We start from the raw sequence: 57,671 nt of genomic DNA, 5'->3' as shown, positions 1-57,671 counted from the left end.
TAAAAAATCATTACATGGTTTAGAGGAGCATCAAGAGAGGTTATTAGCTAATTATTATGCGCAACAAGAAGCACTTGCATTTGGTAGAACAAAAGAAGAAGCACACTTGGATTTAAAAGCAAAAGGTCAGTTAAGTCAAGTAAATACACTTTTACCTTACAAAGTATTTAAGGGGAATCGCCCTAGTAATTCTATAGTTTTTAAAAAACTAACTCCTTATTCTTTAGGAATGCTTTTAGCTATATATGAACACAAAATTTTTACTCAAGGAGTTATATGGAATATATTTTCATACGATCAATTTGGTGTAGAATTAGGAAAAGAACTAGCTCAAAAAAAACTTACAAACGATTAAGCTCTAGTTAATCGTATCTCTTATACTTTTTTTAACTTATATATAGATTTTGTTAACGATAACTTTAGGGGTTAAATTGTTGTTGTTCAGTTTTTAGAGTTTTTTTTTAGATATGGTAAGATCTTAATTTCTTGTTAAAACTTAACATTAAGTTAATATTAGCACTAATGAAAAGCAGGATATTTGCACCTGCATTTAATAACAATTAGATTAAAAAATGAAAACATTTAAAAATGTATTACTTGTAGCTTTGTTCTTTGTAACGGCTACGGTTTTAGGTCAAACAAAAATTACTGGTACAGTAGTTGACGAAATGGGGGAACCATTGCCAGGAGCTAATGTTGTAGTAAAAGGGACTACAAACGGATCTGCTACTGATTTCAATGGAAAGTTTATGCTAAACGCTAGTTCTAATTCAGGAATAGTAATAGTGTCATTTGTTGGGTATACTAACAAAGAAGTGTCTTTTTCAGGAGGGTCAGACCTAGGAAATATCGCTTTGGAACCATCTAACACTTTAGATGAAATTGTAATTATTGGTAAAGGAGTTATCGATTTAGCAGGGGGCAGGAAAACACCAGTTGCTGTTTCTACAATTAAGGCAGCAGAAATCCAAAAGAAGATAGGAACACAAGATGTTACTATGGCTTTAGTAAATACTCCTTCGGTATATGTTGCAGGTCACTCAGGAGGTTTTGGAGATTCAAGAATTTCCGTACGTGGATTTGATCAAACAAATACGGCGTTCTTATTAAACGGACAACCAATTAACGGTATGGAAGATGGTAAGATGTATTGGTCTAACTGGTCAGGAGTTAACGATATTGCTTCTGCAATACAGATTCAGAGAGGTTTAGGAGCTTCTAAATTAGCTATTTCTTCTGTTGGTGGTACAATGAACTTTGTAACTAAAACAACTGACAAGAAGGAAGGAGGATATTTTTATGCTGGTACAGCAAACGATAATTACTACAAGGTATCTGCTGTTTACAACACAGGTATGAGTGAAAGTGGATGGGGAACAAGTGTAATGCTTTCTCATTGGCAAGGAGATGGGTACTTTGATGGTACTAAAGGTCAAGGTCAAACTTATTTTATCTCTGTTGGTTATAAGCCAAATGATAAGCATAGTTTTAACTTCTTACTTACAGGAGCACCACAATGGCATGATCAAAATTTTGCTCAAAGTATTGAAACTTACTTAGATAAAGGAGTGAAATATAATAATAACTGGGGTACTTATAATGGTAAGTACATGACAGAGAGAAGAAACTTTTATCATAAGCCAGTTCTAAACTTAAACTGGGATTATAAAATATCAGAAGTGTCAAATTTATCTACTGTTTTATACGCTTCATTTGGTAGAGGTGGAGGAACAGGAAATAGAGGAGCTAGACAAAGAACTGCTGAGGGGCTTATAGATTATGATGCAATTTATGCAAATAACGCTGCTGCGGGAGGTGTAGGAATGTTTGGTAATGATACTTATATTACTAGGTCATCAGTTAACAATCATGCGTGGTATGGTTTAGTATCAAACTTCGAACATGATATTAATGATAATCTTACTTTCAATATAGGAGCTGATCTTAGAACATATTATGGAACTCACTTTAGGCAAGTAGCTGATTTTCACGGTTTAGACTCTTGGACTGAAGATAGAGATTTAAAAGATAATACTCACAATAGAGTTGGTCCTACTGTAGCTGTTACAGCTACTGAAAGCTTTGGTACTAACCCTTGGTCTGCAATGTTTAACGGAGCTGAGGAGAATCAGAGAATTGATTATGATAATAGTGAGAGAATTACTTACGGAGGAGTGTTTACTCAACTTGAATACTCAAATGATAATATGTCTGCTTTCTTTCAAGGAGCTATCTCTAATCAACAACACCAAAGATTTGATAGATACGATTATTTACCAGAGCATGAAGAATCTAAGAAAATTAACAACTTAGGCTATAATTTAAAGGCAGGACTTGGTTTTAAAATGTCTGAAAAAGGATCTTTCTACTTTAATACAGGTTATTACTCACGTCAACCTTACCATGATAATATTTTTAATAACTATGATAATTCTATCAACCCAAGTTCCCAAAATGAAGATATTTTTGGTTTAGAAATGGGGTATAGCTTTAAATCAGAATTCTTTAGTGCAAATGTTAACTTGTATAACACTATCTGGAAAAATAGAGTTGAAGCAACATCACGTTTAAGTGGTGGTGTTCTTACAACTACTGAAACAACAGGTCAAAGTCAGTATCATAAAGGAATTGAATTAGATTTTGTAGCTAAGCCATTACAACAATTAGATGTTAGAGGTTTTGTTTCATTAGGTGATTGGATATATTCAGGAGAGGTTACAACTAGAACATTAGATGAAGATAGAAATGTAACTGGAGCTAGTACAGTTGTAGATGTAGATGGAGGTAAAGTAGGTGATGCAGCACAGTTCACACTAGGTCTTGGTTTTGACTATTCTATTACAGAAAATTTAAGTATAGATTCAGATTATAGATTCTATGATAAATTATACGCCAACGTTGGTGCGGTTAAAGAAAACTTAGAGTTACCTTCTTATGGTTTATTAGATGCAGGAGTGTCTTATAAATTAAGATTAGGTGAAGGAACTAAATCTTTAGACTTTAGAGCAAACGTTAATAATGTTTTAGATAAAGAATATCTTACAGAATTAAGAACTAACAATCCAGTTGGAGCGGGAACAACTAATACATATAAAGGTATTGATACTAGTAACCAAGGTTATTTTGGTATGGGTACTACATGGAACTTCTCAGTAAGATATAACTTCTAATTATTTCAAATTAGAAATAAATTGAAAACCACCTCAAAAGAGGTGGTTTTTTTATGCAGAAAATTCAGTACTTTTACAAGTACAAAAAATTAACAAATCATGATGAAAAATTTGCACTCTTATTGGGCATATATTGTATTAGCAGTTTTAATATTTACGGTAGTAAATGCTATTATAGGCTTAGTACAAAAAAAAGAATTTACCCATAAAGAGTTCCGTTTAGGTTTATTTACTTTAATCACAACTCATATTCAATTATTAATAGGCTTAGGATGGTATTTTATGTCTCCTTGGTATCAAGCATTAAAAGCTAATGGAGGAGAGGTGATGAAAGAACCAGCAGCAAGATTATTGGCAATTGAACACCCATTAACTATGATTATTGCTATAGTGTTAATTACGATAGGATGGTCTAAACATAAAAAACAAGTAAAAAGCGAAGCCAAGTTTAAAACCTTTGCTATCTTTTACGGATTAGCGTTGTTATTAATTCTCTCAAGAATTCCTTGGAATAATTGGTTTTAAGATAAAATTATAGTCCCGCTTCCGCGGGATTTTCTATTTTTGCGGACTAGTAAAGTTTTAATAATGAAATCGGTATGTTTTTGTAACGGTTTTAGTTAGTAAAAAAAGAAACTAGTAAACAACAAAACAACTAAATAGAATGAAGGTTTTAAGTTATATTTTATCATCAATCTTTGCATTGGTGTTTTTCTCTTTACTATTAATTTTCCATCCAATACAATGGTTAGGGTTAAAACTCTTTGGTCAAGAAGGACACCAAAATGTAGTAAATATTATGAATTGGTTCCTAATAAAATCTTTATTGATTTTAGGAGTTCGAGTTGAGTTTGAAAACAAACACAAGTTACCAAAAAACACAACGTTGATTTTTGTAGCAAATCATCAAAGTACATTTGATATTCCGCCAATAATTTGGTACCTTAGAAAACACTACCCAAAATTTGTATCAAAAAAAGAGCTAGGGAAAGGAATTCCCAGTATCTCTTTCAATTTAAAATATGGAGGAGCTGCTTTAATTGATAGGAAAGATCCTAAGCAAGCCTTATCTGAATTAGGTAAGTTCGCCAAACGAATTAATAAAAATAAATGGTCTGCCGCGATTTTTCCGGAAGGAACAAGAAGTAGAACAGGAAAACCAAAGGTATTCTCTGTAAACGGGCTTAAAATGATAGCTAAATACAATCCACAAGCTTATATCGTTCCGTTATCAATAAATAATTCGTGGAAAGTATTTAAATACGGAAAATTTCCATTAGGAATAGGAAGTCCTATAAAGATCCAGACTCACGAACCTATAAAAGTAGATAGCTTACCGTTTGATGAGTTAATTACCAAAGTGGAAGCAACAGTTAAATCTGGAATACACTAAAAACAAACAACAATAAATATAACCCTTAAATTTTATTATGTCATTACAAAACATACGAAAGGAAGTAATGCAAACGCTGGAAAAAAATATAGACAGTTTTGTAGACAAATTCTTAATGCCAATTGAAAAAATTTGGCAACCAACCGATTTTTTACCTAATTCTCAAAAAGATTCTTTTATCGATGAAGTAAAAGAAATTCAAGAAATTTCAAAGGAGCTTGACGATGATTTTTGGGTGGTTTTAGTAGGTGACACAATCACTGAAGAAGCTTTACCAACCTATGAATCATGGTTGTTAGATTTAGATGGAGTAACACAACAACCAGACAATGGTTGGGCAAAATGGATTCGTGCTTGGACAGCTGAAGAAAATCGTCATGGAGATGTGTTAAATAAGTATTTATATCTTTCAGGAAGAGTAAATATGCGTGAGGTAGAAGTATCTACACAGCATTTAATTGCTGATGGATTTGATATCGGTACAGCAACAGATCCGTATAAAAACTTTGTCTACACTAGTTTTCAAGAGCTAGCAACGTATATTTCGCACTTAAATGTAGCAAAAATAGCGAAAAAGAAAGGGCACAAAGCTTTGGCAAAAATGTCTCGAATTATTGCGGGAGATGAAATGCGTCATCACCTAGCGTATACAGAGTTTGTAAAGGAAATCTTCAAGATTGACCCAAGTGAAATGATGTTGGCATTTCAACACATGATGAAACACAAAATAGTTATGCCTGCAATGCATTTAAGAGAATCATTTGGGGAGAAAGGAAGTCTGTTTGACGATTTTTCAACCGTTGCGCAACGAATAGGTGTATACACCGGCTTTGACTATGTTGATATTATGAGAAAACTAAATGAAGCTTGGGAAATAGATAAGATTACTAATTTAACTCCAGAAGCAGAAAAAGCACGAGATTTCTTAATGAAGTTACCAGATAGAATGTATCGAATCACAGAACGTATTGTAGTACCAGATACTAAGTTCAATTTTAAATGGATGATTCCTGCATAAACTGATTAAGTAGCGTCATTACGAACGGTAGTGAAGTAATCTTCTGGTTTATGGTTATTCTACAAACAGATTACTTCGTCATAAACTCCTCGTAATGACGTTATTTTTTAATAACAAAGGCATCTCTGTCATCTAAAAAACAAAAACGCTTGCGTGTTTCTATTTGTTTATCTTTATCTAACTCAACAATTAATATTTCCTCAGTTCCTTGGTTATTTTTAGCTAAACAATTTCCTAAAGTATCGTAACAAACCGTATTTCCAATATATTCATAACCGTTAGCGTCTACACCTACTCTATTTACTCCAATCGTATAACTCATATTTTCAATAGCACGCGCTTTTAATAAGCTGTCCCATGCTTCAATACGCGGTTTAGGCCAACTTGCCACATAGAGTAATAAATCGTAATTTTCAGTATTTCTGGCCCATACAGGAAAACGTAAATCATAACATATCAACGGATAAATTCTCCATCCTTTATAGTCAATTATAATTCTTTCAGTTCCTGCAGAAAATACTTCATGTTCGCCTGCCAGCGTAAATGTATGTTTTTTGTTATACGAATCTATTTTTCCTGAAGGATGCACAAACAACAAACGATTGTAAAAACAATCATTTTCACGAATAACAATACTGCCTACAATAGCTGTGGATTTTTTTTGAGCCAAATATTGTAGCCATTGAACAGTTTCACCCTCCATAGTTTCAGCAACAGTTGAAGCATTCATAGTAAAGCCAGTAGTAAACATTTCTGGTAAAACGACTAAATCAATTTCATCTGACAAACTATTGATTTTTTTTTTAAATCGTTTTCTGTTTTCTGTTGGATTTTCCCAAACCAAATCCGATTGAATCAAAGCTACTTTTAAAGTATTCGTTGTGTTCATAATCATATATTGTCTGTACTATCAAAAGTAGGATAAAAATTGTACTTTGCTTACAAGAAAACCAAGGTATGCAGTCTTTTATCTCAGAAACGTTAGATACTATTTTACAAAACACCAAATCGTTTGAAAATGTTGTGTTTATATTGCCTTCACAAAGGGCAGGAGTTTTTGTAAAAGAAACGTTTAAAAAGAAAATTTCGGCAGGTTTTTTACCAGAGATTATCAATATTGGTGATTTTGTTGAAGAAATTTCAGAAATGAAAAAGGTAGACTCCGTCCAGCTCCTTTTTCATTTTTATACAATTTATAAAAAACAAGAAGAAGCCCCAGATTCTTTTGATGTGTTTTCATCATGGGCATTTACGGTGTTGCAAGATTTTAATGAGATCGATCAGCATTTGATTAACACACGAGAAATATTTGTGTATTTGCGAGACATTCATCGCTTACGAAAATGGTCAGTAAAGGGAGAGTTTCAAGAAACTGAACTGATGAAAGATCATTTTGCTTTCATGGAAAAGTTGAATAAATATTACGATGCTTTTTATCAGTTTTTACTTGAAAATAATATCGGATACCAAGGGGTTTTATATAGAGAATCAACTAAAAAAGTAACGGATTTTATCCATAGAAATCAACAGAAAAAATACTTTTTTATCGGGTTCAATGCATTAAATGCAGCGGAAGAGTTCTTGTTTGAACAATTTTTATTAAACGGAAAAGCAGAAGTTTATTGGGATGTTGATCAAACATTTTATGAAAGTCAGCATCAAGCAGGAAGTTTTTTAAGGAAATATAAAACCCGTTGGAAATACTATCAGCAGAACCCAATTAAAACGATTAAAGAATATTTTTCTGAAAAGAAACATATTGAGGTTATCGGAGCTTCAAAAAACATCACGCAGATAAAATATGCAGGAGAGATTTTAGCTAAACTTCCTAATTACAACAATACAGCATTGGTTTTGGCAGATGAAACTTTGTTGCCAATTACCTTAAATTCATTACCCGCAACTGTAAATGCAGTTAACATTACAATGGGATACCCTTTAAAAGATGTGCCTACTACAAGTTTAGTATTTGCTATTTTCCACCTATTTATAAATCAAGAAAAGTTAGAAAAGAAGAAAGAAAATCTTTTTTATCATAAAGATGTAATTCGATTAGTAAAAGATACCACCATTTATCGATTATTACAGATTGATGAGCAAACTAATATAGCCGATACACTTTCAGAAGCGATTGCTAAAGAAAACAATACGTTTGTTGGTCAAGAAGAGGTTGTAACATTTTTGTCTGTTGTAAGTGAAGAAATAAAGAAAACTATAACGACAATTTTTAATCCGTTAGTATCAATTAGTGAGTTTTTAAACAGAATTATAGAGTTAATTAACTTGTTGAAGGAAAATACTAACGAGTTAGAAAAAGAGTACTTATTCCGATTTTATACTGCATTTACTCAGTTACAAAACTTGCATAATGAGTTTGGTTATGTACAAGATTTAAAAACCTTACATCAGTTTTTTAGACAACTAATACAATCGGAAAGTTTATCATTTCAAGGAGAACCTTTACAAGGGTTGCAGTTAATGGGAGTATTAGAAACACGTGTATTAGATTTTGAAAATGTTATTATAACTTCTGTGAATGAAGGAGTTTTGCCTGCCAATCAGCAACAAAACACGTTTATTCCTTTTGATGTAAAGATTGAATTTGGGTTGCCAACCTACAGAGAAAAAGATGCGCTATTCTCCTACCATTTTTTCCGATTGTTACAACGTGCTAAAAACATTTACATTTTGTACAATACAGAGCATGATGTATTTGGAAGCGGAGAAAAAAGTCGTTTTGTAACGCAGTTAGAAATGATGCGAGACGATATTACCGAAAAAATAGTGAGTCCTAAAGTAGTAACATCGCCTGTTCAATTAAAAGAAATTCAGAAGGATGAAAAAGTTCTTGAACGCTTACAAGAATTAGCTCAAAAAGGGATTTCTCCATCAACATTAACCAATTATTTGTACAATCCGATTGCCTTTTACAAACAGAAAATTTTAAAAATTAATCAACTAGACGACGTTGAAGAAACAGTTGCTGCAAATACGATGGGAACTGTTGTGCATGATACCTTAGAAGAATTATATAAACCCTTTGAAGGAAAATATTTGCAATTAGGAGATGTTGAAAATATGCAGAAGAAAACCAAAGAACTCGTAACTTTTTATTTTTCAAAACATTTTAAAAACGGAGATTTAACTACAGGAAAGAATCGATTAATTTTTGAAGTTGCAAATCGTTTTGTAGAGAATTTTTTACTAAAGGAAAAACAATTGCTGAAAGATGAGAATAACCAACTAAAAATAATTGCTACTGAGCAGGAATTGTCTTCAGAAATAAAGGTTGAAGGAATTGATTTTCCAATAAAAATAAAAGGAATTGTCGATCGAATTGATGAACTCAACGGTGTTACTAGAGTTATTGATTATAAAACAGGAATGGTTGATAGCACGAACTTAAAAGTACTCGACTTTGAAGTGATACGCGATTTAAAATACCACAAAGCCATTCAGGTAATGTTATATGCGTTTTTATATACTCAACACACACAATTTAATTTTGAGAAACGATTGGCAGCAGGAATTATCTCCTTCAAAAATTTAAAAAGTGGCTTTTTACAGATGAATTTCTCATCTAATTATCGAAAACCTGATAACGCTATTACAGAAGAAAGATTAGAAGAATTTATAGCTGAAATAAAGAATCTGTTAACGGAATTATACGACCCGACAATCAATTTTATTGAGCCTACCGATTTACCTTATTAAATCTTTAAATAAACAATTTCCCAATCTTGGTCGTTACTTGTGTAGGTTTTTAAAGTTCTAAAACCAATCGCTTTATGTGCATTGATAGATCGAGTGTTTTTCTTATCAATTTCAGTAATGATAGAATCGTATATTTCAGAGAATTCTTCTTTCATTTTAGTATATAAACCTCTAAAAATTCCCTTTCCTCGGTAATGCTTGTCTATACAAACTTGCCCCATTAAAATATAAGGTTTAGCACCCTCTGAAGTAGTGTCTATTTCATCAAACATAGGAATGAGAATAGGGATGTCATTTCTGAAAATTTTAGACATGGATAAAGCATAACCAACAACAAGTCCGTTACTTTTTGCAATAATATGCGGATGTACATCATTCATTTTTTGCAGTAATTCCAAATCATGATGAACGGTAACAAAACCTTGTTCTTTTTTGTCTATTTCTGATAAATTACCAGGCAAGTTTTGTTGTTGTAACTCTAATATTTGAAGTAATTCTGTTGGGTTGGTTGCGGTAGTAAACTCAATCATAATTTAAAGATAAAAAAGTGGAGCATATCGGAGTCGAACCGATGACCTTTTGACTGCCAGTCAAACGCTCTAGCCAACTGAGCTAATGCCCCAAATAAAGATTGTTATGTATTTACATTATTAGAAATGACTTATTACCAAATATAGTATTTTTAAGGATGTGCATTTACCCAAACCTCGCCATCTTCAAAAAATTCTTTTTTCCAAATAGGAACTGTTTCTTTTAAGGTATCAATAGCATATTGGCAAGCTTCAAAAGCAGCTTTTCTATGCGGAGAAGAAACTGTAATAATTACAGGAATATCACCAATCGTTAACAAGCCTTCCGCATGATGAATGGCAATTTTTGTTACACCAAACTTATCCAAAGTAGCATCCGAAATTTTTTGCATTTCCTTAATTGCCATGGGTTTGTAGGTAGAAAAATCTAGTTGAGTTACTTCTTTGTTTTGTGTAACATTTCTTACAGTACCTACAAAAACAGCAATTCCACCACAAGAAGGATCTGCCACAAAATCGTAACATTCTTGTAGGTTAAGCTTTTCTGAGGTTATTTTTATAGAAGTAAGGTTCATTATTTAACTATAAAGAGATTAAAAATAAAGCTAAAATATAGTATTTTCGGCAGCTGAAATTAATAAATTAAATAACATGAAGAAAAGTATATTGCTATGTTTTTTTATCATTTTTACTTTGAAATTAAGCTCTCAGGAAGATTTGATGAGTGTATCTACAGATAAGAGTGGAGTTTTTAAAGAAAGAAGAACAAGCGTTTTAAATACTATTTATAAAGATGAGCTAAGTAATTTATATACCATAAGGACTTTAGAGTCTGAAAGGAGTTTGTTGATTGACATTTTTGATAGTAGTTTTAATAAAATTAATTCCTTTGAACATAAAATTGAAAGAAAGCATAGAGTTGTAGGTGGTTTTTTTAAACAGGGTACAATAGGATTTTTAGAATATTATAAAAATAATAGAGAAAATAAAATCGAGGCTTTTCTGTATACTTCGTTGAAAGATGAACTTAAGTTTAAAAAGAAGAAAATTTTTGAGGTCACTCTTGATCGATATCCTTCGTTCTTGGAATCTGTTTTTTCAGCTTCAAAAATAGATAGAAATTTTAGAGGAAATATGTCATTTTCGAAATCAGGAAACTATAACGTTTTTAATATTGATTCTTCCGATAAAAAAAATGAACATCACAGTATTAAGGTTTTTGATGAGAACTTTAATAAATTGTGGGAGAAAGAATTTGAGTTACCATATAAAGACAAAAGATTTAAACTTCAAGAAGTGAAGGTTTCGGATAGTGGAGAAGTATTTATTTTAGGTAAGGTGTATCCAAGGGAGAAAAAAGAAAAAGGAGGAAATTATTACTATGAATTGTTTAAAATAGTGGAAGGTAATGTATCATCTACAAAAATCTCTGTAGAAGATCATTTTGTAGCAACTTTAGGGTTGGACTTGACACAGGAAAATAAATTGAGTTGTATTGGTTTTTATTCCAATGTAAATGAAAATAGATTTAAAGGGATGTGTTCATTTATTCTAAACGCAAAAAACATTAATATTGATAATATAGCTTTTTCACCTTTTACAGAACAGTTTCTGAAGGATAAATATGGTGAATCTAAAGATAAAGAGTTAAGAAATGTTAAGTTTAAAGATATTTCTTATCCAAAAGACGGTGGGATGATTATTACAGCAGAAGAGTTTTTTATAACAACAACATATGTACATAATCAATATGGAGGTTATAGAAGTATATCGTATAATTTTGATGATATAATTGTTTTAAGATTAGATAGAGAAGGGAAATTAAAATGGGCCAGAAATATTAACAAGGCTCAAACATCTAACTATTTTTCAGATCCATTAATGTCATTTGGAACAGCACAATATAATAATGATAAATACCTAGTTTTAAACGCTCATAAGAAAATGGGAGAATTATCTGGAGGTAGAATTAAATTTAGAGAAAGTTTTTTATGGAAAGCGACGAAAAACAATACAAACTTATATATTGTTAAGTTGGATCCAGATGGAGATTTTATTTACAAGTCACTATTATCTAATAAAGAAGAAGAAACACCATTTAATTGCAGGTTTATTGAACAAGTTTCAGATAATGAGTTAATTTTATACGGTCAAAGAAAAAATAAGAAACAATTTTTAAAAATAACAATCAACTAGATTTGAGTGATGAAAACATTGAACGATTTCAATTTCGAAAATAAAAAAGCATTAATTCGTGTAGATTTTAATGTGCCGTTAAACGATAGTTTTGAAGTAACAGACGATACAAGAATCCAAGCAGCAAAACCAACGATTATTAAAATATTAGAAGATGGTGGTAGCTGTGTGTTAATGTCGCATTTAGGGCGTCCGAAAGGAAAAGAAGATCAGTTTTCGTTACGTCATATTGTTAGCAAAATAACAGAAGTGTTAGGTGTACAAGTGAAATTTGTTGATGATTGTATTGGTTCAGTAGTTGAAGAAGCAGTAACTAATTTAAAAAGCGGAGAAGTTTTATTGTTAGAAAACTTACGTTTTTATACAGAAGAAAAAGCGGGAGATGTTGCTTTTGCTGAACAATTAGCTAAATGGGGAGATGCGTATGTAAATGATGCTTTTGGTACAGCACACAGAGCACATGCATCTACTGCGATTATCGCACAATTTTTTCCAGAAAATAAATGCTTCGGAAATTTATTAGCAACTGAGATTGAAAGCATCGATAAGGTATTAAACAATTCAGAGAAACCAGTGACCGCTATTTTAGGAGGGGCGAAAGTGTCGTCTAAAATTGGTGTGATTGAAAATATTATTGAAAAAGTAGATCACATTATTGTTGGTGGTGGTATGACGTTTACGTTTATCAAAGCTTTAGGAGGTAAGATAGGAAACTCATTAGTTGAAGAGGATAAATTAGAGTTGGCATTAGAAATTTTAGCGAAAGCAAAAGAGAATAATACAGAAATCCATTTACCAATAGATGCTGTTATTGCAGATGCTTTTTCAAACGATGCGAATACGCAAGTAGTAGATACAAACGAAATTCCTGATGGATGGATGGGATTAGATTGTGGATCTAAAACTGTTGAAAAGTTTGCTGAAGTTATCGCAAAATCAAAAACAATTTTATGGAATGGTCCTTTAGGAGTTTTTGAAATGGAAAAGTTTGCACAAGGAACCATTGGTTTAGGACATGCTATTGAAGAAGCAACTAAAAATGGAGCGTTCTCACTTGTAGGTGGTGGAGATTCGGTTGCTGCGGTAAAACAATTCGGATTTGCTGATAAAGTGAGTTATGTATCTACAGGTGGAGGAGCAATGTTAGAAATGCTAGAAGGACAAACCTTACCAGGAATTGAAGCTATTTTAAAATAATTCGTCATTTCGAGTGGTAGCGAGAAATCTAATAAAGGAGTAACTTTTTAAATTAAAGATTTCTCAATTGTACCTCTTTCGAAATGATCATTGGTTTACAGTAAATCTTTAATAATTACAGAATAAATGAAATACACAACACTACCCAATACCGATGTAAAAGTTTCTAAAATTTGTTTAGGAACAATGACATGGGGTCGACAGAATACTGAAGCAGAAGGTCATGAACAAATGGATTACGCCTTAGAGAAAGGGGTAAACTTTTTTGATACCGCAGAATTGTATTCTGTACCAGCAACACCAGAAACATACGGAGCAACAGAAAAAATTATTGGTTCTTGGTTTAAGAAAACAGGAAACAGAGAAAAAGTAGTGTTAGCGTCTAAAATTGCTGGAGGAGGCGATTACACAGCTCATATTAGAACAGGTGGCTTCAATAGAAAAAATATATCAGAAGCTATAGAAGGTAGCTTGAAACGGTTACAAACAGATTACATCGATTTATATCAATTGCATTGGCCAGATCGTGGAGTAAACTGTTTTGGAGTACGTGATTATCCGTATAAAACTTCTGCAGAAGAAGCTGAAAAGCATTTAGAGATTTTAGAAACTTTGAATGACTTCGTAAAACAAGGAAAGATAAAACATGTAGGTTTGTCTAACGAAACTCCTTGGGGAACGATGAAATATCTGCAAACAGCAGAACAGCATGGTTTACCAAGAATGGTTACGATTCAAAACTCGTACTCGTTAATTCATAGAGGGTATGAAGTGGGAATGTCTGAGGTTTCTATGAGAGAAAATATTGGCTTACTGGCTTACTCTCCTTTAGCACAAGGAGTATTAACAGGAAAATATATTGATGGAAAAACTCCAGAGGGAGCGAGAGGAACTTTATTTCCAAGGTTTATAGCAAGATATAAAAATGAAGGTTCAGAAAAAGCAGTTTTAGAGTACAAAAAAATAGCTAATAAACACGGATTAACATTAACAGAGTTGTCTTTAGCATATATTAATCAGTTACCATTTGTAACGAGTAATATTATTGGAGCTACGAAAATGAGTCAGTTAAAAGAGAATATCAATTCTATTAATATTGAACTGTCTGATGAGATTTTAGCAGAGATTGAAGCGGTGCATACAATGATTCCTAATCCAGCACCGTAATGTAAATAGAATTAAGACAAAAAAATCCGAAGTAATCTTACTTCGGATTTTTTATTTTTTGTTTAAAACTATTCTTCAACTATTTTAAAAGAAGAAGCTTTAAATCGGTTATTTTCGATTTTTCCAATAACTTCTGCTTTTCTAACTACATTACAAAAACCGATATTTTTATCATGGGCATCACCATAATCATCTATGTGTGCACCATCAATAAAATAGGCTTGTCCATCTATTTTTACAGCTAAATCACACCCATGTTGGCTGTCTAAACCAAACTTACATTGACCGCATGAAGCTTCTGCTATTTGTGTTTTTTCTTTTGAGGTACTGCAGGAAGCGATTCCTAAGAATACTAAAATTAATAATTTTTTCATGTTATGAATTTGTGAAAATAAGTATAAAAAACCCAGAATATATATTCTGGGGTTTAGTTATTATATTTGAATTTCCTAGCTTTCTTCTTCACCTACAAGTTCTCCTTGTGTGGTTACAGATCCAGTAGTTGCGTTTCCATATACAGGAGTTTCATTTCTTAAAATGTCAATTACTCTAGCAAAATTATCTGCTGTCATATATGGAGTTTCCTGTCTTTTCCCCTGAAATGTCGTAAAGTAAAACTTACCCAAATCAATTTTAGGATCCCATAAAGCTTGATATTCTTTTAGTTTTGTCCATCCTGTTGTTCCTTGTGCATAATGTGGCATAATATATTAGTTTGAGGTTAATAGTAGTGTAAAACTATCAAAAAACACAACTAACAAAGGTTACCTATTCCCCGTTTTTCATAGGGATATACTCCTGATTTTTTAAGGATAAAAAGACTTATTTACTAGATGATATAATTAATATCCTATTTTACCTCGAACTCTTTGTAGCACCTCTTTTGCTATAACACGAGCTTTTTCTGCACCTACAGCTAAAGCTTCGTCAATTTCATGACGGTTTTCCATATAGTGACTATACTTAGCACGTACATCATCAAATTTGTCTAGAATTAATTCATAAAGAGCTTGTTTTGCATGTCCGTAGCCATACCCTCCATTTTCATAATTAGCACGCATTTGAGCTATTTGTTCTTCCGAAGCTAACAATTTATATATAGCAAAAACATTGTCACTATCTGGATCTTTTGGATCTTCTAACGCTTTACTATCTGTTTGAATAGCCATAATCTGCTTACGTAACTTTTTGTCTGGTAAGAAAATATTGATGAAGTTATTTCGAGATTTACTCATTTTTTCACCATCAGCACCAGGTACTAGTTTTGTGTTTTCATTTATCTTGGCTTGAGGTGGAACTAAGGTTTCACCAACTATGTTATTAAATCTGTTAGCAACATCACGCGTCATTTCTAAATGCTGTAACTGATCTTTTCCTACTGGAACAATTTCAGCATCATACAATAAAATATCCGCAGCCATTAACATTGGATACGTAAATAAACCAGCATTAACATCTGCTAAACGATCAGCTTTATCTTTAAATCCGTGTGCTAAGGTTAAACGTTGGTACGGAAAAAAGCAGCTTAAATACCAAGTTAATTCAGTAACCTCAGGAATGTCACTTTGACGATAAAAAACAGTTTTATTAATATCAATACCACAAGCAAGCCAAGTAGCTGCAACACTATAAGTGTTTTCGCGCAATTCATTTCCATCTTTAATTTGGGTTAAAGAGTGCATATCTGCAATAAATATAAATGATTCGTTTTTAGAATCATTAGCCATTTCAATTGCAGGTAAAATTGCTCCTAATAAATTTCCTAAATGTGGGGTTCCTGTACTTTGTACTCCTGTTAAAATTCTTGACATAAGTCTGTTTTGAAATATTATTAATAAGTGCTTGCTTAAGTCAACAAAAATAAGCTTAAAATTTATCAAACAAAAGAAATTACTACTTTCGCATTTTAAGTGGGTTTGGGTTTTAAAACTCCCTAAAAAGAGAAAAAGAAATATAAGGTTAATTGGTCAATTATAAATTAAAAAATTTGAAATACATATATTTTCCTATTCGTTTTATTTGGCGTGTTTGGTTTTATACGTTAATAGTAGTTTCAATACTAATAATGTTACCTTTTTTACTAGTTTTAACTTCAGATGAGAAGTATTACCCTACTTTTTGGAAAATGGTTAGAGTTTGGGCTTTCTTTTTAATTTATGGAATGGGATTTCGATTAAATATAGAAAGAGAACAGGAAATAAACTGTAATGAGAGTTACATGTTTTGTAGTAATCATGCATCATTTATTGATCCGTGGGTGTTAATAGCAATGAGTAAAAATCCAATAGTTTTTGTAGGGAAGAAAGAATTAGCAAAATTTCCAATTTTTGGTTTTTTTTATAAAAAAGTCGTTATTGTAGTTGATAGGAGTGATTTAGAAAGTAGAAAAAAAGTATATGAAGAAGCCAATAAGAGATTAAAAAATGGAACAAGTATTGCTATTTTTCCTGAAGGTTTAGTGCCAACAGAAGATGTAGTTTTAGCACCTTTTAAAAATGGAGCATTCAGTTTGGCTATTGAGCATCAAATACCTATTGTACCTCAAGTTTATTATGACGGGAAGCGTTTATTTTCATGGGATTTCTTTAAAGGGTCACCAGGTGTACTACGAGTAAAACAATGTAAATTCATAGAGACAAAAAATTTAATTACTCAAGATAAGAACAAGTTAAGGGAGCAGACTTATAATATAATATACAATGAATTAATTAATGATGAGTTGTATATGAAAGACACAAATCGTTCCATTCATGAAAGAAAGTTTAAATAACCATTACAGCAAAAAAGAGGAAAGATTAAACATACTTACTCATGGTTTTGGGCTATTATTAAGTATTATAGCCTTACCTTTTCTGGTACATAAATCATTCAATTACGATGGCTTATGGCAGATGGTCAGTTTTTTAATTTATGGATTTAGTTTAATAATTCTATATGCAGCATCTACCTTTTATCATGCAGCTAAAAAACCTAAGCTAAGACGAAAACTAAATATTTTTGATCATGCAGCTATTTATGTGTTAATAGCAGGAACTTATACTCCCTTTTGTCTGGTTACTTTGTCAGGAGAATTAGGTTGGTATATGTTTATCTTTGTTTGGGTGTTTGCATTTATAGGTGTTATATTAAAATTCTTTTTTACAGGGAAGTTTGATAGGCTTTCTACAGCATTGTATTTATTAATGGGTTGGCAAGTAGTTTTTTTGATAAAACCATTAATGGAAAGGTTGCATGAAGATGGGGTAATGTATCTTTTTCTTGGAGGTGTTTTTTATACCGTTGGAGCTATCTTCTATTCTATAAAAAAATTGAGCTATAATCACGCAACATTTCATGTTTTTGTTTTGCTTGGAAGTTTATCTCATTTCACATGTGTTTTGTTTTTTATTTAGTTTTAATGTTAAAAAAATAAATAAAAAATCATTTTAAAGTTAAATTTATATTAATTGGTAATTTATTATTTATATTGGTTACTATTGTATTAATTTAATTTGTTTTGTAGTTGTAGGTTTGTTAAGTAATTTAAAATCAATCAATTATGAAACAAAAAAATATTTTGTTCCCCTTCTTCTTTTTGTTGTTTTTCTGTGTTGAGGTTATGTTGGCTCAAGACTGTAAAGTTACAATTGAAAATCAAAAGGTATTTTCAAAATACCCTGAATCAAAGAAAGAGTTTGAGAGGTTCAACCACTACACAAAAAAAGTAGTTAGTAAAAAGCAAATTTCGCAATCAAATAGAGCGGGAGAAACGTACATCATTCCAGTAGTAGTACATGTTTATGGTGCTACTCAGCATGGATTAACTGTAACTTACGATAAGATAAAAGTAGCATTAGATAAGTTAAATGAAGATTTTAATGGACTAAATGATGACTTTAATACGGTAGACCCTGTTTTTTCTGGTAGAAGAGGTACACTTAGTATACGGTTTGCATTAGCTAAGATAGATCCTAATGGAGGGAGCACTAATGGTGTTGTATTCCACCCAGAAAAGGCTGGTTATGGGAATGGAGGTGGTTATGATGCTCAAATAGCTGCAGATGCCTGGGATAATTATAAGTACATGAATGTATATATTATGGGAGACTTATATGCAGATGGAAGTTCGACAAACTCAGGAGTTGCATGGTATCCTAACACAGCAATGTCTAATAATAATACAGCAAGAGTAGTTTATAATGGACGTTATATTCATGGAAATACCAATAAAGAGTTTGCATCAGTATTAACCCATGAGTTTGGTCACTGGTTAAATCTTATTCATACATTTGAAGGGGGTTGTAATGATCCCAATGGAGATTATGTAGATGATACTCCAAAAGAAGACACTAACTCAGGAGATGATGGTTGTAATGTTGGTGCGAGTGATTGTGGTAATTTAATTAACTATGAAAACTATATGGGCTATGATTCCGCATCAGGTTGTGCAAAAATGTTTACACAAGGGCAAATAAATAGAATGTTAGTAGCATTAGATCATCCAGCTCGTAAACCCTTATGGCAACCATCTAACTTAGTAGCTACAGGAGTTAATTTGTCAGGAGGTTCACTTGTGGTAGATAATAATAAAGTTGAAGAAGCACTAACAAATAACGGTACAATTGTTAATGAAGTAAAGCACATTACATTAGAGGGAGGAACATTTGCTGTTGGATCTGGAAACCTGTCTCTTGGTACTCATTTTGACTTAAATCTTCCACAAGGAATATCAGCACAAATTTCGGTAGTTAATAACAGAAAGTTAAGTGTAAATTTTACAGGTAAAGCTCTGAACCATGTAAAAGCAAATAATTCAACTGGAATTATAACATTTAAAGATGCTGCAATTTCGGGAGGTACAACAGCCTTAAACTCAAATAAAGTAGCTTTTGAGTTTAGTTTTTATGACCCTTACAAAATAGTATATGTAGATAACCAGGATTATACCGCGAACTCAGGTAGTACTTGGACGTTTTTTAGGATAGAAGGAGCAGAAAATGATAATGCTTTCGGAACTTTTTTTGAAAACAACGCACTAAAATTGGAAACGTATCAAAAAGCGTTGGTATGTCAACCAGGAACAAGAAACCCAATACCATTAACACTCGATACTGAAATTAACCAGCAAAGTTCATGGGTGTCAGGAGGGGCTTACCCCGATTTGCATGTGATTAGAGATGTAAATTATACAGCTTGGGATGGTAAAACGGCATATATAGGGTTTCAATTTCAACTATATCCAGGAAAGTTAAATTATGGGTGGTTTAGAGTACAAGTGAATAATAATGGTTCTTCCTATTCACTTCTAGATTATGCGTATAGTACAGAACCCTATGGAAAAATTAAAGCAGGAAGTAAAGTTTATGGAGGTCAACCAACGTGTAATGATGGTATTCAAAATGGAGATGAAACTGGTGTTGATTGTGGTGGTACTTGTGAGCCATGTAACGTAGCTATTACTTACTGTGATTCTAATGGTAAAAATGCTAACGATGAATTTATTAGTAGAGTACAATTACATACAATAGATAATAGTTCTTCTAGTTCAAGCAATGGATATGCTGATTATACAGCTTCTATATCTACTAATTTATTAAGGGGAGATAGTTATTCAGTAATAATAACTCCGAGTTGGAGAACAACAAAATATTCTGAAGGTTATAGTGTTTGGATTGATTATAATAAAAATGGAGATTTTACAGATCCAGGTGAACTGGTTTGGAGTAAATCAGCGTCTAAAGATAATATAGTTTCTGGACAATTTACTGTGCCTAACTCGGCAGTATTAGGAGATACTAGAATGAGGGTCTCAATGAAGTATAATGGTATAGCAACATCTTGTGAGTCTTTTAGTTATGGAGAGGTTGAGGATTATAAAATAATAATATCTGAGAATTCTTTGCCAACATGTAATGATGGTGTTCAAAACGGTGATGAAACTGGTGTTGATTGTGGAGGTTCATGTTTGCCTTGTGATACAACAGATAATATTGTATATGTTGATATAGATGACCTTACAGTCAGATCAAATGATACTTGGAAATTTTTTAGAATCGAATCAGGTGATGATACAGATTATGGTGCTTGGTATACAGGTAATACTTTACGATTAGTAACTTACGGTAAAGAATTGGTATGTAATGGAGTGAGTAATGAAGTGTCGTATTTAGAAGAAGGAGTAGTAATTGGAAGTTCAAGTAATTTCGTAACAGATTCACATAGTTTTTTAGTTAGTTCTTCTGATTATACTCTATGGAATGGAAAAACAGGATTTATAGGTTTTTCTTTTAAAATAAATGGAAATACACATTATGGATGGTTTCATGTTTCAGTAGCAAGTAATGGGCAATCTTACACACTAACAGATTATGCCTATAATAAAGTGGCAAACTTGCCAATTACAACCGTAAATAGAATTGGAGCTGTTGGAGCTCGTTATAATGAGTTAAGTAAAAATGTTACGCTTTATGCTGCTCCAAACCCTTTTGAATCACAAACAAAAATTAACCTTTCAGGTTTTTCTAAAAAAGAGGATATACAATTACATGTATACGATTTATTGGGGAGACATATTTATACTGAAAAGGTTAACTCATCCTCAACATATGTAGTGATTGATGAAAGCATCTTAAAAAAAGAGGGGATGTATTTGTTGAAAATACAATCAGGAGAAGAAATAAAAACACTTAGTATTTTAAAAAAATAAAAAGATTATTAAAATAAAAAATGGTAAAATCATCTATTTTTAGATGGTTTTACCATTTTTTATACGGTAATTTACTTAGGTTAGAATTATAGTATTTAGCATCTCCAGTAACTTCCTTACCTAACCACTCAGGTTTTGTAAAACTTTCATTTTCATTTTCTAACTCAACTTCAGCAATAAGCAATCCATCATTATCCCCTAAAAATTCATCTACTTCAAAAATATGATTGTCAATTTTTACTAAATATCTATATTTCTCAATACTACCTTTTTCACATAAATCAAAAAGACTCTCAGCTTCTTTCTTATCAATTTCTTTTTCCCATTCAAATCGAGTAGTTCCATTAGCACTTGATGCCCCTTTGATAGTTAAAAAACCAGTATTATCTTTTAAGCGAACTCGTACTACTCTTTTTTTATCTGAATTTAAAAAACCTTGTTTTATGTAGTTTTTTTGAAAAGCTTCTTGTTTAAAGTCTGTAGATTTTACCAAGAATTTTCGCTCTATCTCTGTTGCCATACTAAAGGAATCAATTTTACACGAATGTACTATTTTTGTTGGTATTATTGGTATATCTTTGATTAATGATTTTAATAGTTAAACTTGGTTAAATGGCAGTAGTTACTACAAAAGCCATTGTTTTGAGCTCTCTTAAATATGGAGATACTAGTTTGATAGTAAAATGTTTTACTTTACAAGAAGGAGTAAAATCGTACATGATAAAAGGAGTGCTAAAATCAAAAAAAGGAAAGTTAAAACCTGCGCACTTTCAACCATTAACACAGCTAAACCTTACGGCAAACCATAGTAATAAAAGCTCATTGCATTCTATTAAAGAAGTGCAAGTGATTCATCCTTATGAAACTATTTATACTTCTGTTGTTAAGCAAACAATTGTATTATTTTTATCTGAAGTGTTATCATATATTCTACAAGAAGAGGAAGAAAATAATCCTTTATACAGTTATATTGAAACTTCTATAATTTGGTTAGATACACATAATGAGGTTGCAAACTTTCATTTGCTATTTTTATTAAATTTATCTAGGTATTTAGGTTTTTATCCAGATACAACCAATATTGATAAAACAGCATTTAATTTGTTAGAAGGAGGTTTTACCGATACGGAATATGAAAAGCTAACTCTATCGGGAAAAAAATTACTTCTTTTTAAAGGTATATTAGGCATAAATTTTGATGCAATAAATTCAATTTCTTATTCAAAAAAAGAAAGACAAATTATTCTCCGAATTATAGTTCAATATTATGAATTACATTTGGAAGGATTTAGAAAACCTAAATCATTAGATGTTTTAGAAACCGTGTTTAATTAATATGAAAAACATAATTACTGTATTTTTTTTACTTTTAACTGTTACAATCTTTTCTCAAACTATTACTGTAATTGATGCTGAAACAGGAAAACCTGTAGAAGCTGTTGCAGTTTTTAATAAAAACAAAACAACATCTGCAATAAGTAATGAATTAGGTAAAATTGATGTCTCTAATTTTAAAAAAAATGAATTGCTTACGTTTGCTCATGTATCTTATGCTGGATACCAAGAAAAAATATCTGTAATAAAAAAGAATAATTACCACGTATATTTATCAAAAAACTCAGAACAGTTAGATGAGGTAGTTGTTTCTGTTTTTAAGAACAGAGAAAAAACCAACCGTATAGCAGAGCAAATAGCAGTGGTGTCTTCAAAAGAAATAGAAAAACTATCTCCACAGACTTCAGCAGATTTATTAGCGAGTGTACCTGGAATTAAAGTTCAAAAATCACAATTTGGAGGAGGGAGTCCTGTTTTACGTGGAATGGAAAGTAATCGAGTTCTTTTGGTGGTTGACGGTGTTCGTATGAATAATGCAATTTATAGAAAAGGACACTTACAAAACTCAATTACAGTAGCTCCAAACTTATTAGATAGAACAGAGGTTGTTTTTGGTCCGTCATCAGTAATTTATGGTTCAGATGCATTAGGTGGTGTAATTCACTACTATACTAAAACCCCGAAGTTATCAGAAAAAGGAAGTGAAATTAAAGGAAATACATTTTTAAGATATAGTTCAGCAAACAATGAAATAACTAATGTAGCTTCTGCTGAATTAAGATTTAAAAAATGGGCGTCTTTTACAAGTGTAGCTCATAGTAATTTTGGAGATTTAAAGATGGGAGAAAACCGTTCTCATGGTTTTGAAAATTGGGGTAAATTGCCTTTTTACTCTAACAATACTAATACTTTTTATAACGAGACACCGGTTGTTAATTCTAATCAAAACTTACAAAGAAATACAGGCTATAGTCAAACAGATGTATTACAAAAGTTTTATGTTCCTTTTTCAAAAAACACAGACTTTAAACTAAACTTACAGTATTCAACCTCTTCAAACATTCCTCGTTTTGATAAGTTAACAGAGTTAAAAAATGGAAATTTAAAGTTTGCTGAATGGTATTATGGTCCACAAGAACGTTTGTTAGTATCTCCACAGTTAATTATAAATCCTAAGAAAAAATGGATGGATAATGGAACTATTACTTTAGCATACCAAAATATAAAAGAAAGTCGCATACAAAGAAAGTTTGGAAGCTTAGATAGGTCTTACAGAGAAGAAAAAGTTGATGTTTTTAGTTTAAATGGAGACTTTACAATACCCTTAGCTAAAAGAAGGAATTTAGGGTATGGAGTAGAAGTTACTTACAATGATGTAGCATCAAACTCTTACGGAAAAACATTACGTGTTAATGGTAATAAAATTGTTGGTTTTGATAATGACTTTACTGTACAATCTCGATACCCTGATGGAGGAAGTAGTTACTTGAGTTCAGCTTTTTATGTAGATTATCGTCAAGACATTAATAGTAAATCAACATTAAATACAGGAATTAGAGGCACTAATACAATATTGAAAGCAAAATGGTTAGATGAAACGTTTATAGATATTCCTCAAAATGATATAAGGCTAGATAATCAATCGCTAACAGCAACGATAGGGTATGTATATAAGCCAAATAAAACTTGGCAATTAAACACGGTGTTATCCTCTGGGTTTAGATCACCAAATATTGATGATGTAGGTAAAATAAGAGAGAAGAACGGTAAGGTAACTATACCGAATACAAGTTTAAAACCAGAACATGCATACAATGCTGAAATTGGAGCTCAAAAATACTTTAACAATAGAAAATTTAGGGTTGGGGCAAATGTGTATTACACTTTGTTGAATAATTACATTTACAGAGAAAATTTTGAACTAAATGGAAGTTCAACTATTGAGTATGACGGAGAAGACGGAGCTATTGTAGCTAATGTTAATAAAGGAACAGCTTATGTTACGGGTGCTACAGTTAGTTATCAAGGAAAGTTACATAGAAATTGGAATACTTCAGGATTTGTTACCTATACGTATGGAAAAACTTATGATACCAACGAGCCAATGTCGTCTATTCCACCATTATTTGGTCGTTTTGATGTAAGTTATGTAAGCAAGAAGTTAGAAGGTGGAGCCAACTTAGTTTTTAATGCAAAAAAAGATATTTCAGATTATAATATAACTGAGGGTATTGATAACCATGAACAAACACCAATTGTAAATGCAGGTGCGACTGAGGATATTGATAAATACTACGGAAGCCCTAGTTGGATGACTGTTGGATTGTATGGGAAATATCAGTTCACAAAAAACATTGCTTTGCAAGCGCAGTTGTCTAATTTGTTTGATGAACATTATAAAGAATTTGCTTCAGGGGTTTCAGCTGCAGGACGTAATATTTCAGTATCTTTGCTAACCAATTTTTAAGTGAAAATCCAAATGATTAATTTTTTCAGATTAGTAAGTTTATTAGAAGGGATATCTTATATTTTATTACTTTTTATTGCTGTGCCAATTAAATATTTACAAGGAAATCCAGAGTATGTTAAAATGCTTGGTATGCCTCATGGATTACTATTTGTTGGCTATATTGTATTAGCTATTATGTTAAAGTACGAGCTAAATTGGAATGGTAAAACTTTCGGAATCGTTTGTTTACTGTCTATTCTACCTTTCGGAACATTTTTCGTTGGAAAATACTTAAAAAAGGTTAAGGCTTAATAGTTTCTTTTATTAGGAAGAAAATAATTATCCTCCACTTACTGGAGGAATAATAGCGATTACATCATTCTCTTTTATTAGTATGTTGTCAGTAGCGTAACTTTCGTTAATAGCTACCGCATACGAACTCATTTTTTGTAGTTCAGGGAATTCTGCCACAAGAAATTTTTTAAAACTAGCAACCGTACTTTTGTTAGGTAGTTCAATTTCTAATGAAGAATTATCAACTAAATCTGTTGATATACCGAAAAATAGTAGAGTTATTTTCATATAACAAATCTACAATTTTATACCGAAAACTACTCTATTTTCAGATTTTCCATTAAAGTAAGAGCGAGCAAAATCTACACGTAAAAAGCGCCATTTTCCAATACCAACATTATCTAAACCAATAGCAAACTCAGAATAAGGTTTGTTGCCCGCTGTAAATAATCCTTTAGCACCAGTAACTAAATGAAAGTTAAGTTTATTTAACAAAGGAACCTTACTTAACAATGCTCCTTTAAAGTTATATTCTCCATGAAGTTCAGCATATTTATCATTAGAACTTAGTTTATAATAAGGAAGCATATAAAAGTTGTTCAAATAGTTGTCTTTTGGAGCTATTAACAAGCGATTTCCATTAAAATGAGCATAATCTATAAACGGAATGTCTTTTTTCTCTAAAAACACACCTCCCTTTGCTTTGTAAGCAAATTCACCCCAATTACCTAAATTTATTTGTTGATACAATTGAGAAAAAACCACATCTGAATTCCATTCAGAATTTCCCGACCCGAAGTTTTTTTGATAACCAATATATAGCGATGGATACTTACGACTTGGTATATTATATTTTCCATCAGGATATGATAAGTACTTTTGACCAAAACTAATGTTTGCTCCTAAAGAAAAAGTCCACATTTGATGCGGCGTAAAACCTGTAGAGAAATCTGTAGGATCTTGCGGATTATTAGAAGTGTAGTCTACATCGTCTTGCGGAAACATTACATAATCGGTTGTATTAAATAGTGGCTTTCTGTCTGCAAATTCTAAAGAAGAGAACATGCGTATTCCGTTAGTTACTTCCTGTGAAAAGGTTGCTTTAGCAAATGTCTTTTCATAAATTTTTAAATAGTTTCTTTCAAAACCAACAGAACTTATCGTATTCCAAAATTTAGAAATGGGTTGTTTAGAGTTGAATTGTGGTGTGGCAATTCCTCCAGAAATTGTTAAAACTGGTCGCGTAGTATTGTTCCAACGATAGTTGAAGTTGGCTGTAGGACGCACTTTTTTCTCTGAAAAACCATAATTAACATTAGCCCCAATACTAAAACGTTTTCCTTTTTTGTTAAGTGATTTTCGATAGTTAACACCTAAAGAAGAATTCCACCCTTGCACCGTATTAAAGTTAAGGCTTTCAATGGGGGAAGAAGTGCTTAACGACCACTTGTTGTAAGAATCTCGGTAAGTGTACCCAGAAAGAATATCTAACGGTTTAAACTTATTATTTTTAGTGTCTATAGAGTCTAAATATTTCTTCGATTTTCGAATAGTTTTTATGCTGTCTTTTAATTTGTAATCTGATATTTCTTCAGAAGTTAAAGTCACGGGACGAATTTCATTCCAATATACCGAATCTTTTTCTGTAGCATTTTCAGCAAACGAAAGTACTTCGTTACCAAAAGTATCTTCGGTAAAGTTAGGGTTGAAATTATAGTTAGAATAAGCAGCAGAAAAACGTCCATTAAAATGAAATCCAAATAAACCAGCTTTAAAATCTATAGTTTGAGTAACAGGTACCCAAGCTTTGTTTTTAGTAGAGAAATTATAGTTTTGTTTAATGTGTAGTGAATCTACAATTGGTAGGCTTATTTGTGCACCAGTGACAATAACATCGGCACCATAAATAGCCCAATCATCTTCAACTATATAGATGAAGCCACTAAAAACACGATCGTTTTTACGTTTTGGTAAAAGTTGAATTTTGTTAATGAGTTTTCCGTTTTTATCATAAAAAACACCAGTGAGTTTATAGTTGTAGTATCCAAAAGCACCATTAGCAATAGGAGAAATAACTTTAACATCAGCTAAATCAAAAGAATTTTCATAGAAGTTAAAATTTACTTCTTCTGCTTGATTAAAACTAATTCCGTTGTCTTGTCCACTAACTTTTGAAGCTATAATATGCTCTTTAAAGTTTTTAGGTCTTTTTTGAAATGAGATTTTAGATACGGTTTCAGACAGGTAAACGATGCCTGTTCTAGTAGAATCCAATCCACCACCCATGTCACCAATATCTTGTCCTAAAAACTTCTTCGGTAAATCTTTTACTTTAAATAAACCACGAGAATAAAAATCGGCAGTATACTCAGCAAATTTATCAGTATTTTTTGCTTTACTAGCAATAGCATTTCTAATAATTTTGTTAGCAGGGTTTTCTTTAGAAGATACTAAGACTTCATCTAAGGAAACTTCTTCTTCAGCTAAAACAATATTTAAGATAAAAGGAAAAGAGTTAATTTCAACTGTTTTTTTAACAGTTTTATAACCTAACATTTGAAATACTAGAGTGTGCTGCCCTGTTGAGTTAAAAGCTAATTCATAGTTGCCGTTTGTGTTGGTTGTAGCACCTGTAATAGTATTTTCTAAATATACACTTACAAAAGAGATAGGTTGGTTTTTAATATCGGTAACCTTTCCTGTAATTTGAGAAAAAACAATTGAAGAGAATGCTAAAAATAAAAATGTAGTTATGGTTTTCATAGTCAGTTAGTTGTTGGTGACAAACATAAAAGAAGAACTTTGTAAATTGTATTTAAGAAGTGTTAAATAACTTACAAAGTTCTCTTAATATATAATGTAAGACTATGAAAAAGAAATAATGTTACAAAAGATTACTTAACAGTATCTTTTTGTTGTTTCTTCTTCTTTCCGAATAAACCACCTAAAACGTCTGTTACCTTTTTAACCGTTTCGTCTTTTTTATTGGTTGTGTTAGTACTATCCTTCTTTTTGTTTCCTAATAAGCTACCTATAGCGTTGTTTACTAACTTGTCTTTTTGCTGCTGAACCAACTTCTGACTTAACTTAGTAACCGATGAAGATAAATCTGTTTTTACAGAAGGACTTGTCATGTTACCTGTAATATTAGCAGTTATAGGAACTGTTATGTTTTGTTGTTCTTTCGCGCTTAATTTTGCAAGTAATCCTTGTGCTTCATTACCTAAATATTTAGCAGGAACATTAAGTGTAACGTTGTAGTTCATTGTTTTATCAAATCGATGGTTACCTCCTACAGTAATACCAATATCTTTATACTTTAAATCAAATGGTTTTACAATTACATTACCTTCTTTAAAAGATAAATATGTCTTAATATCAGATAAATCTAGTTTTTTTAAATCAATAAAAGACAATTTATTGTTTAATAAACTAAGTGCTTTTGTTTTTTCAGGGTTAATGCTAGTTGTCAATAGTTCAGCTAAAGCATTACCAGAAATTGAGGTAAGGTTTGGAGTAAAATCGTCATTCAAACTTCCCATTAAATCAATGTCAGAATTTAATTTACCATTCATAGCTCCGGCAATAGGGCTTAATGATTGTAATAAGTCTAAGCTAGTAAATGATTGAGAAATGTCCAAAGATTTAATGCCTAACTTCATATCGAATGTAGGTTTCTTTTGCTGTGTATTAACTTCTCCGTTTAAAGCAATTTGACCATTAAAAATACCGGCATTCATGTTTTGTAAAATGGCTTTTTCGTCTTTTAAAAGCAATGTTCCTCTTACATTTTTCAAAGTCAAATTATCGTAATATACAGTTTGAGCGTTTGCAGAAACGGCACAGTCTAAAAATGCAGGAATTTTTAAAGACTCTTTAGGTGTGTCTTTTTTAGATGTTTCCTCTTTTTTTTCAATAGCTTCAGGGCTTTCTTGCATAAAATCGCTAACATAAAAATTGTTTGAGTTTAGCTTGAAGTTTCCTTGTAGTTTTTTGTCAGAAAGTAAAAAGCCTAACAGGTTTTTAATTGTTCCTGTAGCATTTAAATCACTTTTTCCTGAGGTAGCATCAAACTTACTTAAGGTAATGGTGCCAGGTGTAAAATTAACCACTGTATTTTTAATATGAAGTGGATTTACAACATCTTTTGAAGAAAAAATAAAGTCGCTCACCTCCATTTTTCCATTATTTTTAATACGACTTAAAGTATTGTTTTCAATCGCTTTCATGTCGAACTCCGTATGCAAATCAGCCTTTAAAATTCCGCTCAAATCATTTTCTAAATCAATAGGATATGCTTTATTAATATTAGCAAGGTTTAAAACACCTTTTAAACTAGCATTTATCTTTGGATTGGTAGTTAGATTATAAATATTTCCTTTTCCAGAAAAAGTATCCTGATCAATCTTAAAAGAAAGACCATTAATAGTAACAAACGTATTTTCGGTTTTACCAGTAGTGTTTTTTATTTGTGCATCAATATTAATGTTTTGAACACTTTTGGGTAAATCAGGGTATTTAAATGAAGCATTATTTGACTTCATAGAAATATCTAACTTCGGAATATGTTTGTCGTCAATAATTCCGTTTACCTTTCCGTTCACACTAAAGTTACCAGTAGTGCTTACACCAGCAATGCTTTTAGTATAGGCTTCAGGAATTAAACCTAAAAAGTTTTTAAAGTCAGAAGACGGAGTTTTGAAGTTGATATCAACCTCTTGGTTTTTCTCGTTAACTTGAACAAAACCGTCAAAAACCAATGGAAGACTATTTAGTTTAGCTTCATTTTTTAAGAAAGAAAACCTCATATTAGTTAAGTCCATTCCTAAAATAGCATCTAACTCTATTTTTTGATTCTTTGCATACGAATTACCGTCCATTCCAAAAGAAACTAAAGTAGATGTTTGAGTATCTAGTTCTGTATTAGATTGAGAAAAGTCACCACTTCCACTGTGGTTTAACTCAGCTAGTTCAAGGTTTAGTTTACCTTGCTCATCATTGTATTTTATCGTAGCATTATTAATGGCATATGAATTAATGGAAAGTCCAAAAGTAGATGGTTCTTCATTTTTTGTCTCTTCTGTCTCAGAAGGTTTTGCAATATCGTAGTTAGCATTTCCTTTTTTATCAACCAATACGTTTACTAGAGCATCATCAATAGTAAATGATTTAATGTTTAGCTGCTCAGATGAAGCTTTAAAAAGTTCTGTAAGTTTTAATGCTAAGTTTACTTCTTTAGCATATACTAAAGTATCACCTTCAAAAGGAGTGTTGTTAATAACTGTTAGGTTAGATAATTGAACTGATGCATTTGGGAAATTTCTAAGTAGGCTTAAGCTAGAATCGCTAAAATCAACTTTGGCGTTTACGTTGTTGTTAATAGTAGTTTTTACCAAGTTCATCACTTTATCTTGAAATAGTAGGGGAATACTAACCAAAAGGATGAAGAAAAAAACTATAATACCTAATACTATTTTATATATCTTTTTCATTATGAATAAAGTTTGTCATGTAATACTAACGAACAAATTTCAACATTTATTTGTAAATAGAAAGTGAATAAAATTATAATTTTTCTTTTGGTAATTTTGTGGCGATAAAACCATGTATTTTGAATAAGAAACAGCAATACTCAAATTTTATAAAAGCACAAGCAAAACGCTTGGGTTTTTTAGGTTGTGGTATTGCAAAAGCTGATTTTTTAGAAGAAGAAGCACCTCGTTTAGAGCAATGGTTGCAAAATGGATATCACGGTGAAATGCATTATATGGAAAATCACTTTGATAAACGTTTAGACCCAAGGTTGTTGGTAGATGGTGCAAAATCTGTGATTTCTTTATCGTATAACTATTTCCCTTCGGAAGTTCAGCAAGAAGGAAGTTATAAGATTTCTAAATATGCTTACGGACAAGATTATCATCATATCATCAAAGATAAATTACGTGAACTATTACAGTTAATTAACGATGAAATTGGAGAGGTTTCTGGTCGCTGTTTTGTTGATTCTGCTCCTGTGCTAGAACGAGCTTGGGCGCAAAAGTCAGGGTTGGGTTGGAACGGGAAACACTCGTTGTTAATTCAAAAACAACAAGGGTCGTTTTTCTTTTTGGCGGAATTAATTATTGATTTAGAACTCGAATACGACGACCCTTTTAAAACAGATCATTGTGGTAGTTGTACTCGTTGTGTTGATGCATGCCCAACTCAAGCTATTTTGCCTAATAATACAGTTGATGGAAGTAAATGTATTTCATATTTAACAATTGAGCTAAAGGATGCAATTCCGTCAGGATTTAAAGGAGAAATGCAAGATTGGATGTTTGGTTGCGATGTGTGCCAAGATGTATGCCCATGGAATCGTTTTTCACAACCGCACAAAGAAAGTCTATTTACGCCTCAAGAAAACTTACTGCAAATGACAAAACGTGATTGGCAAGAGTTAACACAAGAAACCTTTAGTAAAGTGTTTAAAAAATCGGCAGTAAAGCGTACTAAGTTTTCAGGGTTATTAAGAAATATTGACTTTATAAAATAATAAAACCGCTTAGAAAAGCGGTTTTATTTATGTTTTAAAGATTATTTAGGATTCGTCTCTCCAAAGAAAAACCAATTAAGTCCTTTTTTTAGCATTCCACTTTCTTTTACAGGAGTTTGTTTTTCTGTTTCTTTTGCGTTGACAGTTTCTCCTTCAAATAATTTTACAACAAAATCTTCATAAGATGCGTTAACCTCTTCTTGTAAGAAAGAATTAAAATATAATTCACTTGCTTTTTCACCTTTAACTTTTTCAATTTCTAATAGCGTTTTGTATAAAGGTTCAATTTTTTTTATAACGTTTTCAGGTAAAGATTTTCTCCTACCAGTATATCCAGTGATTTTTCCGTTATCATCTTTTTCTACATCAAAATCAGTAATAACCCAGTAGTACCTACCTGTTCTTGTTAAGTTTTTAACAATAGCATGGAAATTATTTCCTTGCTTTAGGTTATCCCATAATATTTTAAAGACTACCTTAGGCATGTCAGGATGCCTAATAACGTTATGAGGTTCTCCTATAAGTTCTACTTTATTATACTCCGAAGCCTCTTCAAAGGTATCGTTCATATATAAAATAGTCCCTGCAGGATCTGTTTTACTAATAATTGTTTTTGATTTGTCCCATTTTATTTCCTCATCTATAACTTTAGAAGGTCTAAGAGAATTGTTTGTGTGCATTTTTTTTGTTTTAATAGTTATTCGGGGTGGTTTACTCAAAAAATAATCAACAAATATAAGGTTTTTGAAGTAGGAGTTTGCTTTGAAAGGATTTTTAGTTACGGTAAGAGAATGTAATTTTTATTTGGTCTAAAATATTAGTTATATGATAATAGAATTATGTTAGTTTTTTATTTTTTGATAATAGAATTGTATTATTAACTAACAATAAGGAGTAAATGTGAAAAAAAAGGATTGAAACAATTGTTTCAATCCTTTTAAAAAACATTTTAAGAGGGATTATTTAGGGGTAGTAAATTTATGTTGGGTTTGTTTCTCCAAAGAAAAACCAATTTAATCCTTTCTTTAAAGGGTTTGTTTCATTCTTAATTTTTTCAGCTTCTTCTTTAGAAAGCTCTTCATTAAACAAATCAACTACGAATTCATTATATGTTTTACCAACTTCTTCTTTTAAGTAGGCATCAAAATACATTTCACTAGCTTTTTCACCTTTAAGTTTTTCAATGTCTAAAAGTGTTTTATATATAGGTTCAATTTTTTTTACAACTCCATCAGGAACGGCTTTCCTTCTAGCGGTATACCCTACAATTTTACCCTCTTCATCTTTATCAATGGTAAAGTCGGTAATAACCCAGTAATATCTGCCGGTTCTTGTTAGGTTTTTAACAATTGCATGAAAGTTTTCACCTTTCTTAAGAGCGTCCCATAAAACTTTAAAAGCTACCTTGGGCATATCTGGGTGACGGATAATATTATGAGGTTCGCCAACTAACTCAATGGTACTGTATTCACAGGTGTTAGAAAAAACATCGTTAGCATATAAAATAGTTCCGTAAACATCAGTTTTGCTTACAATGGTTTTTGTTTTATCCCATTGTACTTCTTCGTTAATAATGTGTCTTTGTGTAGTTTCCATTTCTATTGGTTTAAGGTTAGGGCAAATTTGAGAAGAAAAAGAAAGACTAAATATGACTTTTATCAGGTTGTTAATTATTTTTTAATAATTTTATTCATGATGTTTATAATTCTCAAAAGTTAGGGTTAATAGCCAAAGGAGTTTAATGAGATAATATAACTTTTATAGGTAAGCAAGTTACTTTTACTTAACAAACAAAATGTATATTTGTAAGTTCAAACAAACAAGAACGAACCTATGAGAGATTCTAGAAAAAGGCATGAAGCTTTACTTTATCATGCCAAACCGAAGCCAGGAAAAATAGCAGTAGTACCTACCAAAAAATACGCAACACAACACGATTTATCATTAGCGTATTCACCAGGTGTTGCTGAACCTTGTTTAGAAATAGCGAAAGATAAAAACAACGTTTATAAATATACTTCAAAGAGCAATTTAGTGGCTGTTATTTCAAACGGAACAGCAGTTTTAGGGTTAGGTAATATTGGTCCTGAAGCATCCAAGCCAGTAATGGAAGGAAAAGGATTACTTTTTAAAATTTTTGCTGATATTGATGTTTTTGATATTGAAGTAGATGCTACTGATGTTGATAAATTTGTTGAAACAGTAAAAGCTATAGCTCCTACTTTTGGAGGAATTAATTTAGAAGATATTAAAGCTCCTGAAGCTTTTGAAATTGAAAGAAGATTAAAAGAGGAGTTGGATATTCCTGTAATGCACGATGATCAGCACGGTACAGCAATTATTTCAGCCGCAGCCTTAAAAAATGCATTAGAGATTAATGAAAAGAATATTAAGGATGTAAAAATTGTTGTGAACGGAGCAGGAGCCGCAGCAATATCATGTACGCGTTTGTATCTAGCCTTAGGTGCGAGTCGTGAAAACGTAATTATGTGTGATAGTAAAGGGGTTATCAGAAAAGATAGAGATAATCTAACATCACAAAAAGCGGAATTTGCTACAAATCAAGATGTAAATACTTTAGAGGAAGCAATGTTAAATGCCGACGTGTTTATTGGTTTGTCAAAAGGAAATGTGGTATCTCCTGAAATGCTTTTGTCAATGGCGAAAAACCCAATTGTCTTTGCAATGGCAAATCCAGAACCAGAAATTGAGTACGATTTAGCTATAGCGACAAGAGACGATATTATCATGGCAACAGGAAGGTCAGATCACCCTAATCAGGTGAACAATGTATTAGGTTTTCCTTTTATTTTCCGTGGAGCATTAGATGTACGCGCCAAAAAAATTAACGAAGAAATGAAGATGGCTGCTGTACACGCATTAGCAGATTTAGCAAAACAATCAGTGCCAGAACAGGTAAATATTGTATATGATGAAGTAAGCCTTTCTTTTGGAAAAGAATATATTATACCCAAACCATTTGACCCAAGGTTAATTTATGAAATTCCACCAGCAATAGCAAAAGCAGCGATGGACTCAGGAGTTGCTCAAGAACCTATCGATGATTGGGATAGGTATAGAGAGGAGTTGATGGATCGTTCAGGAACAGGAAGTAAAGAAGTACGCTTATTACACAACAGAGCTAAAAAGAATCCTAAGAGATTAGTGTTTGCTGAAGCAGATCATTTAGATGTTTTAAAAGCAGCACAGAGAGTTTATGAAGAAAAAATTGGAAAACCGATTTTATTAGGAAGAAGAGAAATTATTTTAGAACTGAAAACTGAGTTAGGATTTGATGCTGATGTGCCAATTATTGATCCTAAAACAGATGAGGAAGAAGAAAGAAGAAACCGATATGCTGAAATATTTTGGAAATCAAGACAACGTAAAGGAGTTACGTTTTTAGAGGCACAAAAATGGATGCGTGAACGCAACTATTTTGCAGCAATGATGGTAAATTCAGGAGAAGCAGATGCGTTGATTACAGGGTATTCAAGACCTTACCCGTCTGTGGTGAAGCCAATGTTAGAATTGATTGAAAAGGATCATGGAGTAACAAGAGTTGCAGCAACAAATATGATGTTAACGAAGCAAGGGCCTATGTTCTTAGCAGATACCACAATTAATATCAATCCAACAGCAAAAGATTTAGCTAAAATTACACAGTTAACATCTGTGTTGGCTAAAATGTTTGGGATGAAACCAAACGTTGCAATGTTAGGATTTTCAAATTTTGGATCATCAAAATCTGAAAGTTCAACTAAGATTAGAGAAGCAGTTTCTTACATCCACCGTCATTATCCAAATGTTGTAGTTGATGGTGAGTTGCAAGCAGATTTTGCTTTAAATCCAGAACTATTAGCAAAAGAGTTTCCTTTCTCTAAACTAAATGGAAAAAGAGCAAACGTATTAATTTTTCCAAATTTAGAATCGGCTAATATTACCTATAAGTTAATGAAAGCTGTTGATGAAGTAGAAACTATAGGACCAATTTTACTTGGAATGAGTAAGCCAGTACACATTTTGCAATTGGGGGCAAGTGTAGATGAAATGGTAAATATGGCTGCAGTAGCAGTTGTAGATGCTCAAAACAAGGAAATGAAAGCAAAAAACAAAGTTTCTCAATAAGATAAGAGAAATTTTTTTAAAAGATAATTTTTTCTATTTTAGACCAATAGAAAAAAATAGCTAGATGATAACACAAATAAGGGGAAAACTTGTGGAAAAAAATCCTACATACGCTGTTGTAGATTGCAATGGAGTAGGATATTTAATGCATATTTCTTTAAACACATATTCATTATTACCAAACGATGAATATGTGTTGTTATATACACACTTATCCATTAGAGAAGATGCTCATACGTTGTATGGATTTTCAACAAAAACAGAGCGAGAAGTTTTTAGGTTACTAACTTCGGTTTCAGGAGTAGGACCAAGTACTGCACGAACCATGTTGTCTTCTATGACTTCACAAGAGGTTTCACAGGCAATAGCTTCTGGAGATGTAAAATTAATTCAAACGGTTAAAGGTATTGGAGCTAAAACTGCACAACGAGTTATTGTTGATTTAAAAGACAAAGTCTTAAAAACTTTTGATATAGATGAAGTTTCTGTGGTACAGAACAATACAAATAAAGAAGAAGCGTTATCTGCTTTAGAAGTTCTTGGGTTTGCACGAAAACAAGCTGACAAGGTAATAGGGAATATATTAAAAGAAACACCTGATGCTAGTGTTGAAAAACTTATAAAACAGGCGTTAAAAAACTTATAAAAAAGGTTGGAAAAAGCAGTTATTAATAGACTACTTACAGCACTTGCTATTTTAGTAAGTGTTGTTTCGTTTTCACAAAATACTCAAAAAAATAAGACAAGTAATGCTAAACAGGATACTGTTATTCCCCTTAAGTATAATTTTAAATATAACCAAAACGGAACACTTTATTTAAACAACCCTTCTCAAAAAGTAGTAACTTATGATAAGGTGTTGAATAAGTTTATGATTGTTGAAAAAATAGGAGATTACTATGTAGGTACCCCTATTTTTATGACACCTAAAGAGTATAATGAATACCGCTTAAAAAATGATTTAAAAGATTATTTTAAAGAAAAAGTAGACGCTACTAACCCTAAAAAGAAGGGCAGTGAGGCTGCTCGTAAAAACTTATTACCTAAATACTATGTAAATTCTAAGTTTTTCGAATCTGTTTTTGGAGGTAACACTGTTGAGGTAAACCCAACAGGACAAATAAATATTAAACTTGGAGGTGTATATCAAAACAATGAAAATCCTCAAATCTCTGTTGAAAATCAAAGCAGCTTTACATTTGATTTTGATCAACAAATTAGTGCGAGTTTACAAGCAAAAGTAGGTAAACGATTAACGGTAACGGCAAATTATGATACCCAATCTACTTTTGATTTTCAAAATATTATTAAATTAGAATATACTCCAACCGAAGATGATATTATTAGGAATATCGAGGCGGGTAATATTAGTATGCCGATTAAAAACTCACTTATTAATGGAGCACAATCGTTATTTGGGGTAAAAACAGAATTACAGTTTGGTAAAACATATGTTACAGCTGCATTCTCACAGCAAAATTCACAATCTAAAACAGTAGTTGCTGAAGGTGGAGCAACCATAGAACCATTTGAATTACGAGCATCTGACTATGATAATGACCGACATTTCTTTTTATCACAATATTTTAGAGAAAATTACAAAGAAGCTTTAGAGAATTACCCTTTAATTAACAGTCCTATAAATATTACTAGAGTTGAGGTTTGGGTAACTAATAGAAATCAAAACGTAACCGATTATCGTAGTATTGTAGCTTTTGCCGATTTAGGAGAATCTGATGATGCAAATGAAGTGAATCCAGCTGAAATAACAACAACACCTGGAGCTATATCAGTTAATTCTGAAATTATACCTTATAATGGAGTGAATAATTTAAGTTCTTTATTAACAGCAAATTCAGGTGGGATTAGAGATGTTGCAACTATTGATGCTGCAATTAATGGTATTGGTGTTCCAGCGAGACAAGGCTTTAACTATACATACTTACAAAATGCTCGTAAGTTACAACCTAATGAATTCAAACTACATCCACAGTTAGGGTTTATCTCGTTAAATAGACGATTAAATGACGGAGAAGTTTTAGCAGTAGCTTTTGAATATACTGTGGTAGGAGCCTCTAATAGTGAAACAGTTTTTAGAGTAGGAGAGTTTTCAAACGATGGAGTTGTTGCACCAGCAAACCTAGCAGTAAAATTATTACGTAGTGAAATTTTAAATACAGTTCGACCAGGAACAACTACAGCAAATAGTCCCGGTGAGCCTTTTCCTACGTGGCGCTTAATGATGAAAAACGTATATGCTTTAGGAGCATTTCCATTACAACGTGAAGGTTTTCGTTTTGAGTTATTGTATCGTGATGATGAAACAGGAACCTTACAAAACACTTTACAAAATGCAGCAAATACAGCGTTAAAGAATGAACCATTATTAAGGTTGCTGAATTTAGATAAATTAGACCAAAGTGAATATGCAGTTACAAATGGAGATGGTTTTTTTGATTATGTAGAAGGAATTACGGTAAATTCTGAAAGAGGATACATTTTGTTTCCTGAGCCAGAACCATTTGGTGAAGATTTATTACTGAAATTAACCAATCCAACAGATCAAACAAAATACGGTTTCGAAGAATTATATTTAACTACTAAAATTCAAGCTAAAAACGAGTATCAGAACTTAGATAAATTCTTCTTAAAAGGATATTTTAAATCAGAAACAAGTAGAGGGATCTCTTTGGGGGCTTTCAATGTTCCAAGAGGGTCAGTTCGCGTTACAGCTGGAGGAAGACAATTGGTTGAAGGGATAGATTATGTGGTAGATTATCAATTAGGTCGTGTGCAAATTTTAGACCCAGGTTTAGAAGCTTCAGGAATTCCAATTAACGCATCTGTAGAAAATAATACATTTTTTAATCAGCAACGAAAAACATTTATAGGAATAGATGTTGAACATCGTTTTTCTGAAGATTTTATTTTAGGGGGAACTTTTTTAAATGTTAGTGAAAAGCCAATTACACCTAAGGTAAATTTAGGAGGAGAGCCTATAGATAATATTATGTTAGGTTTGAACTTAGACTATTCTTCAGAAGTACCCTATTTAACAAAACTAGCAAACAAACTGCCTTTCGTTGAAACTGAAGCTCCGTCAAATGTTTCGGTTAGAGCGGACATGGCATATTTGTTACCAGGATCTCCTAGTGGAATTAATGTTGATGGTACTGCAACTTCATATTTAGATGATTTTGAAGCTTCACAAATACCAATTAACTTAAACTCACCACAGCAATGGTTTTTAGCGAGTACGCCAGAATCTCAAGGTTTTGATGGAGGATCTTTTGGTTTAGAGTATAATTACAAAAGAGGAAAATTAGCTTGGTATAATATAGATCAGTTATTCTACGGAAGTGGAAACAGACCAAGTAATATTGATGAGAATGAATTGTCTAGAGATGAGGTACGTCAAATTCGATATAATGAATTATTTCCTAACACAGATTTAGACATTACACAACAAAACTTAGTTAGAACCTTAGATTTAGCTTATTACCCTGCAGAAAGAGGACCATATAACTATAATGAAAATGCAAGCAGTGTAACAGCTGAAGAGCGCTGGGGTGGTATTATGAGAGCATTAACCACGAATAATTTTGAGCAAGCAAATGTTGAGTATATTCAATTTTGGTTAATGGATCCGTATGAAAACTATTCAATTACAACTGAAGAAGGTTTGCCTGCAGGAATTAACCCAAATGACCCAACAAATCAAGTAGGGAAATTATTTATAAACTTAGGTAATGTTTCTGAAGATATATTAAAAGATGGAAGAAAGCAATATGAAAATGGGCTCCCTGCCGATGGACAAAAAGCTGACGGAGGTAATATCCAAACTTCTATTTGGGGAGATACCCCTATAAATCCTTCTATTTTATATGCTTTTGACTCTAGTAATGATGCAAGAACGAATCAAGATATTGGTTTAGACGGTTTAAGTGATGAAGAAGAAAGAATAAAATTCCCTGCATTTGCTGGACTAGATGACCCAGCGGGAGATAATTTCCAGTTTTTTAGAGGAGGAGAAATAGAAAACACTAATCCATCAGTTTTATCCAGATACAAAAACTTTAACGGTACAGAAGGTAACTCACCAACAGCGAGTCAGTCAAACGAATCATATCCAACATCATCAACCACCTACCCAGATACAGAAGACATCAATAAGGATCAAACAATGAATCCTGTGAATAGCTATTTTGAGTATGAGGTTTCTCTAAATAAAACAGATTTAGTATTAGGTCAAAATAATATTATTGATGTAAAAACACAAAATGTAACACTTTTAAACGGAGCAACAAGAACCACTAAATGGTATCAATTTAGAATACCTGTTAGAAATGTTACCGATGCTCAAAAAATTAATGGAATTACTGATTTTAATAGCATTCGTTTTATACGAATGTTTTTAACGCAATTCAAAATGCCAGTAGTATTACGTTTTGGAGAATTAGAATTGGTAAGAGGAGATTGGAGACGTTATACAAAAACATTACCAGATACAAACACTCCTCCTGAAGATTTAGATTCAAATAAATTAAACAAGTTTGAAGTAGGAGTAGTTAGCATTGAACAAAATCAAGACCGTTATAAACTGCCACCAGGAATTCAAAGAGAACGTTTGCAAGGAACCAATAGAATTCAACGTCAAAACGAGCAATCTGTAACGTTAAAGGTAACTGACTTAGAAGCTGACGAGGTTAGAACCATTTATAAAAATATTAGTATTGATATGCGTAGGTATAAAAAGCTGCGTATGTTTTTACATGCTGAAAATCAAAATAGCGTTACAGGCGCAAATGATGATGAAATGGTAGCAGTTATACGTTTAGGTACCGATTTAAACGATAACTATTACCAAGTAGAAAAGCCATTAAAAATATCTACATCAAACGCTTCATCTTTAGATGTTTGGCCTCAGGAAAATAATTTAGATATTCCATTAGAAGAGTTAGCTAACCTAAAAATTGAAAGACCAACAGGAAGCAATCTTACTGATGTGTATTCGTCGATAAGCTCTAATGGATTAAAAATTTCTGTGAGAGGAAACCCAACCTTAGCTCAAGTAAGAACGGTGATGTTAGGGGTTAAAAATACAGTTAGCGATAATAAAACTGTTGAAGTTTGGTTTAATGAATTACGTGCAGTAGGCTTTGATAACAAAGGAGGATGGGCAGCAGTTGTAAATGCAGATGCTAATATGGCTGATGTAATGGATGTCTCTTTAGCTGGAAGAATGTCAACCATAGGTTTTGGTAATGTAGAAGATCGTGTACAACAAAGAAGTATTGAAGAAATAAAACAATATAGTGTAGCTACCAATATTCAGTTAGGTAAAATGATGCCAAAAAAATGGAACATGCAAGTACCTATGAATTATAGTTATGGAGAAGAGTTTAGAGACCCAAAATACGATCCACAATTTCAAGATGTAGAATTAGAAGACGCAATTGATAAAAACCCAAATAGTAAAAATGCTCAAGATTATACAAGAAGGAAAAGTATTAGTTTCATTAATGTAAAAAAGAATAGAAACCCAGAAAGTAAGAAGAAACCTAAATTTTATGATGTAGAGAATTTTTCAGCCTCATATTCACATAGCGAGGAGTTTCATAAAGATTACAATATTGAAAGTTATGTAAACAAAAATGTAATGGCTGGTGCTAGTTATAATTTCACTTTTGTTCCTTTTAGTATAGAGCCATTTAAAAAATCAGAAGGATTTAAAAGTAGGTACTTACAATTTATAAAAGATTTAAACTTTAACCCAGTACCTAAAACAATAGCATTAAACTCAAGAATTAACAGAAACTATAATAGTCAACAGTCAAGAAACTTGATTATTGACCCAGTGAATCCTTTACCTGCTCAACCAGAACTCATACAAAGAAGATTTTTATTTAATTGGGATTATACAATCGGTTTCGACTTAACTAAGTCATTACAATTAAACTTTAATGCGACAAACAATTATATATACGATAGTTTCGGAGAAGATGAACAATTAGAAGTTTACGATCAATTTTTCAGTATAGGAAGACCAGATAATTACCATCAAAAGTTAAATACAACTTATAAATTACCATTAAATAAGTTTCCATTCTTGAATTTTATCAATGCAGATTACGGATATACAGCTGATTTTGATTGGAAAGCAGGTTCACAAAGTTATATTGAGCAAGTTGGAAACATGATTCAGAATGCCAATACACATAACTTAAACACAAATATAGATTTCGGTCGTTTTTATAAAATTGTTGGTGTAGATAAACTATTGTTAAAAGGAACAAAAAAGCAACCAACTCAAAAAGGAACAGCTACATTAGGAGGAAATCAAGTAGCCCAAAAGCCAAAGCTTAAAAAGAAAGCTACTTTTGGTCAAAAATTAGGAAAGGGAGTATATGATGTGTTAACATCGGTAAAAAGAGCAAAAATTAGTTACTCTCAAAATAATGGAACTTTACTACAAGGATATAAGCCTTCAGTTGGATTTTTAGGAAGAAATGGTTTTGATGGAGGCTTAGCTCCAACTTTAGGATTTGTATTTGGTAGTCAAACAGATATTTTAAATACAGCAATTGAAAATGGATGGTTAATTACTAGAAACGCTGGAGATGAGTATTACAGTAAGAATTACTCTAAAACAAGATATAAAAAACTAGATTATAATGTGTCTGTAAAACCTTTTAGAGATTTAACTATTGATTTACGAGGGAACAGAATTCAAACAAGTAACTTAACACAGCAGTTAGATGTTGTTTCAAATGGTAGTGGAGGTTTTGAGCAAGACCCGAATATAAAACCTTTTGAAACAGGTAATTATAGTATTAGCCATTTTATGTTAGGAACTATTTTTACTGATAATGAAACATTATATCAAAACTTCTTAGATTATAGAAGCACTATTTCAAATAGACTATCGGCAGAAACAGGCTTGCCTAATACGGGTACAGCAGCGTATCAAACAAACGGACAGCAAGCAATGCTTCCAGCATTTATTGCTGCATATTCTGGTAATAGTCCGAATTCGGTAAGTACAGGAATTTTTAAAAATATTCCGATTCCTAACTGGACATTACGCTATAATGGTTTTATGAAATATAAATGGTTTAAGAAAAACTTTTCTTCGTTTACTCTATCACATGGTTACAAATCATCGTATACAATAGGTAACTATTCTAATAATTTACAGTATGATTCAAATAATAGAGAAACAAATACAAATACTTCTGGTAATTATCAACCAGAACTCTTAATTTCGTCCGCAACTTTAATTGATGAGTTTTCACCATTAATAAAAGTAGATTTTAGAATGAAGAATTCAGTTTCATTCAAAGGAGAGATAAGAAGAGACAGATCTTTAACATTAAACTTTAATAATAATACTTTAACAGATGTTAAAGGGACAGAATATGTTTTAGGGTTTGGATACAAGATAAGAGATGTTAAATTTGTCACTAGATTTACAGGAAAAAAAGAAACTTTAAAAGGAGATATAAATTTAAGAGCTGATATATCGTTAAGAGATAACTTAACATTGATAAGAAGTGTAGATGAAGAAAATAGTCAGATTACAGGAGGGGAGAAATTATTTGGATTAAAATTTATTGCCGACTATAATTTAAGCAGCAATTTAACAGCATCTTTTTATTACAATCACCAAACATTTGAATATGCAGTTTCTACCACTTTTCCAAGACAATCTATTAATGCAGGAATTAATTTAGTATACAACTTAGGAAATTAAAACAAACACAATAAAAAATCATTACAATGAACATTCCATCAGAATTAAAGTACACCAAAGACCACGAGTGGGTTAAAGTAGAAAATGGTGTAGCAACTATTGGTATTACTGATTTTGCACAAGGAGAGTTAGGAGATATCGTATACGTTGACGTAGATACATTAGATGAGGAATTAGATGCTGAAGAAGTTTTCGGTTCTGTAGAAGCAGTAAAAACAGTTTCAGACCTTTTTATGCCTTTATCAGGAGAAGTAGTAGAGTTTAATGAAGCTTTAGAAGATGAACCAGAATTAGTAAACTCTGACCCTTATGGAAACGGGTGGATGATAAAAGTAAAATTATCTGACGATTCACAAGTAGTAGATTTATTAAGTGCTGAAGCATATCAAGAACTTATTAAGGGATAAACTAACCATAATAGCAATACTAATAACTTTAAGTATTGCTATTATTAGTTTAGTAAAAATAGAAAAAGCACCTATACAAATTAACCATATAGATAAGCTAGAACATACCTTTGCTTATTTCGTGTTAAGTTTGGTATGGTTGTTAGCTTTAAAAACAACAAAAATTAATAAATATATTACTGTTTTTTGTTGTTTTTTTTACGGCATAATTATTGAGGTTCTACAAGTTACAACAACGTCATATAGATCAGGAGAGGTTTTAGATATAATGGCAAACACGACGGGTATTTTAATAGCTTTCATAGTTTATAACTTTTTTTTAAGAAAAATAAAGCTATTTAAAGATTAAGCTTGTAAAAGTTGAAATAAATTAATTAAATTAGCGAACTATTAAAAACATTTAGGATGGAAATCAAGAAAAATCCAAAATCAAACTTAGAGAACTATAGTAAACTATTTATGCAAATAGGTTTGGTTTTAGCTTTATTTGTAACGTATGTTGCTATTGAGAATAAGACATATGATAAAGAGTATGGAGAGTTAGGTATGGCTAACATGGCTACTGATATTGAAGAAGAAACTATTGAGCTTCAAATTGAGCCACCAAAGCCAAAACCAAATACACCTCCACCACCAGCTCCTGAAAAAATTGAAGTAGTAGAAGACGAAGAAGAGATTGAAGAAACAGTTATCGAATCAACTGAAACTGATGAATCTGAAGCTGTAGAGGTAGAAGATATTCAAGAGGTTGAAGAGGTTGAAGAAGTGGTAGAAGATGTACCATTCGCTATTATTGAGGAAGTTCCTGTATTTCCTGGTTGTAGTGGAACAAAAGCTCAAAAGAAAGCATGTTTGAATAAAAAGTTACAGAAGCATATTCAACGTAACTTTAATGCAGAATTAGCAAATGAATTAGGTTTATCTCCAGGTAAGAAAAGAATTTATGTACAGTTTAAAATTGATAAGGACGGTACTATTACTAGTGTAGCGGCAAGAGCTCCTCATCCAAGATTAAAAAAAGAGGCAGAAAGAGTTGCTAAGAAAATACCTAAAATGAAACCAGGTAGACAAAGAGGTAGACCAGTAAGAGTAGGTTATACGTTACCTATTACATTTAATGTAGAGTAGTAGAAACTTACTAAAAGATAAAAAAAGACAATCCAAAACGGATTGTCTTTTTTTATTGGCACGTTTCTTGTTTTTAACATAGTATTAACACAAAAAACAAATACTATGAAAACACCTAAGAAGCATGCTAAAAAGCAATTAGAAAAATTTTCAACTATTTTTACACAATTAGGCTTAGTGCTAACTTTGTTTGTCGTTTTTCTTGTTTTAGAGCACGAAACAGTTAAAGATACAGCGGTAGTTGAACCTACTAATGTACAAGATTATGAGAAAGTTTACACTTTTGATACCCCTGTTATTATAAGAAGCAGAGTAAAAGAAATTGTAAAACCAAAGAAGAAGCGTGTAATTAAAGAAATATTTAAACCCGAAGTAGTAGATAATAATACAGAAAATACCACTGTAATAGATTTACCTGTAGATGAAGCACCTATTGATTTAAATCAAATTCCAGAGTTAAAAGAAACTGAAACTATAGAAGATAGTGATGATCCAATTTCAATTAAGAATGTCCAAAACACTCCGGTTTTTAAAGGTTGTGAAGGACTCTCAGAAGAAGAAAATATAAAATGTTTTGAAAGAAAAATACAACAGCATATTCAACGTAATTTTAACTCAGAATTGGCGCAAGATGTAGGATTAAGTTCTGGAAAATATAGAATATTGACACAGTTTGTTATTGATAAATTAGGCAATATTACGGACATTCAAATTAGAGCACCCCATACTAAATTAAAAAAGGAAACAAACAGAGTAGTAAATAAAATTCCAAAATTTACTCCAGGAAAACAGAATAATAAAGAAGTAAAAGTAAAATATACGCTACCAATTACTTTTAGAGTGGAATAAAAAGTAAAAACTCAGCCAACTGGTTGAGTTTTTTTATTTTTGTTATATATGGATACAGATAAAATGTTTTTTGCACATGAGACAGCAGTTATTGATGATGGTTGCATAATTGGAGAAGGAACTAAAATATGGCACTTTAGCCATATTATGCCTAATTGTAACATTGGTAATAATTGTAATATTGGACAAAACGTAGTAGTGTCGCCTCAGGTTGTTTTAGGGAATAATGTAAAGGTTCAAAATAATGTTTCTATATATACGGGTGTTAGATGCGAAGATGATGTCTTTTTAGGACCCTCTATGGTTTTTACCAATGTAATTAATCCACGTAGCGCCATAAAAAGACAAGATCAGTATTTAGAAACAATTGTTAAAAAAGGAGCGAGTATAGGAGCAAATGCAACAATTGTATGCGGTAACAATATTGGAGAATACGCTTTTATAGGAGCAGGAGCAGTGGTAACTAAAGAAGTTAAACCTTATGCGTTAGTTGTAGGAAACCCATCAAAACAAATAGGGTGGATTAGTGAGTACGGACATCGGTTAAATTTTGATGATGAAGGTTTGGCTACTTGCCCAGAAAGTGGAGATAAATATATCTTGAAAAACAATGAGTTAAGAAAACTTTAAGTTAAAGTTTAAAAAAAGTGAAAAAACTTAAAAAAAATATTTGTGAAAAGAAAAATCTTATTTATATTTGAACAGTGGTTTTTAAACCACTTTCTTTTTCTTTTTCATAGCAATTTTTCCCACTCAATTTTGAGTGGGTTTTCTTTTTATAAAAACTTCCCAAATAAAGTAACTGTATAGAATAATGTATTCTAAAGTAATTAACCAAAGATTTTCTTTCCATGGAGAATTAGCATATGCCTGATAACTTAGAATAATAACTAAACTCCACAAAACAGCATAACGATATTGAGTAAATACAGATAAAATTAAAAGCGTTGCTATATACCAAGGATGCATTGTTGTTGTTGAAAAATAGTAGAACGACAAAGCAAATAGCATACTTAGAATTAATTGTTTTGTTGACTTGTTCTTTTTGAAAAAAGTAAGAATTAATAAAAAGCAAACGGTAAGAATAGGTATTATTTTACCAATAATGGCAATCTCATTATAGCCTCTAAATTGATAACTAATTTCTCTAGCTAAATAGTAAAAACTAGCATTAAACTCAAAGCTTCTAAACCATAAACCAACAGAGTTAGTATAGTTTGAAATTAACTCTGGAGAATAGAAAGGAAGAAAAAGTAACACAATTGTTAGAACTATAGTTCCGTAAAAAAATGCTAATTTTTGTAATCCTTTAAGGAGTGAAAAATCATTTTTTACAAACCATTGAAAAAATAAAGGTAAAAAGAGTAAAGGAATGAGTTTTACAGAAACTGAACAAGCCATTAGTATAGCTGCTAAAAACCACTTCTGTTTATGTAGTGTATAAATACTCCAAACCAAAAAGAATAACATAACAGGTTCAAAATGTAAGTTTCCAGTAAGTTCAATCATAATAAATGGGTTTAAAACATATAGAAAAATGTTTTTAACGGGTAATTGTAATCTTTCTAAAAGCTTTTTACCAAAGTATAAAATACCAACATCAGCCAAGATAATAAGTGTTCGCATTACAATAACGCTCCCAATAATGCTGTTTTTAGCAAACAAGGCGGCTATTAAAAAGCAAAGTTGATTAACTGGAGGATAGTTGGTGTAATGACTACCATTTAAGGCTCCCATTCCTTCATACAAATCCTTAGCTTGGTTAATAGGGTAGTTATGCTGCTCAATAAATGTTTGAGGTAATGATAAATAAGGATTTATTCCTTCTAAAATCATACGTCCATCCCAAATAAAACGATAGAAATCTTGAGATAGATTAGGAATAGCAAAAAAGAAAACCAATCGAAATAAGACCGAAATTCCAGCTAAATGAGCAAACGATAATTCTTTATCTTGTAAAAGAGCAAAATAACAAGTAAATAGGCTAATCCAGAGAAAAAGTAACTTGTTAAATTCGGTACGTTCAATTGTATAAGCAAATAAAAAATAAAGAAGAACACTAACAAAGGTTAGTATAATTGAGCTATATTTTTTAAAAAAAGACATTTAAGCTTTTGAGAAAATCGATTTAAAAAAGACATATCCAAAACCAACAAATAACATTAAATGAAAAGGAAACAAACCAAAGTCTCCACCCTGATCACCAACAGTAAAAGCACTATACATACCAAAAGCAAAGTATAAAGCTAATAAACCTTCTATGATTACATGTAAAGAGGGTCTTTTACGAATATATTTATTGTTTTTCCAACTATCTTTTAATGACTTAATATTGAATTTAGGGGTTCTTACAAATTCACTTTTTTTACCTAAATGACCTTCTAAAACAGCAATTGTATTGTGTAAAGAGAAGCCCATGGCAATAGAGAAAAAAGCGAAAAAGGCGCCAATATATTTGATAAAATTCCAGAAACCTCCTCCGTAAGTCCTTTTATACATAAACCAGTAGCAGATAAAGAAAATAAAGGTGCTTACAATAAAAAAGCTCATGACTATAAAGTAAATTTTTAAATGAGCATATTCATTTTTAATATACAACATAGGTATACTTAAAACAGCTACTAAAAAGATACAAGTAAACATAGAGCTATTTAGTAAGTGTAGCGTTCCATGAAGTTTTGTTTTAAAAGGAATAGTAGAACTTGTAATAATCCTCTTTAACATTTTCTGAAAATTCTCTGCCCCACCTTTGTTCCATCTAAACTGTTGAGAACGAGCAGCACTAATAACTACAGGTAATTCAGCAGGAGTAACAACATTTTCTAAATATTTGAATTTCCAATTCTTTAATTGTGCACGGTAGCTTAAATCTAAGTCTTCTGTTAAAGTATCTCCCTCCCAGTTTCCAGCATCGTAAATACACTCTTTACGCCAAATACCTGCAGTACCATTAAAATTAATAAAATGTCCTTGGCTATTTCTACCTACTTGTTCTAAAGTAAAATGAGCATCTAAAGCAAACGCTTGAATTTTTGTTAAGGTTGAATAACTTCTATTAATATGTCCCCAACGAGTTTGAACTACGCCTATTTCAGGATCTTTAAAATACGGAACGGTTTCCAGTAACCAATTTTCCTTAGGTAAGAAATCGGCATCAAAAATAGCAATAAATTCACCTTTGGCCGTTTTAAGTCCTTCCTTTAGGGCGCCAGCCTTAAATCCTTGACGGTTTTCACGTCTAATATGTTGAATGTCTAAACCTGTTTTTTGAAGCTCTTTAATTTGTTTAGCTGTGCTCTCAATTGATTCATCGGTAGAATCATCTAATACTTGAATTTCTAACTTTTCGCGTGGATATTCTAATTGAGCAATGTTGTGTAATAAACGCTCCATTACATATAGCTCATTATATACAGGTAGCTGTATTGTTACATACGGAACTTTGTTAATGTCAGATAAATCTAATTTGGGTGTGCTTTCCTTTTTTTTCTGAGCTTTCAAATAGTTGATAAGCAGGTTTAACTGAGCTATAGCGTATAACAATATAAGTACTAATGATATAGTGTATAGCGTAATTATTATATATTCTAAAACCATTATTTAAAGCTATATTTAAAGATCCAACCTAAAATTTTTATGCCGGCTAATATACTACCTTTTACAGTTCCTGAAACCTTTGAAACGCCAATTCTATTTCTATATTTCATAGGAATTTCTGTATAAGTTAATTTTTGTTTCAAAGCCTTTAATTGCATTTCTACTGTCCAACCATACGTTTTGTCTTCCATGTTTAAAGCTAGTAGTTTATCATATTTTATTGCTCTGAAAGGACCTAAATCAGTGAATTTTGCACCAAAAAACAACTTCATTAAAGTAGTTGCTAGCCAATTACCAAAAACTTGTTGAGGAGTCATAGAACCCTTTTCACGTAGTCGTTGTGCACGAGCACCAATTACAAAATCAATGTTATCATTCATTATTGGAGCAACAAGCTCAGTAAGTTGTTCAGGATAATCAGAATAATCTCCGTCTAAAAAAACAACGATATCTGGCTTTTCGTTTTTAATAGAAATATATTCCATCCCTTTCAAACAAGCATATCCGTAACCTTTTCTATTTTCAGAAAGTACTGTTGCTCCTGCGTTTTTAGCAATGGTTTCAGTATTATCTGTTGAATTGTTACTAATAACAATTACCTCGTCTACTATGGAAGGAATGTCATTGATTACATGGGCAATGGAATCTTGTTCGTTATATGCGGGGATGATAACTTTTATAAGTGGATTCATTAATTATTTTAAGTCGTTGAGATTGTTTTCTTTTGCAAAAGAAGACAAATTATTCCATTCTTTTAGCTTTAGTCCTTCTTTAAACTTTATAGCTTTTGTTACCTTATGTTTTTTGTATAATAAACAGTAACCGTTTTTTTTATTGTTTTTGATTTGACATTTTTGATAAATACCTCCTTTATTATTGTAAAAGACCCACCATTTGTTTGGTAATCCATTAATAAAATGTCCTTCCTTTTTTTTAAAAGAGTTTTCATAATAAAAATGCCAATACTTAACAGGAAGGTTATTTTTAAAACTTCCTTCTTTTTTAATGTTTCCATTTTTGTAATAAAAAATCCAATAATCGGTTTTTTTATTATTTTCAAGCCAGCCTTCTTCTTTTAATGTTCCTTCTTCATAAAATGATTTATGATATGTTTTTTGCCCAACTAAAGAGAAAGTAATAAAAAAGCATAGTATGAAAACATTATTTTTCATTTACCAATTTCATTAAATCAACATCGTTACCTAATAAAACCTCTGTTGGGTTGATACGTCCTTTTTCCGGACCATTTTCTAACTTTAATACTCCTCTAGGGCATACTGCCGAACAAATACCACAACCAACACAACTTGCACGCACTATATTTTCTCCTTTTTGGGCATATGCACGTACATCAATACCTTGTTCACAATACGTAGAACAATTTCCACAAGAAATACATTGTCCGCCATTGGTAGTAATTCTAAATCGAGATTTAAAACGTTGTACAATTCCTAAATAAGCGGCTAACGGACAACCGAAACGACACCAAACACGGTTTCCAAAAATTGGATAAAACCCTGTACCAATAACTCCTGCAAACCAAGCTCCTATTAAAAAGCTGTAGGTGTCTTTTATCCATTGAGAGTTGATTCCAAGGAAAGATTGAGCTCCAGTAAAGTAACAGTATAACGTTACAACGGTCATTATTAACGAAAATACCAAAACACTATGTATTAACCAGCGCTCTAGTTTCCATGCATTCATACTTTTGTTAGAATGCTGACGGTATGGATCACCTAAAGTTTCAGCTAAACCACCACAACCACAAACCCAAGAGCAATACCATCTTTTTCCAAAGAAATATACCATTACAGGAACAATGATAAGCGTAAGCACAATACCCCAAACTAAAATAAATAAACCAATAGCTCCGCTATTTCTTAAACTATCTAAATTCCATTCAAAAAAGAAATCATAGTCTAACGGAAAAGCATTTTTAAAATCATACCCAGGCATATTTAAACTGGTCATGATTTCTGGGATAAGGAAGGCAAATACAATCTGAAAAAATAAAACAGAAGTTGTTCTTATAACTTGGTATTTGTTGTGTCTATACTTTATATACATTCTCACTCCCATTGTAAGCATAATCACACAGTATAAAAAACCGTATACAAACCACTGGCTTGCCTCACCGCCGTTTAAAAATTTACTGATAGGATCTAATATAAAAGTCCAGTTCACCACATAATCAGGAAAAAAATAAAGCAACAAGTAAAAAACAACTAAGTAAATTAAAACTAACCAAGCTATCCATCCTCGATTTGTACTAGCTTCTAAATAAATACCATTATTCTTTATTCCTTTTGGACCAAGTAAAATAAAATTAGGAAGTATAAATAACAGTGCTCCCAAAATACCTAAACCAAAAGTGAGTAACCATAGCAAACTTGAGTTGTTTCTAACAAAACCATTTCCAGCTTTTTTAGCTAACTCATAACTTAAGGTATGGGGTTTCCCATAAATTAAATATTGGTATTGTTCACCTTTTTTATCCCAATTTTTTTCAGTGTCGTATTTAGCAATTAGAGTATTATAATGATTGTTAGATGCTTCATAAGCATTTCTAACCCGACTAGAAAATTCAAAAATATTAAAGCTTTCATCGGTAACAATAGCTTTACTGAGTTCCTCTTTTATGATTTCGCTTTTATATCCTTTTTCAGTAATAAATGAATCTAGTTCTGATTGATTTAAATTAAAAGAACCCGTAAAAATTACTCCTGAAAAAATGATTAACCCTATTAAGAATAGAAGTAGACCTGTTTGTTTTATTATTTTCATCCTAAACTCTGCTGAAAATTCGCTTCCAGCTTTTCTTTTTTAATTGAATATTGGTGTTGTTTTCTTTGTTGAATTTTGCTACAATTTCTGATTCGTGAAGTTTATAGAATTCTGGGTCGAAGTTTGCATCTGCTAAATGTTCTAAAGTATAAGTTACAGACTGCTTTTCATTCAAAATTTTGTCAAAAAACTCATGACGCATTCGTATCCCTAATGTATTTATACCAAGGAATTCTTGCGTGTTTTTATCATAGTTAATTCGAATACATTTTTTACCACTTTCGTGTTCCCAGTAAAAATGAGCTTCATTTTCTTTAGGTTGCGGCCATACCCAACCATAAGTTTGGTATTCAATATCAATAAATTTTGCTGAGTTAAACCAGTGCCCTGGTTTGTATTGAATTCGATTGCCACAAATAGTTTGTGCAACAGTTTCTCCCATCATTCTACCAGTGTACCAAACAGCTTCAATAGGACGACGTAAACCAATTGCTTCATGTTGTTCTGCACAATCTCCAATTGCATACACATCTTTGATATTGGTTTCTAAAAAACGATTGACTTTAACTCCTCTACCAAGTTCAATTTTCGAATCTTTTAAAAAGTCAATATTAGGAGAAACACCAGCAGTCAAACCAACAACATTACAAGGTATTTCTTCACCAGTCTCTTCAATAATTACAGATGTAACTTGCCCGTTTTTATCTGAACTTATCTCCTTCAAGTTTACACCTAAGCGTAAATCGATATGATTTTCTATAATTTCACGATTTATCATGGCAGATTCTCCCTTGGGTAACACTTTGTCCCAAAAACTATTTTCACGAACTAAAAAGGTAACAGGGATATTTCTGCTATGAAGCATTTCGGCAAGTTCAATTCCAATTAAACCTCCACCAACAATAACAGCTCTTTTACATATTTTGTTGTTTGGAGCATATTGTTCAAGAGCCTCTAAATCTTGTTTATGATACATTCCCATAACACCTTTTAAGTCTTGTCCAGGCCAACCAAACTTGTTAGGTTTAGAGCCAGTGGCTATAATTAACTTATCGTAAGACAGTTTTTCTCCAGTGCTAAAGGCTATTTCTTTTTCTGATGAATGTACTTTTGAAACAAACCCTTTTTTGAGATTGATTCTGTTTTTTTTCCAAAACCAAGATTCGTAAGGTTGTGTATGTTCAAATTTCATGTGTCCCATGTACACATACATTAAAGCAGTTCTTGAAAAGAACTCATCAGTTTCAGAAGAAATAAGGGTAATTTTTTTGTCTGATAATTTTCTGATATGCCTTGCGGCTGTAACTCCAGAAATTCCATTACCAATAATAACAACGTGCTCCATAAATGTTGATTTGCTGTTTAGGTCGTTGCTAAAGTTAAGAACTTAATAAAGGAATTGAATTTAGAATGATTTTAAATAAAAGGGCTTTGTAAGAGAAGTTTTTTTTAAGCGACTTAAGATCTATATAAAAAATTAACCTTATGAAACGACAATTAGTAAGCCTTACAGTTTTACTGTTTTTTGTAGTGCAACTTTCAAATGCTCAAGATGATAAAGCAGAAAAATCAAATATTCAAATATATACACCATCTAAGCTTTTAAATAATGGTCAGTGGGATATTAAATGGTTTAATAACCTATATACTGAAACAAAATTTGCAGATGCAGATGGTAACACCAAATCGAAAGCAAGAGAGAATTACTTTACTTCAACGTTGGAAGCTTTCACTGGAATTTCTAAAAATAACCGTATTAACGTAGGAGCAATTGTAGAGTTTCGTTCCAACACAATAGGAGGGCGTCAAGCATTATCAGTATTTAGTTTAGAAGATAACCCAAATTCTGAAAGAAAAGGAATTACATCAATTGCACCAGCTATTAAGTTTCAACCATTAAAAAATGTAGGAAACTTTTCCGTTCAATCAGCAATACATATTCCTTTGGTGAGTAATGAAACAGAAAATGGTGTCTTTTTAGATCAAACAGCATGGACTTTTCAGAATCGGTTCTTTTATGATTATACTTTTTCTAGTGGAAAATGGCAGTTATTTACAGAGTTAAATACGGAGTACAATTTTGGTGATGAGGATAGCTTTGCGAACAATACTTTTTTGTTAACTCCTGGTGTTTTCTTTAGTTATTTTCCCAACGAAAAGTCTACCGTATTAGTGTTTTCTCAACATTCACAAAGATTTGGAGATTTTACACAAGATTATACAGCTTTAGGTTTGGGAGGAAAATATCAATTAACTAGTGTTTTAAACTTAGAGGTATTGTACAGTAATTTTGTTAGAGGAAACAACAATGGGCTAGGACAAAGTTTTAATATAGGATTAAGGGCATTATTTTAAAAATAGTAAATTAGAGGAGTAATGAAAACTCTAAAACTCCTTTTTATAAGTTGTATTTTTTTGGTAAGCTCTTGTACGAGCCAATCAAAAAAGATAAACGGTGTTAGTTTTGTTGCTTCTTCAAAGAAGATAACAAGTGACCATATTAATGATGTAAAAAAGGTATCAGCAAATTATGTAACGTTGATGCCTTTTGCTTTTGTTAAAAGCTTGTCTTCTCCAAATGTAATTTATGACTCCAAAAAGCAATGGTTTGGAGAGACAAAAGAAGGTGTAAAACAATATGCCAAAGAGTTTCAACAAAGTAAAATAAAGATTATGTTGAAACCACAAATTTGGGTTTGGAATGGGGTGTATACAGGAACTATAAAAATGAAATCTGAAGATGAATGGAGAGAGTTAGAACAATCGTATGAAGATTTTATCCTCGTTTTTGCCAAAGTAGCAGAAGAAATTAATGCAGAAATTTTTTGTATTGGAACAGAATTGGAGCAGTTTGTAAAAAACAGACCAGAATACTGGAAAAAACTCATTAAAAAAATTAGAAAGGTATACTCTGGAAAATTGACCTATGCAGCAAATTGGGATGAATTTAAGCGAGTAGACTTTTGGGAGGATTTAGACTTTATAGGAATTGATGCTTATTTTCCGTTAAGTGATCAAAAATCCCCCACTCTTAAAGATTTTGAAAAAGGTTGGCAACCTCACAAAAATGAAATTATTCAGGTTCAAAGTAAATTTAATAAGTCTGTTTTATTTACCGAGTATGGATACAGAAGCGTAAATTTTACTGGAAAAGAGCCATGGAACTCAGTTAGAATAGAAGGAGATGTCAATTTAGAAAATCAACAAAAAGCATTACAAGCTTTGTATAACCAGTTTTGGAAAGAAGATTGGTTTGCAGGTGGTTTTGTTTGGAAATGGTTTCATAATCATAAAGAAGTTGGAGGGGAAGATAACAATAGGTTTACACCTCAAAACAAACCAGCAGAATTGACTATAAAAAAAATGTATGAAAGTAGTAAATGAGAAATATAATAATGAGTATCTATTTTTCTTGAAAATAATAATTCTTGCAACATTTTGGTTGTCTGTAAACTGTTATTCACAAGAGAAAAGTATAGAAAAAATTACTTTTTCAGGAGCCAAAAAAACTAAAACACATGTCTTAAAGAAAATACTGAAATCAAAAGAAAATAAAGTGCTTGATTCAATGGTATTAAAAGAAGACATGATTCGTTTGAAGCGTTTACCAGCAATTTCTAATGCATATTTTAAAGCATCATGTTCTGAGGGTAAATGTAATGTTGTTGTAACTGTAGAAGAGAACTTTACAATAATTCCAGAAGTTAATTTTCACAAAACGATCAATCAAAAATTAGCCTACAGAATAGGAGTGGGTGAGTATAACTTTTTGGGTAGGAACATGACCTTAGGAGGGTTTTATCAATATAATGGTTTTGATTCTTATGGAATTAACTTTAGGGCGCCTACGTTATTTTCAGCAAAATGGGGAGTATCATTAAGTCATCAAAACTGGATGAGTGAAGAACCACTGTATTTTGATAATGAATCGGCCAATTATAAGTATCAGAATATCTCTTATGAAGCTTTGGCTTTATACCAACACAATTTTAAAAATCAGTTTCAATTTGGGATTAATTTTTTTGAGGAAAAGTATAATTATTTAAGAGGAAGTACTTCATCGGATGTTCCTACTGAGTTAAATGTAGATAAAAAGCTATTGAAGTTAATTTATGTTTTTGATAATCTAGATTATAATTATCAATACATTAACGGAATAAAAAATGAGTTTCATGGACAGTATGTAACTTCTGAAAATGAATATCAGAATGATTTTTTAATTTTTTGGAATGACTTTTTTTACTTTAAAAGAATAGGTGAAAAAGGAAATTGGGCAAACAGATTGCGTTTTGGTTTGTCATCTAATGATGATACTCCATTTGCTCCATTTGCTTTAGATAATAATTTGAATTTACGAGGAGTTGGTATTTTAGTTGATCGAGGTACTGGAAGTATTGTTTGGAATACCGAATATAGGCATACGCTATATGAAAAAAAATGGTTTGTTATTCAAAGTAATGTGTTTGTAGACGCTGGAACATGGCGTAATCCAGGAGGAAGTTTTAATGATTTTATCAATAGTGATAATATGAAAGTTTATTCAGGTATAGGTTTACGTTTCATTAATAAAAAAATATTTAATGCAACTTTTAGAATTGATTATGGGCATGGGCTTACAAAGAATGGATCAAAAGGATTTGTGTTTGGCATAGGTCAATATTTTTAATCACAGATAGCCTAGAGTTTAATCTCGAATGAGTTGTTTATTTGCATAAAAAAACGAGGTTGTGAAATACAAACCTCGCTTTTTAAGCTATTCTTATGTAGAAAAACGTTTTATTTTTTCTTTGGGTGTACTAACTTCATTTCTTCAATTAAGTGTTTTGCTCCTGCATATTTATCTACAATAAATAATACATAGCGAACATCAACCATAATATTTCTACAAATTTCAGGATCGTAATTCATATCACTCATCGTTCCTTCCCATACACGGTCGAAGTTTAAACCAATTAAGTTTCCGTGTGCATCAATAGCAGGGCTACCAGAGTTACCACCTGTGGTATGATTGGTTCCTAAGAAACAAACAGGAACTTTTCCGTTTTTATCAGTGTATTGTCCAAAATCCTTAGCGTCGTATAAATCGCGTAACTTTTGAGGAACGTCAAATTCATAATCACCAGGAACGTATTTTTCAATAACACCATCTAAATAACTTACAGGATTGTAGTACACAGCATCTCTAGGAGAGTATCCACGAACTTGACCGTAAGTAACACGTAAAGTGCTATTAGCATCAGGAAAATAGCGTGCATTTGGTAATGCTTCCATTAATGCTTTCATGTATGTTTTTTGTAACGCTGTAATTGGCTGATTTTTCTGTTGAAACTCAGGATTGATTT

46 protein-coding genes and 1 tRNA gene (2 of these 47 cut by a window edge) are annotated in these 57,671 nt (G+C 31.7%); 27 read left to right on the top strand and 20 right to left on the bottom strand.

The annotated features are described in order from the left end of the window. The 5 genes from pgi to AC3VJB_RS11625 all read left to right on the top strand — a co-directional run. Positions 1-355 carry the 3' portion of a glucose-6-phosphate isomerase gene (pgi, locus tag AC3VJB_RS11645; protein ID WP_281980120.1) on the top strand. Its footprint begins 1,217 nt before the window's first position, so only the last 355 of its 1,572 coding nucleotides appear in the window; its start codon lies beyond the left edge, outside the window; the stop codon is at positions 353-355. Positions 356-572: 217 nt separating this feature from the next. Continuing rightward, the gene (locus AC3VJB_RS11640; RefSeq protein ID WP_047787927.1) at positions 573-3,170 is read left to right on the top strand and encodes a TonB-dependent receptor; all 2,598 of its coding nucleotides are present in this window, start codon (positions 573-575) and stop codon (positions 3,168-3,170) included. A 102-nt stretch (positions 3,171-3,272) separates the two neighbouring features. Continuing rightward, entirely contained in the window at positions 3,273-3,695 is a 423-nt protein-coding gene (locus tag AC3VJB_RS11635; RefSeq protein ID WP_047787926.1) for a hypothetical protein, read from the top strand. A gap of 139 nt (positions 3,696-3,834) precedes the next feature. After that, positions 3,835-4,563, top strand: a complete 729-nt coding sequence (locus AC3VJB_RS11630) for a lysophospholipid acyltransferase family protein (protein ID WP_047787925.1) — start codon at positions 3,835-3,837, stop codon at positions 4,561-4,563. A 37-nt stretch (positions 4,564-4,600) separates the two neighbouring features. Continuing rightward, positions 4,601-5,581 carry an acyl-ACP desaturase gene (locus tag AC3VJB_RS11625; RefSeq protein WP_281980118.1) on the top strand — a complete coding sequence of 327 codons (981 nt, stop codon included), beginning with the start codon at positions 4,601-4,603 and terminating at the stop codon, positions 5,579-5,581. Between the two features lie 100 nt (positions 5,582-5,681). Here AC3VJB_RS11625 and AC3VJB_RS11620 read toward each other — a convergent pair whose 3' ends face one another. Next, positions 5,682-6,470, bottom strand: a complete 789-nt coding sequence (locus AC3VJB_RS11620) for an amidohydrolase (protein ID WP_281980117.1) — start codon at positions 6,468-6,470, stop codon at positions 5,682-5,684. A 68-nt stretch (positions 6,471-6,538) separates the two neighbouring features. Between AC3VJB_RS11620 and AC3VJB_RS11615 the strand changes: the two genes are divergently transcribed. Then, a complete protein-coding gene (locus AC3VJB_RS11615; protein ID WP_497667175.1) occupies positions 6,539-9,295 on the top strand; it encodes a PD-(D/E)XK nuclease family protein in 2,757 nt (918 codons plus the stop codon). Here AC3VJB_RS11615 and AC3VJB_RS11610 read toward each other — a convergent pair. From AC3VJB_RS11610 to AC3VJB_RS11600, 3 genes are all read right to left on the bottom strand, one after another. Further along, entirely contained in the window at positions 9,292-9,825 is a 534-nt protein-coding gene (locus AC3VJB_RS11610) for a GNAT family N-acetyltransferase (RefSeq protein ID WP_497667174.1), read from the bottom strand. The two genes, AC3VJB_RS11615 and AC3VJB_RS11610, sit on opposite strands and share 4 nt — an antisense overlap. A gap of 18 nt (positions 9,826-9,843) precedes the next feature. Beyond that, positions 9,844-9,917: transfer RNA gene (locus AC3VJB_RS11605), tRNA-Ala, on the bottom strand. Positions 9,918-9,977: 60 nt separating this feature from the next. After that, on the bottom strand, positions 9,978-10,400 hold the full coding sequence (locus AC3VJB_RS11600; protein ID WP_497667173.1) for a molybdenum cofactor biosynthesis protein MoaE: 423 nt from the start codon (positions 10,398-10,400) through the stop codon (positions 9,978-9,980). 76 nt (positions 10,401-10,476) lie between these two features. Here AC3VJB_RS11600 and AC3VJB_RS11595 point away from each other — a divergent pair, with 76 nt between their 5' ends. The 3 genes from AC3VJB_RS11595 to AC3VJB_RS11585 all read left to right on the top strand — a co-directional run bounded on the left by AC3VJB_RS11595 (position 10,477) and on the right by AC3VJB_RS11585 (position 14,385). Beyond that, positions 10,477-12,021 (top strand): hypothetical protein, encoded by a 1,545-nt coding sequence (locus AC3VJB_RS11595; protein WP_497667172.1) that lies wholly within the window; start codon positions 10,477-10,479, stop codon positions 12,019-12,021. 9 nt (positions 12,022-12,030) lie between these two features. Then, entirely contained in the window at positions 12,031-13,218 is a 1,188-nt protein-coding gene (locus AC3VJB_RS11590; RefSeq protein ID WP_497667171.1) for a phosphoglycerate kinase, read from the top strand. A 126-nt stretch (positions 13,219-13,344) separates the two neighbouring features. Beyond that, positions 13,345-14,385 carry an NADP(H)-dependent aldo-keto reductase gene (locus AC3VJB_RS11585; RefSeq protein WP_167712752.1) on the top strand — a complete coding sequence of 347 codons (1,041 nt, stop codon included), beginning with the start codon at positions 13,345-13,347 and terminating at the stop codon, positions 14,383-14,385. 68 nt (positions 14,386-14,453) lie between these two features. Here the strand turns inward: AC3VJB_RS11585 and AC3VJB_RS11580 are convergent, their stop codons facing one another. The 3 genes from AC3VJB_RS11580 to trpS form a co-directional block, all read right to left on the bottom strand. Continuing rightward, the gene (locus tag AC3VJB_RS11580; RefSeq protein WP_073182267.1) at positions 14,454-14,759 is read right to left on the bottom strand and encodes a DUF6370 family protein; all 306 of its coding nucleotides are present in this window, start codon (positions 14,757-14,759) and stop codon (positions 14,454-14,456) included. 75 nt (positions 14,760-14,834) lie between these two features. Beyond that, positions 14,835-15,089 carry a hypothetical protein gene (locus tag AC3VJB_RS11575; protein ID WP_047787916.1) on the bottom strand — a complete coding sequence of 85 codons (255 nt, stop codon included), beginning with the start codon at positions 15,087-15,089 and terminating at the stop codon, positions 14,835-14,837. 138 nt (positions 15,090-15,227) lie between these two features. Next, entirely contained in the window at positions 15,228-16,196 is a 969-nt protein-coding gene (gene trpS, locus AC3VJB_RS11570; RefSeq protein ID WP_497667170.1) for a tryptophan--tRNA ligase, read from the bottom strand. Between the two features lie 176 nt (positions 16,197-16,372). Here trpS and AC3VJB_RS11565 point away from each other — a divergent pair, with 176 nt between their 5' ends. From AC3VJB_RS11565 to AC3VJB_RS11555, 3 genes are all read left to right on the top strand, one after another. Continuing rightward, complete coding sequence (locus AC3VJB_RS11565) at positions 16,373-17,155, top strand: lysophospholipid acyltransferase family protein (protein WP_389862239.1); 783 nt, start codon at positions 16,373-16,375, stop codon at positions 17,153-17,155. Then, on the top strand, positions 17,136-17,777 hold the full coding sequence (gene trhA, locus AC3VJB_RS11560) for a PAQR family membrane homeostasis protein TrhA (RefSeq protein ID WP_389862242.1): 642 nt from the start codon (positions 17,136-17,138) through the stop codon (positions 17,775-17,777). Before AC3VJB_RS11565 ends, trhA begins: the two co-directional genes overlap by 20 nt. 146 nt (positions 17,778-17,923) lie before the next feature. Then, positions 17,924-21,070: a M43 family zinc metalloprotease gene (locus tag AC3VJB_RS11555; protein ID WP_437823502.1), complete on the top strand. Its 3,147-nt coding sequence runs from the start codon at positions 17,924-17,926 to the stop codon at positions 21,068-21,070. A gap of 49 nt (positions 21,071-21,119) precedes the next feature. On the opposite strand, the gene AC3VJB_RS11550 is transcribed toward AC3VJB_RS11555, so the two are convergent. Further along, positions 21,120-21,590 (bottom strand): CYTH domain-containing protein, encoded by a 471-nt coding sequence (locus AC3VJB_RS11550; RefSeq protein ID WP_073182265.1) that lies wholly within the window; start codon positions 21,588-21,590, stop codon positions 21,120-21,122. A gap of 92 nt (positions 21,591-21,682) precedes the next feature. On the opposite strand from AC3VJB_RS11550, the gene recO reads away from it, so the two are divergent. The 3 genes from recO to AC3VJB_RS11535 are packed head-to-tail and all read left to right on the top strand — an operon-like array spanning position 21,683 to position 25,166. Continuing rightward, entirely contained in the window at positions 21,683-22,405 is a 723-nt protein-coding gene (gene recO, locus AC3VJB_RS11545; RefSeq protein ID WP_159611031.1) for a DNA repair protein RecO, read from the top strand. Position 22,406: 1 nt separating this feature from the next. Beyond that, entirely contained in the window at positions 22,407-24,872 is a 2,466-nt protein-coding gene (locus AC3VJB_RS11540) for a TonB-dependent receptor (protein WP_497667169.1), read from the top strand. Between the two features lie 12 nt (positions 24,873-24,884). After that, positions 24,885-25,166, top strand: a complete 282-nt coding sequence (locus AC3VJB_RS11535; protein ID WP_047787909.1) for a DUF3817 domain-containing protein — start codon at positions 24,885-24,887, stop codon at positions 25,164-25,166. Positions 25,167-25,193: 27 nt separating this feature from the next. On the opposite strand, the gene moaD is transcribed toward AC3VJB_RS11535, so the two are convergent. The 3 genes from moaD to AC3VJB_RS11520 form a co-directional block, all read right to left on the bottom strand. Further along, complete coding sequence (gene moaD, locus AC3VJB_RS11530) at positions 25,194-25,436, bottom strand: molybdopterin converting factor subunit 1 (RefSeq protein WP_124587700.1); 243 nt, start codon at positions 25,434-25,436, stop codon at positions 25,194-25,196. 9 nt (positions 25,437-25,445) lie between these two features. Further along, positions 25,446-27,911 carry a DUF5686 and carboxypeptidase regulatory-like domain-containing protein gene (locus AC3VJB_RS11525; RefSeq protein ID WP_497667168.1) on the bottom strand — a complete coding sequence of 822 codons (2,466 nt, stop codon included), beginning with the start codon at positions 27,909-27,911 and terminating at the stop codon, positions 25,446-25,448. Positions 27,912-28,042: 131 nt separating this feature from the next. Next, a complete protein-coding gene (locus tag AC3VJB_RS11520) occupies positions 28,043-30,640 on the bottom strand; it encodes an AsmA family protein (protein ID WP_497667167.1) in 2,598 nt (865 codons plus the stop codon). 119 nt (positions 30,641-30,759) lie between these two features. Between AC3VJB_RS11520 and queG the strand changes: the two genes are divergently transcribed. After that, the gene (gene queG, locus AC3VJB_RS11515; protein WP_497667166.1) at positions 30,760-31,683 is read left to right on the top strand and encodes a tRNA epoxyqueuosine(34) reductase QueG; all 924 of its coding nucleotides are present in this window, start codon (positions 30,760-30,762) and stop codon (positions 31,681-31,683) included. Positions 31,684-31,724: 41 nt separating this feature from the next. Here queG and AC3VJB_RS11510 read toward each other — a convergent pair whose 3' ends face one another. Together AC3VJB_RS11510 and AC3VJB_RS11505 are read right to left on the bottom strand one after the other, a co-directional pair. Further along, positions 31,725-32,363 carry a PAS domain-containing protein gene (locus AC3VJB_RS11510; protein ID WP_047788346.1) on the bottom strand — a complete coding sequence of 213 codons (639 nt, stop codon included), beginning with the start codon at positions 32,361-32,363 and terminating at the stop codon, positions 31,725-31,727. Positions 32,364-32,661: 298 nt separating this feature from the next. Continuing rightward, positions 32,662-33,279, bottom strand: a complete 618-nt coding sequence (locus AC3VJB_RS11505; RefSeq protein ID WP_047787904.1) for a PAS domain-containing protein — start codon at positions 33,277-33,279, stop codon at positions 32,662-32,664. A 237-nt stretch (positions 33,280-33,516) separates the two neighbouring features. Between AC3VJB_RS11505 and AC3VJB_RS11500 the strand changes: the two genes are divergently transcribed. From AC3VJB_RS11500 to AC3VJB_RS11465, 8 genes are all read left to right on the top strand, one after another. Next, positions 33,517-35,811, top strand: coding sequence for an NADP-dependent malic enzyme (locus AC3VJB_RS11500; RefSeq protein ID WP_159509195.1), 2,295 nt, complete (start codon positions 33,517-33,519; stop codon positions 35,809-35,811). A gap of 64 nt (positions 35,812-35,875) precedes the next feature. After that, positions 35,876-36,457, top strand: a complete 582-nt coding sequence (ruvA, locus tag AC3VJB_RS11495; protein WP_047787902.1) for a Holliday junction branch migration protein RuvA — start codon at positions 35,876-35,878, stop codon at positions 36,455-36,457. Positions 36,458-36,463: 6 nt separating this feature from the next. Further along, positions 36,464-43,564 carry a T9SS outer membrane translocon Sov/SprA gene (gene sov, locus AC3VJB_RS11490; protein WP_497667165.1) on the top strand — a complete coding sequence of 2,367 codons (7,101 nt, stop codon included), beginning with the start codon at positions 36,464-36,466 and terminating at the stop codon, positions 43,562-43,564. 26 nt (positions 43,565-43,590) lie between these two features. Next, entirely contained in the window at positions 43,591-43,971 is a 381-nt protein-coding gene (gcvH, locus tag AC3VJB_RS11485) for a glycine cleavage system protein GcvH (protein WP_437823498.1), read from the top strand. Continuing rightward, positions 43,937-44,320, top strand: a complete 384-nt coding sequence (locus AC3VJB_RS11480; RefSeq protein ID WP_371875252.1) for a VanZ family protein — start codon at positions 43,937-43,939, stop codon at positions 44,318-44,320. The genes gcvH and AC3VJB_RS11480 overlap by 35 nt, the downstream gene beginning before the upstream one ends. A 56-nt stretch (positions 44,321-44,376) precedes the next feature. Next, the gene (locus AC3VJB_RS11475) at positions 44,377-45,099 is read left to right on the top strand and encodes an energy transducer TonB (RefSeq protein WP_047787899.1); all 723 of its coding nucleotides are present in this window, start codon (positions 44,377-44,379) and stop codon (positions 45,097-45,099) included. Positions 45,100-45,204: 105 nt separating this feature from the next. Next, positions 45,205-45,948, top strand: a complete 744-nt coding sequence (locus tag AC3VJB_RS11470; protein WP_437823497.1) for an energy transducer TonB — start codon at positions 45,205-45,207, stop codon at positions 45,946-45,948. Positions 45,949-45,996: 48 nt separating this feature from the next. Then, positions 45,997-46,578 (top strand): acyltransferase, encoded by a 582-nt coding sequence (locus tag AC3VJB_RS11465; RefSeq protein WP_047787897.1) that lies wholly within the window; start codon positions 45,997-45,999, stop codon positions 46,576-46,578. A gap of 123 nt (positions 46,579-46,701) precedes the next feature. Here the strand turns inward: AC3VJB_RS11465 and AC3VJB_RS11460 are convergent, their stop codons facing one another. The 6 genes from AC3VJB_RS11460 to AC3VJB_RS11435 are packed head-to-tail and all read right to left on the bottom strand — an operon-like array spanning position 46,702 to position 53,674. Then, the gene (locus AC3VJB_RS11460) at positions 46,702-48,054 is read right to left on the bottom strand and encodes an MptA/MptB family glycosyltransferase (RefSeq protein WP_437823496.1); all 1,353 of its coding nucleotides are present in this window, start codon (positions 48,052-48,054) and stop codon (positions 46,702-46,704) included. Then, positions 48,055-49,545: a cellulose synthase family protein gene (locus tag AC3VJB_RS11455; protein WP_437823495.1), complete on the bottom strand. Its 1,491-nt coding sequence runs from the start codon at positions 49,543-49,545 to the stop codon at positions 48,055-48,057. Then, positions 49,545-50,237 carry a glycosyltransferase family 2 protein gene (locus AC3VJB_RS11450; RefSeq protein WP_437823493.1) on the bottom strand — a complete coding sequence of 231 codons (693 nt, stop codon included), beginning with the start codon at positions 50,235-50,237 and terminating at the stop codon, positions 49,545-49,547. Before AC3VJB_RS11450 ends, AC3VJB_RS11455 begins: the two co-directional genes overlap by 1 nt. 3 nt (positions 50,238-50,240) lie before the next feature. Further along, the gene (locus AC3VJB_RS11445) at positions 50,241-50,717 is read right to left on the bottom strand and encodes a toxin-antitoxin system YwqK family antitoxin (RefSeq protein WP_047787893.1); all 477 of its coding nucleotides are present in this window, start codon (positions 50,715-50,717) and stop codon (positions 50,241-50,243) included. Further along, a complete protein-coding gene (locus AC3VJB_RS11440) occupies positions 50,707-52,329 on the bottom strand; it encodes a 4Fe-4S binding protein (RefSeq protein ID WP_437823492.1) in 1,623 nt (540 codons plus the stop codon). The genes AC3VJB_RS11445 and AC3VJB_RS11440 overlap by 11 nt, the downstream gene beginning before the upstream one ends. 1 nt (position 52,330) lies before the next feature. Further along, complete coding sequence (locus tag AC3VJB_RS11435; RefSeq protein WP_437823491.1) at positions 52,331-53,674, bottom strand: NAD(P)/FAD-dependent oxidoreductase; 1,344 nt, start codon at positions 53,672-53,674, stop codon at positions 52,331-52,333. A 140-nt stretch (positions 53,675-53,814) separates the two neighbouring features. Between AC3VJB_RS11435 and AC3VJB_RS11430 the strand changes: the two genes are divergently transcribed. The 3 genes from AC3VJB_RS11430 to AC3VJB_RS11420 are packed head-to-tail and all read left to right on the top strand — an operon-like array spanning position 53,815 to position 56,995. After that, positions 53,815-54,684, top strand: coding sequence for a transporter (locus AC3VJB_RS11430; RefSeq protein WP_497667164.1), 870 nt, complete (start codon positions 53,815-53,817; stop codon positions 54,682-54,684). 21 nt (positions 54,685-54,705) lie between these two features. Next, positions 54,706-55,713: a glycoside hydrolase family 113 gene (locus tag AC3VJB_RS11425; protein WP_497667163.1), complete on the top strand. Its 1,008-nt coding sequence runs from the start codon at positions 54,706-54,708 to the stop codon at positions 55,711-55,713. Beyond that, positions 55,697-56,995 (top strand): POTRA domain-containing protein, encoded by a 1,299-nt coding sequence (locus AC3VJB_RS11420; protein WP_497667162.1) that lies wholly within the window; start codon positions 55,697-55,699, stop codon positions 56,993-56,995. Before AC3VJB_RS11425 ends, AC3VJB_RS11420 begins: the two co-directional genes overlap by 17 nt. 110 nt (positions 56,996-57,105) lie before the next feature. On the opposite strand, the gene AC3VJB_RS11415 is transcribed toward AC3VJB_RS11420, so the two are convergent. Continuing rightward, positions 57,106-57,671: the 3' portion of a S46 family peptidase gene (locus AC3VJB_RS11415; RefSeq protein ID WP_497667161.1), read on the bottom strand. 1,528 nt of this gene lie beyond the right edge of the window; the window shows 566 of its 2,094 coding nt (coding positions 1,529-2,094); the start codon falls outside the window, past its right edge; its stop codon occupies positions 57,106-57,108.

It is taken from the genome of Tenacibaculum sp. TB-53 (assembly GCF_059716285.2).
The sequence above is the reverse complement of the archived record's forward strand: the minus strand, read 5'-3'. Positions and strand labels throughout refer to the sequence as shown.

Excerpts from the sequence above, each read along its gene's own strand:
- AC3VJB_RS11640 (WP_047787927.1), top strand. The coding sequence starts at position 573 with ATGAAAACATTTAAAAATGTATTACTTGTAGCTTTGTTCTTTGTAACG.
- AC3VJB_RS11635 (WP_047787926.1), top strand. The coding sequence starts at position 3,273 with ATGAAAAATTTGCACTCTTATTGGGCATATATTGTATTAGCAGTTTTA.
- AC3VJB_RS11630 (WP_047787925.1), top strand. The coding sequence starts at position 3,835 with ATGAAGGTTTTAAGTTATATTTTATCATCAATCTTTGCATTGGTGTTT.
- AC3VJB_RS11625 (WP_281980118.1), top strand. The coding sequence starts at position 4,601 with ATGTCATTACAAAACATACGAAAGGAAGTAATGCAAACGCTGGAAAAA.
- AC3VJB_RS11620 (WP_281980117.1), bottom strand. The coding sequence starts at position 6,470 with ATGAACACAACGAATACTTTAAAAGTAGCTTTGATTCAATCGGATTTG.
- AC3VJB_RS11615 (WP_497667175.1), top strand. The coding sequence starts at position 6,539 with ATGCAGTCTTTTATCTCAGAAACGTTAGATACTATTTTACAAAACACC.
- AC3VJB_RS11610 (WP_497667174.1), bottom strand. The coding sequence starts at position 9,825 with ATGATTGAGTTTACTACCGCAACCAACCCAACAGAATTACTTCAAATA.
- AC3VJB_RS11600 (WP_497667173.1), bottom strand. The coding sequence starts at position 10,400 with ATGAACCTTACTTCTATAAAAATAACCTCAGAAAAGCTTAACCTACAA.
- AC3VJB_RS11595 (WP_497667172.1), top strand. The coding sequence starts at position 10,477 with ATGAAGAAAAGTATATTGCTATGTTTTTTTATCATTTTTACTTTGAAA.
- AC3VJB_RS11590 (WP_497667171.1), top strand. The coding sequence starts at position 12,031 with ATGAAAACATTGAACGATTTCAATTTCGAAAATAAAAAAGCATTAATT.
- AC3VJB_RS11585 (WP_167712752.1), top strand. The coding sequence starts at position 13,345 with ATGAAATACACAACACTACCCAATACCGATGTAAAAGTTTCTAAAATT.
- AC3VJB_RS11580 (WP_073182267.1), bottom strand. The coding sequence starts at position 14,759 with ATGAAAAAATTATTAATTTTAGTATTCTTAGGAATCGCTTCCTGCAGT.
- AC3VJB_RS11575 (WP_047787916.1), bottom strand. The coding sequence starts at position 15,089 with ATGCCACATTATGCACAAGGAACAACAGGATGGACAAAACTAAAAGAA.
- trpS (WP_497667170.1), bottom strand. The coding sequence starts at position 16,196 with ATGTCAAGAATTTTAACAGGAGTACAAAGTACAGGAACCCCACATTTA.
- trhA (WP_389862242.1), top strand. The coding sequence starts at position 17,136 with ATGAAAGAAAGTTTAAATAACCATTACAGCAAAAAAGAGGAAAGATTA.
- AC3VJB_RS11555 (WP_437823502.1), top strand. The coding sequence starts at position 17,924 with ATGAAACAAAAAAATATTTTGTTCCCCTTCTTCTTTTTGTTGTTTTTC.
- AC3VJB_RS11550 (WP_073182265.1), bottom strand. The coding sequence starts at position 21,590 with ATGGCAACAGAGATAGAGCGAAAATTCTTGGTAAAATCTACAGACTTT.
- recO (WP_159611031.1), top strand. The coding sequence starts at position 21,683 with ATGGCAGTAGTTACTACAAAAGCCATTGTTTTGAGCTCTCTTAAATAT.
- AC3VJB_RS11540 (WP_497667169.1), top strand. The coding sequence starts at position 22,407 with ATGAAAAACATAATTACTGTATTTTTTTTACTTTTAACTGTTACAATC.
- AC3VJB_RS11535 (WP_047787909.1), top strand. The coding sequence starts at position 24,885 with ATGATTAATTTTTTCAGATTAGTAAGTTTATTAGAAGGGATATCTTAT.
- moaD (WP_124587700.1), bottom strand. The coding sequence starts at position 25,436 with ATGAAAATAACTCTACTATTTTTCGGTATATCAACAGATTTAGTTGAT.
- AC3VJB_RS11525 (WP_497667168.1), bottom strand. The coding sequence starts at position 27,911 with ATGAAAACCATAACTACATTTTTATTTTTAGCATTCTCTTCAATTGTT.
- AC3VJB_RS11520 (WP_497667167.1), bottom strand. The coding sequence starts at position 30,640 with ATGAAAAAGATATATAAAATAGTATTAGGTATTATAGTTTTTTTCTTC.
- AC3VJB_RS11510 (WP_047788346.1), bottom strand. The coding sequence starts at position 32,363 with ATGCACACAAACAATTCTCTTAGACCTTCTAAAGTTATAGATGAGGAA.
- AC3VJB_RS11505 (WP_047787904.1), bottom strand. The coding sequence starts at position 33,279 with ATGGAAACTACACAAAGACACATTATTAACGAAGAAGTACAATGGGAT.
- AC3VJB_RS11500 (WP_159509195.1), top strand. The coding sequence starts at position 33,517 with ATGAGAGATTCTAGAAAAAGGCATGAAGCTTTACTTTATCATGCCAAA.
- ruvA (WP_047787902.1), top strand. The coding sequence starts at position 35,876 with ATGATAACACAAATAAGGGGAAAACTTGTGGAAAAAAATCCTACATAC.
- gcvH (WP_437823498.1), top strand. The coding sequence starts at position 43,591 with ATGAACATTCCATCAGAATTAAAGTACACCAAAGACCACGAGTGGGTT.
- AC3VJB_RS11475 (WP_047787899.1), top strand. The coding sequence starts at position 44,377 with ATGGAAATCAAGAAAAATCCAAAATCAAACTTAGAGAACTATAGTAAA.
- AC3VJB_RS11470 (WP_437823497.1), top strand. The coding sequence starts at position 45,205 with ATGAAAACACCTAAGAAGCATGCTAAAAAGCAATTAGAAAAATTTTCA.
- AC3VJB_RS11465 (WP_047787897.1), top strand. The coding sequence starts at position 45,997 with ATGGATACAGATAAAATGTTTTTTGCACATGAGACAGCAGTTATTGAT.
- AC3VJB_RS11460 (WP_437823496.1), bottom strand. The coding sequence starts at position 48,054 with ATGTCTTTTTTTAAAAAATATAGCTCAATTATACTAACCTTTGTTAGT.
- AC3VJB_RS11455 (WP_437823495.1), bottom strand. The coding sequence starts at position 49,545 with ATGGTTTTAGAATATATAATAATTACGCTATACACTATATCATTAGTA.
- AC3VJB_RS11450 (WP_437823493.1), bottom strand. The coding sequence starts at position 50,237 with ATGAATCCACTTATAAAAGTTATCATCCCCGCATATAACGAACAAGAT.
- AC3VJB_RS11445 (WP_047787893.1), bottom strand. The coding sequence starts at position 50,717 with ATGAAAAATAATGTTTTCATACTATGCTTTTTTATTACTTTCTCTTTA.
- AC3VJB_RS11440 (WP_437823492.1), bottom strand. The coding sequence starts at position 52,329 with ATGAAAATAATAAAACAAACAGGTCTACTTCTATTCTTAATAGGGTTA.
- AC3VJB_RS11435 (WP_437823491.1), bottom strand. The coding sequence starts at position 53,674 with ATGGAGCACGTTGTTATTATTGGTAATGGAATTTCTGGAGTTACAGCC.
- AC3VJB_RS11430 (WP_497667164.1), top strand. The coding sequence starts at position 53,815 with ATGAAACGACAATTAGTAAGCCTTACAGTTTTACTGTTTTTTGTAGTG.
- AC3VJB_RS11425 (WP_497667163.1), top strand. The coding sequence starts at position 54,706 with ATGAAAACTCTAAAACTCCTTTTTATAAGTTGTATTTTTTTGGTAAGC.
- AC3VJB_RS11420 (WP_497667162.1), top strand. The coding sequence starts at position 55,697 with ATGAAAGTAGTAAATGAGAAATATAATAATGAGTATCTATTTTTCTTG.